Annotated in this window: 56 protein-coding genes and 3 pseudogenes (1 of these 59 only partly in view); 28 read left to right on the top strand and 31 right to left on the bottom strand. The window is 67.6% G+C overall.

Annotated features, from left to right (window positions below; translation table 11 throughout):
• On the top strand, window positions 1–540 hold the 3' portion of the coding sequence (locus KIK09_RS31345) for a transcriptional regulator (RefSeq protein ID WP_214322990.1). 96 nt of this gene lie to the left of the window's left edge; 540 of the gene's 636 nt are visible here — the last part of the coding sequence; the start codon falls outside the window, past its left edge; its stop codon occupies window positions 538–540.
• A gap of 154 nt (window positions 541–694) precedes the next feature.
• Window positions 695–829, top strand: a complete 135-nt coding sequence (locus tag KIK09_RS31340) for a helix-turn-helix domain-containing protein (RefSeq protein ID WP_214323039.1) — start codon at window positions 695–697, stop codon at window positions 827–829.
• Window positions 830–1,193: 364 nt separating this feature from the next.
• On the opposite strand, the gene KIK09_RS31335 is transcribed toward KIK09_RS31340, so the two are convergent.
• Complete coding sequence (locus KIK09_RS31335; RefSeq protein ID WP_214322989.1) at window positions 1,194–1,505, bottom strand: hypothetical protein; 312 nt, start codon at window positions 1,503–1,505, stop codon at window positions 1,194–1,196.
• Here KIK09_RS31335 and KIK09_RS31330 point away from each other — a divergent pair.
• Entirely contained in the window at window positions 1,480–2,526 is a 1,047-nt protein-coding gene (locus tag KIK09_RS31330) for a hypothetical protein (protein WP_214322988.1), read from the top strand. The genes KIK09_RS31335 and KIK09_RS31330 overlap by 26 nt on opposite strands.
• Window positions 2,527–3,538: 1,012 nt before the next feature.
• Here KIK09_RS31330 and KIK09_RS31325 read toward each other — a convergent pair.
• Window positions 3,539–3,976: a hypothetical protein gene (locus KIK09_RS31325; RefSeq protein WP_214322987.1), complete on the bottom strand. Its 438-nt coding sequence runs from the start codon at window positions 3,974–3,976 to the stop codon at window positions 3,539–3,541.
• A gap of 541 nt (window positions 3,977–4,517) precedes the next feature.
• On the opposite strand from KIK09_RS31325, the gene KIK09_RS31320 reads away from it, so the two are divergent.
• Window positions 4,518–5,246, top strand: a complete 729-nt coding sequence (locus tag KIK09_RS31320) for an alpha/beta hydrolase (protein ID WP_214322986.1) — start codon at window positions 4,518–4,520, stop codon at window positions 5,244–5,246.
• Window positions 5,247–5,406: 160 nt separating this feature from the next.
• On the opposite strand, the gene KIK09_RS31315 is transcribed toward KIK09_RS31320, so the two are convergent.
• Together KIK09_RS31315 and KIK09_RS31310 are read right to left on the bottom strand one after the other, a co-directional pair.
• Entirely contained in the window at window positions 5,407–6,213 is an 807-nt protein-coding gene (locus KIK09_RS31315) for an inositol monophosphatase family protein (RefSeq protein WP_214322985.1), read from the bottom strand.
• Window positions 6,210–6,761: a DUF5919 domain-containing protein gene (locus KIK09_RS31310; RefSeq protein ID WP_214322984.1), complete on the bottom strand. Its 552-nt coding sequence runs from the start codon at window positions 6,759–6,761 to the stop codon at window positions 6,210–6,212. The genes KIK09_RS31315 and KIK09_RS31310 overlap by 4 nt, the downstream gene beginning before the upstream one ends.
• On the opposite strand from KIK09_RS31310, the gene KIK09_RS31305 reads away from it, so the two are divergent.
• From KIK09_RS31305 to KIK09_RS31285, 5 genes are all read left to right on the top strand, one after another.
• Window positions 6,735–7,016: a DUF6461 domain-containing protein gene (locus tag KIK09_RS31305; RefSeq protein WP_214322983.1), complete on the top strand. Its 282-nt coding sequence runs from the start codon at window positions 6,735–6,737 to the stop codon at window positions 7,014–7,016. The genes KIK09_RS31310 and KIK09_RS31305 overlap by 27 nt on opposite strands.
• A gap of 41 nt (window positions 7,017–7,057) precedes the next feature.
• Complete coding sequence (locus tag KIK09_RS31300; protein WP_214322982.1) at window positions 7,058–7,435, top strand: hypothetical protein; 378 nt, start codon at window positions 7,058–7,060, stop codon at window positions 7,433–7,435.
• Window positions 7,436–7,595: 160 nt separating this feature from the next.
• Window positions 7,596–8,219, top strand: a complete 624-nt coding sequence (locus KIK09_RS31295) for a hypothetical protein (RefSeq protein ID WP_214322981.1) — start codon at window positions 7,596–7,598, stop codon at window positions 8,217–8,219.
• 48 nt (window positions 8,220–8,267) lie between these two features.
• Window positions 8,268–8,447: a hypothetical protein gene (locus tag KIK09_RS31290; protein ID WP_214322980.1), complete on the top strand. Its 180-nt coding sequence runs from the start codon at window positions 8,268–8,270 to the stop codon at window positions 8,445–8,447.
• Window positions 8,448–8,917: 470 nt separating this feature from the next.
• Window positions 8,918–9,361: a hypothetical protein gene (locus tag KIK09_RS31285; protein WP_214322979.1), complete on the top strand. Its 444-nt coding sequence runs from the start codon at window positions 8,918–8,920 to the stop codon at window positions 9,359–9,361.
• Window positions 9,362–9,437: 76 nt separating this feature from the next.
• Here KIK09_RS31285 and KIK09_RS31280 read toward each other — a convergent pair whose 3' ends face one another.
• Window positions 9,438–10,061, bottom strand: a complete 624-nt coding sequence (locus KIK09_RS31280; protein ID WP_214322978.1) for a DUF305 domain-containing protein — start codon at window positions 10,059–10,061, stop codon at window positions 9,438–9,440.
• Between the two features lie 168 nt (window positions 10,062–10,229).
• Here KIK09_RS31280 and KIK09_RS31275 point away from each other — a divergent pair, with 168 nt between their 5' ends.
• Both KIK09_RS31275 and KIK09_RS31270 read left to right on the top strand, forming a co-directional pair.
• Window positions 10,230–11,639, top strand: coding sequence for an LVIVD repeat-containing protein (locus tag KIK09_RS31275; protein ID WP_214322977.1), 1,410 nt, complete (start codon window positions 10,230–10,232; stop codon window positions 11,637–11,639).
• Window positions 11,640–12,368: 729 nt separating this feature from the next.
• Window positions 12,369–12,551 (top strand): hypothetical protein, encoded by a 183-nt coding sequence (locus tag KIK09_RS31270; protein ID WP_214322976.1) that lies wholly within the window; start codon window positions 12,369–12,371, stop codon window positions 12,549–12,551.
• A gap of 54 nt (window positions 12,552–12,605) precedes the next feature.
• On the opposite strand, the gene KIK09_RS31265 is transcribed toward KIK09_RS31270, so the two are convergent.
• On the bottom strand, window positions 12,606–14,492 hold the full coding sequence (locus tag KIK09_RS31265) for a hypothetical protein (protein WP_214322975.1): 1,887 nt from the start codon (window positions 14,490–14,492) through the stop codon (window positions 12,606–12,608).
• A complete protein-coding gene (locus KIK09_RS31260; RefSeq protein WP_214322974.1) occupies window positions 14,489–15,412 on the bottom strand; it encodes a leucine-rich repeat domain-containing protein in 924 nt (307 codons plus the stop codon). Before KIK09_RS31260 ends, KIK09_RS31265 begins: the two co-directional genes overlap by 4 nt.
• A gap of 191 nt (window positions 15,413–15,603) precedes the next feature.
• Here KIK09_RS31260 and KIK09_RS31255 point away from each other — a divergent pair, with 191 nt between their 5' ends.
• From KIK09_RS31255 to KIK09_RS31240, 6 genes and pseudogenes are all read left to right on the top strand, one after another.
• Window positions 15,604–16,701: a DUF6745 domain-containing protein gene (locus tag KIK09_RS31255; protein WP_214322973.1), complete on the top strand. Its 1,098-nt coding sequence runs from the start codon at window positions 15,604–15,606 to the stop codon at window positions 16,699–16,701.
• Between the two features lie 21 nt (window positions 16,702–16,722).
• Window positions 16,723–17,127 carry a DUF8820 family protein gene (locus KIK09_RS31250; RefSeq protein WP_214322972.1) on the top strand — a complete coding sequence of 135 codons (405 nt, stop codon included), beginning with the start codon at window positions 16,723–16,725 and terminating at the stop codon, window positions 17,125–17,127.
• Window positions 17,128–17,619: 492 nt separating this feature from the next.
• A complete protein-coding gene (locus KIK09_RS60685; RefSeq protein ID WP_372455693.1) occupies window positions 17,620–17,928 on the top strand; it encodes a transposase in 309 nt (102 codons plus the stop codon).
• Between the two features lie 3 nt (window positions 17,929–17,931).
• A pseudogene (locus KIK09_RS60680) lies at window positions 17,932–18,078 on the top strand (transposase); the annotation flags it as partial.
• A 104-nt stretch (window positions 18,079–18,182) separates the two neighbouring features.
• Entirely contained in the window at window positions 18,183–18,398 is a 216-nt protein-coding gene (locus KIK09_RS60675) for a transposase (RefSeq protein ID WP_372455692.1), read from the top strand.
• Window positions 18,399–19,344: 946 nt separating this feature from the next.
• The gene (locus KIK09_RS31240; protein ID WP_214322971.1) at window positions 19,345–19,608 is read left to right on the top strand and encodes a hypothetical protein; all 264 of its coding nucleotides are present in this window, start codon (window positions 19,345–19,347) and stop codon (window positions 19,606–19,608) included.
• 35 nt (window positions 19,609–19,643) lie between these two features.
• On the opposite strand, the gene KIK09_RS31235 is transcribed toward KIK09_RS31240, so the two are convergent.
• The 10 genes from KIK09_RS31235 to KIK09_RS31190 all read right to left on the bottom strand — a co-directional run bounded on the left by KIK09_RS31235 (window position 19,644) and on the right by KIK09_RS31190 (window position 31,050).
• Complete coding sequence (locus KIK09_RS31235) at window positions 19,644–20,123, bottom strand: MarR family winged helix-turn-helix transcriptional regulator (RefSeq protein WP_308164384.1); 480 nt, start codon at window positions 20,121–20,123, stop codon at window positions 19,644–19,646.
• Window positions 20,124–20,718: 595 nt separating this feature from the next.
• The gene (locus KIK09_RS60185) at window positions 20,719–21,432 is read right to left on the bottom strand and encodes an integrase core domain-containing protein (protein ID WP_214322970.1); all 714 of its coding nucleotides are present in this window, start codon (window positions 21,430–21,432) and stop codon (window positions 20,719–20,721) included.
• A 197-nt stretch (window positions 21,433–21,629) separates the two neighbouring features.
• Window positions 21,630–22,322 carry a sulfotransferase family protein gene (locus tag KIK09_RS31225; protein ID WP_372455698.1) on the bottom strand — a complete coding sequence of 231 codons (693 nt, stop codon included), beginning with the start codon at window positions 22,320–22,322 and terminating at the stop codon, window positions 21,630–21,632.
• A gap of 669 nt (window positions 22,323–22,991) precedes the next feature.
• Window positions 22,992–24,581 carry an AMP-binding protein gene (locus KIK09_RS31220; protein WP_214322969.1) on the bottom strand — a complete coding sequence of 530 codons (1,590 nt, stop codon included), beginning with the start codon at window positions 24,579–24,581 and terminating at the stop codon, window positions 22,992–22,994.
• A gap of 1 nt (window position 24,582) precedes the next feature.
• Window positions 24,583–25,941: a carboxylesterase/lipase family protein gene (locus KIK09_RS31215; protein ID WP_214322968.1), complete on the bottom strand. Its 1,359-nt coding sequence runs from the start codon at window positions 25,939–25,941 to the stop codon at window positions 24,583–24,585.
• Complete coding sequence (locus tag KIK09_RS31210) at window positions 25,938–27,248, bottom strand: M28 family peptidase (RefSeq protein ID WP_214322967.1); 1,311 nt, start codon at window positions 27,246–27,248, stop codon at window positions 25,938–25,940. The genes KIK09_RS31215 and KIK09_RS31210 overlap by 4 nt, the downstream gene beginning before the upstream one ends.
• Window positions 27,245–28,054: a carbohydrate ABC transporter permease gene (locus KIK09_RS31205; protein ID WP_214322966.1), complete on the bottom strand. Its 810-nt coding sequence runs from the start codon at window positions 28,052–28,054 to the stop codon at window positions 27,245–27,247. The genes KIK09_RS31210 and KIK09_RS31205 overlap by 4 nt, the downstream gene beginning before the upstream one ends.
• Complete coding sequence (locus tag KIK09_RS31200) at window positions 28,051–28,932, bottom strand: carbohydrate ABC transporter permease (RefSeq protein WP_214322965.1); 882 nt, start codon at window positions 28,930–28,932, stop codon at window positions 28,051–28,053. The genes KIK09_RS31205 and KIK09_RS31200 overlap by 4 nt, the downstream gene beginning before the upstream one ends.
• Window positions 28,929–30,182 carry an ABC transporter substrate-binding protein gene (locus tag KIK09_RS31195; protein WP_214322964.1) on the bottom strand — a complete coding sequence of 418 codons (1,254 nt, stop codon included), beginning with the start codon at window positions 30,180–30,182 and terminating at the stop codon, window positions 28,929–28,931. Before KIK09_RS31195 ends, KIK09_RS31200 begins: the two co-directional genes overlap by 4 nt.
• A 10-nt stretch (window positions 30,183–30,192) precedes the next feature.
• On the bottom strand, window positions 30,193–31,050 hold the full coding sequence (locus tag KIK09_RS31190; RefSeq protein WP_214322963.1) for a poly(ethylene terephthalate) hydrolase family protein: 858 nt from the start codon (window positions 31,048–31,050) through the stop codon (window positions 30,193–30,195).
• 180 nt (window positions 31,051–31,230) lie between these two features.
• Between KIK09_RS31190 and KIK09_RS31185 the strand changes: the two genes are divergently transcribed.
• A complete protein-coding gene (locus tag KIK09_RS31185; protein WP_214322962.1) occupies window positions 31,231–31,803 on the top strand; it encodes a TetR/AcrR family transcriptional regulator in 573 nt (190 codons plus the stop codon).
• Here KIK09_RS31185 and KIK09_RS31180 read toward each other — a convergent pair.
• From KIK09_RS31180 to KIK09_RS31170, 3 genes are all read right to left on the bottom strand, one after another.
• Window positions 31,773–33,659: a hypothetical protein gene (locus KIK09_RS31180; protein ID WP_214322961.1), complete on the bottom strand. Its 1,887-nt coding sequence runs from the start codon at window positions 33,657–33,659 to the stop codon at window positions 31,773–31,775. The genes KIK09_RS31185 and KIK09_RS31180 overlap by 31 nt on opposite strands.
• A 20-nt stretch (window positions 33,660–33,679) precedes the next feature.
• Window positions 33,680–35,260 carry a zinc-binding metallopeptidase family protein gene (locus tag KIK09_RS31175; protein ID WP_214322960.1) on the bottom strand — a complete coding sequence of 527 codons (1,581 nt, stop codon included), beginning with the start codon at window positions 35,258–35,260 and terminating at the stop codon, window positions 33,680–33,682.
• Between the two features lie 66 nt (window positions 35,261–35,326).
• Window positions 35,327–36,337 (bottom strand): LacI family DNA-binding transcriptional regulator, encoded by a 1,011-nt coding sequence (locus KIK09_RS31170; RefSeq protein ID WP_214322959.1) that lies wholly within the window; start codon window positions 36,335–36,337, stop codon window positions 35,327–35,329.
• Window positions 36,338–36,504: 167 nt separating this feature from the next.
• Here KIK09_RS31170 and KIK09_RS31165 point away from each other — a divergent pair, with 167 nt between their 5' ends.
• Genes KIK09_RS31165 through KIK09_RS31145 form a run of 5 tightly spaced genes read left to right on the top strand, consistent with a single transcriptional unit; the run spans window position 36,505 to window position 43,061 of the window.
• Window positions 36,505–37,794: an ABC transporter substrate-binding protein gene (locus KIK09_RS31165; RefSeq protein WP_214322958.1), complete on the top strand. Its 1,290-nt coding sequence runs from the start codon at window positions 36,505–36,507 to the stop codon at window positions 37,792–37,794.
• A complete protein-coding gene (locus KIK09_RS31160; RefSeq protein ID WP_214322957.1) occupies window positions 37,788–38,642 on the top strand; it encodes a carbohydrate ABC transporter permease in 855 nt (284 codons plus the stop codon). Before KIK09_RS31165 ends, KIK09_RS31160 begins: the two co-directional genes overlap by 7 nt.
• A complete protein-coding gene (locus KIK09_RS31155) occupies window positions 38,639–39,457 on the top strand; it encodes a carbohydrate ABC transporter permease (protein ID WP_214322956.1) in 819 nt (272 codons plus the stop codon). The genes KIK09_RS31160 and KIK09_RS31155 overlap by 4 nt, the downstream gene beginning before the upstream one ends.
• On the top strand, window positions 39,454–40,443 hold the full coding sequence (locus KIK09_RS31150) for a serine hydrolase domain-containing protein (protein ID WP_214322955.1): 990 nt from the start codon (window positions 39,454–39,456) through the stop codon (window positions 40,441–40,443). Before KIK09_RS31155 ends, KIK09_RS31150 begins: the two co-directional genes overlap by 4 nt.
• Window positions 40,440–43,061: a family 78 glycoside hydrolase catalytic domain gene (locus KIK09_RS31145; RefSeq protein WP_214322954.1), complete on the top strand. Its 2,622-nt coding sequence runs from the start codon at window positions 40,440–40,442 to the stop codon at window positions 43,059–43,061. Before KIK09_RS31150 ends, KIK09_RS31145 begins: the two co-directional genes overlap by 4 nt.
• A gap of 126 nt (window positions 43,062–43,187) precedes the next feature.
• Here KIK09_RS31145 and KIK09_RS31140 read toward each other — a convergent pair.
• From KIK09_RS31140 to KIK09_RS31130, 3 genes and pseudogenes are all read right to left on the bottom strand, one after another.
• Window positions 43,188–43,651 (bottom strand): annotated as a pseudogene (locus tag KIK09_RS31140) (transposase domain-containing protein); the annotation flags it as partial.
• Window positions 43,652–43,890: 239 nt separating this feature from the next.
• Window positions 43,891–44,220, bottom strand: coding sequence for a hypothetical protein (locus KIK09_RS31135; RefSeq protein WP_214322952.1), 330 nt, complete (start codon window positions 44,218–44,220; stop codon window positions 43,891–43,893).
• 149 nt (window positions 44,221–44,369) lie between these two features.
• Window positions 44,370–44,879, bottom strand: a complete 510-nt coding sequence (locus KIK09_RS31130; RefSeq protein WP_214322951.1) for a MarR family winged helix-turn-helix transcriptional regulator — start codon at window positions 44,877–44,879, stop codon at window positions 44,370–44,372.
• A gap of 118 nt (window positions 44,880–44,997) precedes the next feature.
• On the opposite strand from KIK09_RS31130, the gene KIK09_RS31125 reads away from it, so the two are divergent.
• Window positions 44,998–46,281, top strand: a complete 1,284-nt coding sequence (locus KIK09_RS31125; RefSeq protein WP_214322950.1) for an amidohydrolase family protein — start codon at window positions 44,998–45,000, stop codon at window positions 46,279–46,281.
• A gap of 63 nt (window positions 46,282–46,344) precedes the next feature.
• Here the strand turns inward: KIK09_RS31125 and KIK09_RS31120 are convergent.
• Both KIK09_RS31120 and KIK09_RS31115 read right to left on the bottom strand, forming a co-directional pair.
• Window positions 46,345–46,467: pseudogene (locus KIK09_RS31120) on the bottom strand (IS3-like element ISAar4 family transposase); the annotation flags it as partial.
• Window positions 46,460–47,284 (bottom strand): helix-turn-helix transcriptional regulator, encoded by an 825-nt coding sequence (locus tag KIK09_RS31115; RefSeq protein ID WP_308164382.1) that lies wholly within the window; start codon window positions 47,282–47,284, stop codon window positions 46,460–46,462. The gene KIK09_RS31115 and the pseudogene KIK09_RS31120, both read right to left, overlap by 8 nt.
• 125 nt (window positions 47,285–47,409) lie before the next feature.
• Between KIK09_RS31115 and KIK09_RS31110 the strand changes: the two genes are divergently transcribed.
• Entirely contained in the window at window positions 47,410–47,715 is a 306-nt protein-coding gene (locus KIK09_RS31110) for a putative quinol monooxygenase (RefSeq protein WP_214322949.1), read from the top strand.
• A 12-nt stretch (window positions 47,716–47,727) separates the two neighbouring features.
• Window positions 47,728–48,024, top strand: coding sequence for a putative quinol monooxygenase (locus KIK09_RS31105; protein ID WP_214322948.1), 297 nt, complete (start codon window positions 47,728–47,730; stop codon window positions 48,022–48,024).
• A 242-nt stretch (window positions 48,025–48,266) separates the two neighbouring features.
• Here the strand turns inward: KIK09_RS31105 and KIK09_RS31100 are convergent, their stop codons facing one another.
• Window positions 48,267–48,428 carry a hypothetical protein gene (locus tag KIK09_RS31100; RefSeq protein ID WP_214322947.1) on the bottom strand — a complete coding sequence of 54 codons (162 nt, stop codon included), beginning with the start codon at window positions 48,426–48,428 and terminating at the stop codon, window positions 48,267–48,269.
• A 166-nt stretch (window positions 48,429–48,594) separates the two neighbouring features.
• Here KIK09_RS31100 and KIK09_RS31095 point away from each other — a divergent pair, with 166 nt between their 5' ends.
• Window positions 48,595–48,783: a hypothetical protein gene (locus KIK09_RS31095; RefSeq protein WP_214322946.1), complete on the top strand. Its 189-nt coding sequence runs from the start codon at window positions 48,595–48,597 to the stop codon at window positions 48,781–48,783.
• On the opposite strand, the gene KIK09_RS31090 is transcribed toward KIK09_RS31095, so the two are convergent.
• The 3 genes from KIK09_RS31090 to KIK09_RS31080 form a co-directional block, all read right to left on the bottom strand.
• The gene (locus KIK09_RS31090; RefSeq protein WP_214322945.1) at window positions 48,773–50,449 is read right to left on the bottom strand and encodes a hypothetical protein; all 1,677 of its coding nucleotides are present in this window, start codon (window positions 50,447–50,449) and stop codon (window positions 48,773–48,775) included. The genes KIK09_RS31095 and KIK09_RS31090 overlap by 11 nt on opposite strands.
• 579 nt (window positions 50,450–51,028) lie before the next feature.
• Window positions 51,029–51,955: a toll/interleukin-1 receptor domain-containing protein gene (locus KIK09_RS31085; RefSeq protein WP_214322944.1), complete on the bottom strand. Its 927-nt coding sequence runs from the start codon at window positions 51,953–51,955 to the stop codon at window positions 51,029–51,031.
• A 689-nt stretch (window positions 51,956–52,644) separates the two neighbouring features.
• The gene (locus tag KIK09_RS31080; RefSeq protein WP_214322943.1) at window positions 52,645–52,914 is read right to left on the bottom strand and encodes an integrase core domain-containing protein; all 270 of its coding nucleotides are present in this window, start codon (window positions 52,912–52,914) and stop codon (window positions 52,645–52,647) included.
• Here KIK09_RS31080 and KIK09_RS31075 point away from each other — a divergent pair.
• Window positions 52,901–53,548 carry a hypothetical protein gene (locus tag KIK09_RS31075; RefSeq protein ID WP_214322942.1) on the top strand — a complete coding sequence of 216 codons (648 nt, stop codon included), beginning with the start codon at window positions 52,901–52,903 and terminating at the stop codon, window positions 53,546–53,548. The two genes, KIK09_RS31080 and KIK09_RS31075, sit on opposite strands and share 14 nt — an antisense overlap.
• Before the next feature lie 228 nt (window positions 53,549–53,776).
• Here the strand turns inward: KIK09_RS31075 and KIK09_RS31070 are convergent, their stop codons facing one another.
• Together KIK09_RS31070 and KIK09_RS31065 are read right to left on the bottom strand one after the other, a co-directional pair.
• Window positions 53,777–54,568 carry a CPBP family intramembrane glutamic endopeptidase gene (locus KIK09_RS31070; RefSeq protein WP_214322941.1) on the bottom strand — a complete coding sequence of 264 codons (792 nt, stop codon included), beginning with the start codon at window positions 54,566–54,568 and terminating at the stop codon, window positions 53,777–53,779.
• A gap of 533 nt (window positions 54,569–55,101) precedes the next feature.
• A complete protein-coding gene (locus KIK09_RS31065; RefSeq protein ID WP_214322940.1) occupies window positions 55,102–55,719 on the bottom strand; it encodes a TetR family transcriptional regulator in 618 nt (205 codons plus the stop codon).
• Window positions 55,720–55,829: the final 110 nt, after the last annotated feature.

Below are 55,829 nucleotides of genomic sequence, written 5' to 3'. Positions count from 1 at the left end.
GACGCGGCCCAGACCGAGGAGCTGCTGCGCGACGCCGAGGCGCGCGGTTGGGTCGGGCACGCCGCCTTCGCAGGCACCGGGGGCTGGTCGCTGACCGAACCGGGACGAGCCGAGAACGAGCGCCAGCTCGCGGCCGAGCTCGCACGCGTCGGTGGCGCCGACGAGGTCCTTGACGTCTACCGCGAGTTCCTCCCGCTGAACGCCCTCCTGCTACGGGCCTGTACCGACTGGCAACTCCGGCCCACCGCCGGCGACCGGCTCGCCGCCAACGACCACTGCGATCCCGCCTGGGACGCCAGGGTCTTCCACGAGCTCGCCGACATCTCCCGCGCGCTCACGCCGCTGGCCGACCGGCTCGGGAGCGTCCTGGCACGGTTGGGTGGTTACGACACCCGATTCGTCGCAGCCCTGGCGCGCGCCCGAGCCGGGGAAAGCGCCTGGGTGGACCGCACCGACGTCGACTCCTGCCATCGCGTCTGGTTCCAGCTCCATGAAGACCTCATCGCCACGCTCGGTCTCGATCGGCACGCGCAACCTTGACCTGGTCGCAGGCGTACGCCCGGTGACGCCTGCGCGTCGCGCTTCCGGTGACCAGAGACGCCCGGGGCCGTACCGGAGTTGAGGAAAGCGCCAACGGCTGTCCGCCGGTTCCTCAACCCCGTGATCGCGTTCGCGGGCCAAGGACGCCCGCGACCTGCTCACCCGGCCGGAGAACACCGTCTCCTCCATCGCCCGCCTGCTCGGCGTCAGCCGCTCCACGATCTACAGATACGTACCCGAGCTCGCGAGCGGGGCGACCTCCCGTCGTACAGCCAACGATGCGAGCTGAGCTGGGACCGGGAGGCTGATTTCGCATCTCAGGGCCTATATGGCGGCTGGTGTCACGTTGGTTAACGGCACCCCGCGTACGCCAGACCGGAAGTCTTAAGAACCGGCCGCCGGCCAACCGCCTGTGTCAATAAGCGTCTCCCCAGGTGAACGATGGTATGGCGGCGCCGAGTTCGCGCGCCGGCGAGGCCTTCGCGGCCGCCGCGGCGCTAGCCGTAACCCCTGGTCAGCGTGTCGCGGCGGCAGCGCTTATTGACACGGCGTCCTGCACCCGAAGGCGTCCCCAGCCGCCAAGTAGCGCCGACAACTCAGAACCCTGATCCTGTCGGGTAAACATGCAGAATCGCGCGGCTTCGATGCGACCGTCAATCAGCGGCCAATCCATAGCGGCGGATCCGCTCGGCCTCGTCCACCCGGCCGTGCTCGGCCAGCAGCTCGACCAGCCGCCCGGCGGCGTACCAGTCGTCTGCGTTGGCCCGCTCGCGCAGGATCGCCAGGGCCTCCTCCACCCGGCCGTGCTTGGTCAGCAGCTCGACCAGCCGCCTGACGGCGTACAGGTCGCCGGCCTTGGCCCACTCACGCAGTTCATCCACCCGACCCTGCTCGGCCAGCAGCGCGACCAGCCGCCTGGTGGCGTGTCCGTCGCCGGCGTTGACCCGCTCACGCAGTTCGTCCACCCGTCCGTCAAGAGGTGTCGCTACGCGCTTTGGCGGCCAAACGCACATCTCCAAGCCGACGATCGGTGATCTGCTCAACGGCATCCGGCTGCCCGCGGCCGACCAGGTCCGCGCTCTGGTCACGGCGCTGGACGAAGATCCGCGGCCGTGGGTGCAGTGCCGCAACCGTATCCACACCGCCCAGCCCGAGCGCGCCGCACAGCCGGGCGGGCAGCCTGCCGACGCCGAGACAACCGAGCCTGCAACCCCGCCGTCGGCACCGGCCGGAGCGGCCGAGCTCACCGGCGCGGCCGAGTCATCCGCCCGGCGCCGGTCGCCCAGACGGCGCGGGCGACACAAGGCCGTCGCGATCGCCGCCGGGACCACAGGAGCTGTTGCTGCCGTCATTTTCGGACTGTGGCAGCTGTTGCACGATCCGACCGCCGCTGCCACCTCGGGACGCAACCCCTCCTCCGCGTCCGCCTTATCCCTCTCGACGCCGCCGGCCCACGGCACCACCTCGGTAGACCCGGCCGCACGCCCCGCCACCGCCCCGCCTGACGAGGCCGGCGGCGGGGCCGTGCGCTGGAGCGCGGTACACGGCATCGGCTGCCGGAAGGAATGGTCCTACGCCGACCCCGGCTGGAGACCGGCCGGTGGAGGCTGGACAAAGGACGGCTGCACCGGCACCGCCCTGTTCATGCAGGTGGGCTCCGAACTGGGCCACGCCACTCAACTGGTCAACTGGTACTTCGACACCCGGCCCGAGGCGCGATGCACCATCGAGGCCTTCATCGCCGACGACCGACGTTCGGCCGGCACCGCCTACTACTACCTCGACGACGACAACACCACCCCGCCGCACCTGGCCGGACCCGTCACCATCGACCAGACAGCCCACCGCGGCAGCTGGGTCACCTTGGGCACCTGGCCGGTCCCCGGGCCCGGACGGCTGACCCTCATCTTGGCCAACCAACCCCATCAGGCCAATGACACCCACACCGTGACCGCATCCGCGGCCCGTGCCACGTGCCACTGGTGAGCGGCTGACCAGAGCCTGCCCGTCTACGGGGACCGTGCTCGTAACACGGGCGTGCTGCTTGGAGCGGGGTTCGCTGCGGCAACGGCGGACCCCCTCTGTTCCGTCTCGTTCAATCTGAGGCATGGAGCGCCTCTGGCCTGCGGTGCCTCAAGTTCGATGAGACGGTCCACAAGGTGCCCGTCTCACCGATCATGAGGCATCTCCGCGTTCTCCCGGCGTGGTCCGCCTGGCGCGGCCCTGCTGTTCGGCAAGGAAGACCAGGCCGCGCCCGGAAAACTCATCTCGATACGAGGCTGACAGTCGGATTAAGCATCCGGCCCCGTGATCGCCGCCTCTTCGCGGCGAGGCGGCGCCGCCGCTCTTCCCGCAAGGCTGGAGACAGCGAATGGATCATGGCGTGTGCGGGGTTCGTGCACGCGAGCACGTAGGGAGCACGCAACCGCTAGACGAAAATTCTAGAACGCATCCGATCCCGCATACCCGCAGGTCAGACCATGATCAAAGCGCGCCCTGCAGGATTCGAACCTGCGACCGTCGGATTAGAAGTGGATGACCGCAGTGAACAGCCACCTCCGAGCTGGATGCAGCCTGGTCGCGGGCAAGGCCGAATCGATGGCGTCCCGCAAATGTCCCGGATCTTGGTTTGCCCGCCCTACACTGTCCCCACCAGCGAGATGATCTAGAGAGCACTCCCCAAACACAACTGACGGTTTCAGATCCCGTCGGTGCGACCATGACCTGTTGGTGTCGCAGGGGCGAGTTGAACCGCTCCCCGATCACTTGAGCTGCCAGGACTCCACGCGCGTGAAGGTCGCCACCTGAGGTGGTAGCAGCGGCCTACGTGCACTGTCAGCTTGGGAAGTCTTTCGAGATCATGGCCTCTGAACAGGAGAAGCGCTGACCTGGGCATATGCCGGTCGAGTGACCATGAGTTCCCGTGACTCCCCGCTGATCACCGGGGGAACGGGCACGCCACAGTCCCCTATCGATGAGGCTGTAGTTGAGCGGTACGTCAACTCAGTTCCAACAGGTGAGCCGTGGGACTGTAGTCGATCTTCCAGTCTGCATACACGCCCAGACTTCCGTCTTCCAGGCAGCGCAACCCAACGCTGATCCAGCGCACTTCACCGTCACCACGGAATGCGAACCCAACTGCTACAGCGAACTCCTCGCCCCCACACGGGCAGGCACACTCATCAAGGTCGGCCTCACCCATACAGTCGGCACTGTCAGCAACATACGAGGCATCCCCACATACGACACAGACACGTTGTACGCACCCTTCAACGTCATCGGCCATGACGTTGAAGTTCTTACCCGCGCATCCAGCGCACACTGCCTCGCTCACCCGCTCGACGGCGTAGCCGCCCGGCTGGTACTCGCGGAGAAAGTCGGCAAGATCCTCGAAATCCTCGCCTCGCCAGAGATCGCCCGACGTGTCGATCGCCATAGCGTCTGAGTGTATGACTTGTATCGGGACAGATCATTTCGCGCGCAGTCTAGATCTTGCTTGTGCGGCAAGCGCGCGCCACATGCATTGAGAGCAGGTGACGGGAATCGAACCCGCGCTCAGCTTGGGAACTGCATCGATCACGGCCTGCTGAGGTGCTGAGCTGGGCAGAAAGCCGGTCTGAGCGACCGTGGTTGACCCCTGGTCACCCCTCTTAATGTCCCGGCGATCAGCCCGCGACCTGGTATTTCTCGCGCGACGCGCGCATCCCGCCCTGCCTGATCATCCCGTCCGCCGTCGACCCGCCCGAAGGGGAAGCGGGCCAGGGCCACGGGTACCAGATGGAGCGCCCCACCGGACGAACGATCTGGTACCCGTGGCCCTGGCCCGCTCGGCTTGTGCCGGGTCGATGGCGGGCGGAATGATCAGGCTTCCACCTCAGCCACCTATGAGCCTCCGTCGCAGGCACTGCTCGGCGATCATCTCGGAGTCGGAGCCCCCCGCCGGAGGCACGAAGTACGGAAAGTCCTCTGGAGGCAATGTGACTCTTCACGTCGAGCGCGGCATTGTTTACGACGCTACGGGCAAGTTGTTGGATGTCTACCGCCGTGCGAACGCGGAGTCGGATCCGGTGATGCTGCTCTGGCACGGAAGCGGCCCCGACGAGCGGACCGTTCTGGAGCCTTTGGCACGAGCCACTGCGGAGCTTGGCGTCGTGGTGTTCGTGCCCGATTGGCGCTCTGACGCTCCGGATGGAGGACGTGCTCATCTGCTGGCGTCGATCGCCTTCTTGCGGGCACGGGCTCAAGCGTTCTGTGGAGATCCACATCGCGTGCTTCTGGCAGGTTGGTCGCGGGGGGCTCAGGCGGCGTCAGGGATCGCCGTGGACGTCTCGGCCGCCGATGGCTGGCGGCCTTCGGCAGTGGCGTGCTTGGCCACAGGCTATGGTCGGCCGACTCCCACTTCCGCGAGGGTGCCGCTCGAAGCCGTGGTGAACGGAGATCTGGATCCCATTCCTTTCTGGCTCATGCATGGGGTTAATGACGAGCTGGTGGACGTGGAGCACTCACGCGAGTTCGCCGGGGTGCTGCGCGACCACGCTTGGCCGGTGCATCTGCATGAGCTGGAGACGAATCACGCGGGCATCGTGATGACGCAGTACGACCCCAACCTCAGGCGGTGCATTCCGGCTGCGGGCGGGCACGCGATAAAGGCTGGTCAACGTGTTGCTGCGATCCTTGCGAGAGCTGCCCGCGGAATCATGTCATGACGTTGTAGCAGGCTGGCCCTTCCTATTGACTGCGGCCCGAGTGGCGGGCGCGCGCGAGAACGGCCCCCAGGCCGCACGCGCAGCGTGTGGCCGCGCTCGGGCCGCATGGCGGCGCGCAGCGCCGCTCTTGATACCTATAAGAACAATTCGGCAGTACACGCTATGACTTTGCGGTCTTCTGGGCTTCGGCGATGAGTTCGACGAGGTCGGCGATGAGCTTGGGGCCAGCGGCGATGGTGGCTCGTGAGTTCATGGTGTGTGGGCTGCCATCCATGTCGACTACGGTCGCTCCGGCCTCGCGCGCGATGAGCACCCCGGCGGCGGTGTCCCAAGGATTGTTGGCCAGCATGATGCTGGCGTCGACCTTGCTGTCGGCAACCCATGCGAGATCGATGGCGGCCGATCCGAACATCCTGACGCGCTGAACGCGGGCGGCAAGCTCTTGCGTGAGGGCAAGACGAGGCCGGTTGCGGGTCTCGGCATCGTTGCCCACCGCGTAGTCGCCGATGGCAACGATTGCGGCGTCCAGGTCCTCGGTGTCGCTAGCCCGGATCGTCCTGCCGTCGATCTTGGCGCCGTGGTCCTGGGCGCAGGTGTAGCGAGTCGCCAGGAACGGCAACTCGATCACCCCGAGCGTGGGCCTGTCATCATCGACCAACCCCAACGAGACACCACACAGCGGGATTCCGTGCAGGAAGTTTGCGGTGCCGTCCAGCGGGTCGAGGGCCCACATGAGACCGTCCCCCACACTGCTGACGCCTTCCTCTTCTCCGAGGAATCCGATCTCGGGGGTCTCGCGGGCGAGGAAGTCGCGGACGGCTTCCTCGACGGCGTAGTCCACTTCGGTGGCCATGTCGCGATCACCTTTGGCCGTGATGATGCCGGGCAGCTTGGTTCTGATGATCTCGGTGGCGATGGTGACAGCGTGCTCGGCGATGGGTAGAAGGGACCGAGTATCGAGCGTCATACAGGCTTGCTCCGCTTCCACATATCGGTGAACACCTGGTCGAAGACGGGAAACAGCCCGTCGGACGCGGTGTTATCAGTGATCACGAATGTCGGGGAGTCGACTCCGCGTGCCTGCGGAAGGTAGGGCTGGACCACGCACTTGGCCCCATCGATGATCAGGATGTTGAAGCGGATCGTCTCGTCGTAGACGTGCAGCTCCAACCGTTCGGCGGAGTCGGGCGCGAGTCGATCGCGCAGCTTGGTCAGCATCGTAATGTTGAGGGCGGTCAGCGTGGTCAGCGTCCCGTCGGTGTACAGCTCTTCGGCTTCGCGGGCTCGGATGCCGCTCCCGTTGGGGTCGAGAAAGAGACACCGAATCCGGGTACCGCTGTCCAGCAGCCGCTTGAGCTGGTGATCCGGGTAGCTCTGGCACAGCACGTTGAGGGAAAGGCCGGCCGCGCTGATCTCCTTGGCGTTGTCGAAGAGCTCGGACGCTGGATAGGCCGACGAGAACGCGACGGCGGGCAGGCAGTGGCGGTGATGCGACATGACTACGCCGCTCGGCACTGCCTCGCCTACGCCGTCGACGGGGAATATCTCAACGACATCGACCCGACCTTCCCCATCGAGAGGCGTGGCACGGATCCTGACCGGCTCAATCGCTACCTTCGTGAGCTGGGTATTGATCCAGCCGCCGACGACCGCATCGACAACGCCATCCCGGCCGCCCTGGCAATCGCCAGCCGGATCACCGGCGTCGTGATCACCCCAGAGCACCTTCGCCGCCCCATTCTCGGCGCCGCCATACCCGGCGCCTACTGATCACCTTGACCACCCTTCGTGATCTCGGCAGCATGCCTCGCATGAGTGTTGGCCTGATCATCGCGATGCCTCTCCGCCAGTGGGGGCTCATCGACGCATCCATGGACAATGACGCCAGCGTTGAGACAGTGAACGGTGATCGCCGACGGGCCGACCTCGCGCGCAGCATCCGAAGGGCCGGTTGGGATCAGATCGCCCACTGGACACCCGGCGTTCCCGGCTCCGGTGAGTGGCCGCCGCCGGACGAGATCGTGAAACCCAAACTCACGATCGCCCAGTGGCTTCTCACGATCGATGTCCTCGAACGCTGGGCCGCAGCCGCTGATGGCACAGGGCGTCATGACACAGCCACGCAAGAACGCGAGCTCCGAGAGCTGATCATCTCTCGGCTTCAAGCGCACGGCGTTCAGGCTCACTGAGGCCCCCAGCAACATGCTTGCCAATGGGAGAAATCGAAGCGATGAAGCAAGTGCCGTCCCGGACAGGGTGGTATTCGTCGATTGGCACGGTGTGCTTTCTTGCGACCCCTTCTGGGTGTCCATCCGAGACAACGACCGGCATCCACTTCACTCGCAACTGGTGGAGAGCCTCGCGCTGATCTTCACTGGCGACCGGGCTCACGCCTGGATGAAGGGTGAGGTGTCCTCCGCTCAGGTGATCGCAGGCATGGGGATCAAGCTGGACCGCCGGTTCCGCGACGACTTCCTCCAGCGCCGGTTACTGGCCGACTGCGCCCGGATGCGGGTCAACGTTCCGTTGTGCGAGATGCTCCGCGAGATCAAGACGCGTGCCTCGATCGTCGTGTCCACCGACAACGCGGATTGCTTCGCCGGCACTTTCAGGCGGGTGCGCAAGACCCGGCGCCCGACTGGCCACCGTCCGGCGACAACGTTGGCCGAGTGGTCCTTCGTCTGCGACGACATAATCTGTTCAAGCGATGTCGCAGTACTCAAGAGCGAAGGTATCGTCCGCTTCTTCGGGCCCTGGCTGAGTCGACACGGCATGTCCTTCCATGACGCGCTGCTCATTGATGACTTAGCGAACAACTGCGCTGCCTTCCGAGAGCAGGGAGGAACGGCTCTGTGCTGGAGGATGGGCGCCGACGACATCACCGAGGCCGCAACCGCGCTCAGCCGATGGCTCGACGGGTCTGCCGCATCCGAACTCTCCTACGCTGCCGCTCGCGGTGAGGAGAACGGATAGGAGCGGCGGGAGACGTACGCCGCCTACTGGGCGGCATGGAATGCGCTCATGCATGAGCTGCTGCAGCCCGAGGCGGATGCCCGGCAGGCGGAGATTGCGTGGCGGCAGGCCCTGGACGCCATGTTTCTGATCTGCGGCCAGGAGGTGCTGGACGCGGGCATCAAACACATCGGGCTGACGGAGGCTCGGATCGCGGCGCGCGGTGACCGTGTTGATGGCCGCGGCTAGTCGCGGGCGTTGAACCGGGTGATGCGGGAGGACATCCTGGTGCGGCCGAGGCTGTAGCCGCGCGATGGCACAGATGTCAGGCACGAGTCCTGCTCCTGCCGATAATTACATCCGCCCAGGTCATGACCAGGAGTGGCTTCGCTTGTGCGCCTGCCGAAAGTTCCGTCCATGCAGGTCAAGCGGCACGTGAGTACTCGTGGAGGACGCCGCCGATCCTTGTTGATCTTGATGCTCGATTTCGGTTGCTGTACTGCTACGCCATCCCCTCTATCGCAAGGCTGCCGAGGCTCACCACGGACACGCGATTGGATGGCCGAAGGCGAGTGATCCCCGGCGACACACCCACACACAACCCAATCTCGCAGACACTTACCACTTAACCGACAGAAGCAGGATCACGCGAAGATCAACTCATACACCACACCCGTGGACGTGACCAGCAGGCGAATCGGCTATGCCAGGGTTCGTACATGGGCAACCTGTATGAGTACTTCAGTGCGGCCGACGACGCCTCGGCGATGACTGCCTTCGAGACCGGAGCAGAAGACGCCGGATTCGCGAGCCTCGGCGCTCTCAAGGGGATTGGGCCTGACATCGGTCTTGGAAAGCTTGAGGCCGTCCTAACAGGGCTGTCTTTCGACCAGATCTCGCAGGACCCGCGATTCGCGGATGTGATCACCTCAGAGACCGAGGGTGAGGGAACCTGGATCGTCGCGCTGACCGACCGCCTAAGGGACGGACTCGCTGGAGTGACCCCAGACCAGCTACTGCCAATCGCAGAACGCTGGGCGGCAACCTACGAGTACGTCAACTCCGAACCCGACCTCCTGGCCGACTTCCTTGGGAGACTGGTAGATCTGGCCGTTCAAGCCCAGGTACGAAAACATCGTCTCTACTGCTGGCTCAGCCTGTAGCGCCCAGGCGGGTACTTGCTCGTTTGGCGACCGAGGGCGGGTGGGGATCGGTGGATCCTGTTCACTTGCTCGGCAGCTAACCGGCCTGCATCTCCTGCATGCGGCGGATCTCCGTCGCCTGCTCCACGCTGACCTCGTTGGCGAGCTCCTCGATCTTGGTGTGCGACCCCTTGATCAACACCTGTTCCGACATCTTGATGGCGCCGAGATGGTGGTTGATCATCAGCTGCAGAAACAGCATGTCGAATTCCTTGCCCGAGGCCGCCTTGAGCGCGTCCATCTGCTCGGGCGTGGCCATGCCCGGCATGCCGGTGTGGATGGCGTGATGGTCGGGCACCCGCTGGCCCTGCTCCTGCAGCCAGGCGGTCATGTACTGGATCTCGGGCCCCTGGGCGTCCTTGATCCGCGACGCCAGGCTCTTGAGTGTGGCGGACTCGGCCCTGCTGGGTACGAGGACCACCATGTCGACGGCCTGCTTGTGATGGACGATCATGTCCTGGACGTACGTCACGTCCGCCGCGTTCGCGGTGGGACCGGGCACGGCGGTGGCGGCCTCGCTCGGTGACAAGGTCTTGGCGATCTCGCCCGGCTTGCCGGGCGCGACCACCGGCGCGGTCGAGTCGGCCCGGGGCGGGGTGCTCGGACTGCATGCCGACAGGGCAATCGCCGTGCCCGCGATGACGATGAGCGCGGCGCGCAAGTGGCCTCCTTGACTGAGCCTGTCGAGAGTGCGCACTCTAGACCGCCAAACGGATCATAGGAAAGACGTCAAACGGGCATTCTTATTGACAGATTGCATGCTGGCCTGACATGTCGCTCATGGGTGAAGATTTCTTACATTTATGTCCCCTTTATAGGAGGATCTGAAGTGTTCACCCCCCGCAGGGCCATAGTCCTGCTCGGCGCTGCCGTGGCGTTAGCCGTCGCCGCGATGCCCGCTCAGGCCGCCGACATCCCGGGGCCGGGCGAGATCGTCATGAGCTCCAATGTCCAACACGTCACCAACGTGCCCAAGCCCACTGCCCTCGCCGACATCCACACGGACATGGCGTTCCAGGGCGACTACGCCTACGTGGGCAACTACTACGGCTTCTCGATCTACGACATCAAGCACCCCAAGCAGACGTCCCTGGTCAGTTCGGTGGTCTGCCCAGGTGGCCAGATGGACATGTCCGTCTACGGCAACCTGCTGTTCGGCTCCGTCGACTCCTCGCGCACCGACGACTCGTGCCACAGCACGGCCCAGAGCGCGTCGATCAAGTCGTCGTGGGAGGGCATCCGGATCTTCGACGTCAGCGACAAGGCGAACCCCAAGTACATCAAGTCGGTCGAGACCAACTGTGGTTCCCACACCAACACCCTGGTCCCCGACAAGACCGGCGAGAACGTCTACATCTATGTCTCGTCCTACAACCCCAACGACAACTTCCCCGACTGCCGGCCGCCGCACGACCTGATCTCGATCATCAAGGTGCCGGTGGCCAACCCGACCGCCGCCGCGGTCGTGGCGATGCCGGACCTGTTCGCTGACGATGACGGTGGCAACCCGGGCGTGCCCCTGCCCTACCCAGACGGCAAGTCGAAGACCACCGGCTGCCACGACATCACCGCCTATCCGGAGAAGGACATCGCCGCCGGAGCCTGCATGGGTGACGGCATCCTGATGGACATCTCCGACCGCGAGCACCCGAAGGTCACCGCCCGGGTCCGCGACGACAACTTCGCCTTTTGGCACTCGGCCACCTTCAACAACGAGGGCACGAAGGTCATCTTCACCGACGAGCTCGGCGGTGGCGGCAGGGCCACCTGCAACACGACGTTCGCCGCCAACCGGGGCGCGGACGCCTACTACGACATCGTCGGCGGCCAACTGGTGAAGAAGGGCTACTTCAAGATCCCGCGCGTCCAGGCCGACAGCGAGAACTGTGTCGCGCACAACGGCTCGCTGATCCCGGTCAAAGGCCGCGACATCATGGTCCAGGCCTGGTATCAGGGTGGCATCTCGGTCATCGACTTCACCGACTCGGCCAACGCGCACGAGATCGCCTACTTCGAGCGCGGCCCCGACAACACCGCCCCGCCACTCGACGGTGGTTTCTGGTCCGCTTACTACTACAACGGCTACATCTACGGCTCGGACTTCAACCTGGGCCTCGATGTGCTGAAGGTCGACGACCCGCGCGTCAACCAGGCCAACAGCGTCAAGATGGAGCGCCTGAACGCGCAGACCCAGGGCTCCTACCCTGAGCCCGGAAACGGCGTCCCTGGAGGGCAGTGACAGCTCAGCGGTATCGGGCGGCGGGGACTCCGGTCCTCGCCGCCTCTGTGGGGCTCGAATATTCGGTCACCGCGTCCGATCTGTGGATTCGCTAGACACGCGGATGACATTCTCGGCAGGCACAGTGACCTCGTAGACTCCCGGCCACGTCGTCGAAGGGATGGCCGTGGAAGACCCGACGGGTATCGCAGCGCTGACCAAGATCTTGCCTTCAGATCTCGGCGCGGACGAGGGAATCGGCTGGTCGGCAGCAGAGGCGCGGTGGGGCACGCGGTTCCCGCATGACTACATGGCCTTCATGTCCATCTATGGCGCCGGCTCGTTCGCCGAAGTCGGCATCCTCATGCCGTTGCCCAAGGAATACATCCAGTGGGACCCCGGGACCTTCGAGGAGGAGACGGAGAACGCCCGTTACACCTGGGAGATGCTGGGCGGTCAAGAAGGCCTCGACATCGACCCGAACCACATCCTCGCCTGGGGCATCACCTCGTCCCGACATCCTGTGCTGGCTGACCACCGACCCCGACCCCGACCAGTGGCCCGTCCTGGTCTGCGGCCGACACACCCACGAGGACTTCAAATCACCGACTGCGGTCGAGGTCGAAAGCACCCACTGAACCCGGCTGCAAGATCGATCGCCGGACTCCGGCATCGCGCCGATGACCATATCGCGCTCCAGTTGCCGTCCGGCCTCCCACGGCACCCGCCGATCTCGGAGCGTGTGCCACCGTGCACCGCTGGAACACGTTCACGGTGGAAGGGGAGCAGTACCGCAACGCGCTGGTGTCGGTCTCACGGTCGCATTGGCGGGAGTTCGAGCACTGGTGCACGACCTCGGCGGTCGAGAACGGGACGATCACGGCTGGGACGGCGCGACAGACTTCGGCCATCGCTCTGACGTCGTCCGTCTGAAAGTCACCGTCCCTGCCGCCGGAGCCCGGCCCAGCGCGGGCCGGGCCCGGCCGTTCACTCCTGGTCCTCGTCGTCCCAGTCGTCCTCCTCGTCGTCCCACAGGTCGCTGGGCTCCAGCGGGTGCTCGTCGTCGATGAGGGAGTCGTCCACCTCGCGCCGCCAGGCCTGGCTGTCCTCGGGATCGGCCCAGCTCAGCTCGGTGATCCTGGGAACGGGGATGGTGGCCCGCTGGTGGCCGACCATCCAGGAGTTGCGGAAGAAGTCGAACCTGAGGTGGCGGCAGCCGGCGGCCTCGTTGTAGATGATCGGTGGTACGAGGAACTGCTCCACGCCGACCCTGGCCGCGACGACCACGTAGTCCTCGGGGATGGATTCGTCGTTCCAGCAGGCGGCGAAGTTGACCGGAGTGAGGGCGTTCTTGCCGAGCACGTGGATGAGGCCGTCCTGGATGACGAACCGGTCCGGGTCGAGGGCCACGTCCTCGCCGAGCATGAGGATCGGCGCGGGCAGGATGTGCGCCTGGGCGAAGGACTGGGCGTCGGTGTAGAGCTTGACGACCTCGTCGAAGCGCGTGGGGTCGAACTGCCCGGAGGTGTGGAACGGGCAGCAGATCGCGCCGTGGGGCCGCTCCGGCTCGGGAAAGAACGCGGACTTGTCCACCCGCGTCATGACCGAGTGGCCGTGCTTGTCCCGCAGGAACTCCGGGATCCAGCCGGCATCCTCGGCCTCGATCACCTCCGTCCGGCACAGCGCGCGGAACGCGGTGTCGCCGAGCTTGCAGTTGAAGTAGTCGAGCAGGGTGATGGCCGCGCACTCCGCCGGCTGCAGCGCGTCGGTCCTGGGGAACCAGAAGTCGTAGCCGTTGGTCACGAAGTGCACCCCGCGGAACTCCTTGTGCACGAAGGTCTCGCGGGCGAGGCTCTCGCCCCAGCCGTCCCAGTGGGTGGCGGCCACCTGGTTGTAGTACGCGTCGGCGTGCCGGGCCAGTTCGGGCGCGAACACACTCTCGCCGGTCAGGTAGCACGCCTTGCTGAACAGCGCGCCGATCTCCGGCGCCTCGGTGACCTCGCCGGCGGTGAAGATCAGCTCGGTACGCAGGAACACCTTGCGGCCGTCGCGGTAGGGGGCGCCCTCGTGCTCGTACCGCTGATCGAAGATCACACACGTGAAGGCGCCGATCTCGCCGAGCGCGGCGCCGCCGACCAGGTCCAGCGCCGGCGAGCCCGCGCCGCCGGTCAGGTACAGCAGCAGCGTGTAGCGGGAGATGTGCCGGCGCGTCGCGTCGTAGTACGGCGTGTCCCGATGCAGGTGGAAATTTGCGTCACCGGGCTCGAACCCGTTGCACCGGAACACCGGGTTCACGTGCGAGAACCCCTCCGCCACGGACGGCGGCAGCGCGTCGGCCACCGCCGCGGTCAACGCCTCGGCCAGCAGCGCCGAGTGGAAGATGAACCGTTCGCCGCCCCGGGAGGCGGCGTTCAGCGGCGGCACATACAGGTTCATGCCGTCCAGCCGCGCCAGCCGGTCGCGGGCCTGCTCCGGCAGGCGCAGTGAGAACGAGAACACCCCTTCGGCGTGCTCCGTCCGCCCGGTCAGCTCCATCTCCAGCGGCACGGCCTCGAGGAGGCGGTCCAGCGGGACGATGTTCTCGAACGTGCGAAACGACAGCTCGTGCGGATCCGCGAACACGGCAGCCAGGTACGGCGCGTCCGCGCTGGGCCGGGCGAACAGTTCCCGAACCTGCTCGTCGATGAGCTCGGCGTCGATGAAGCGCACGGCCTTGAACCGCGCCGACGGATGCCAGCAGACCTCCAGCCCGTCCACCGTCGCAGCCGGTCCGGCGTCGGTCGCGTCCACCTCCGCCCGATACCGGGCGATCTCCTCGGCCGGGGCGTCCCCGGCCGACAGGGCGAAGAACCGGTCCCGAAGTTCGATGCTCACACGCACCTCCACATGCTCCGCAGCCCCGGCGGAAGATTCGCGGCCTGCGCCAGTTTCCGCACGCCGTCCTGGCCCACATCGGAGTCGTACAGCCACAGCCGGGTGAGGGATCCGGCGAACGGGGCGGCGAGCAGCGCCTGCGCGCCCGCCTCTCCGAGGTCGTTGTAGCGCAGGTCGAGCTCAGTCAGCTCTGTGAACCTGTGCAGCGACCGCACGCCCTCGGCGGTCACCCTGTTGCGCTGCAGGTGCAGGCGGCGCAGCCCGCCCAGGTGCGGGCAGGCCGCGAGCGCCGCCAGGCCGGTGTCGGCGATGCGGCAGTACCGCAGGTCGAGCGCCCGCAACCGGTCCGACGCGAACAGGGCGGCGAGGAGTTCGGCGCCGTCGAAGCCGACGCTCAGGTAGGACAGGTCGAGCTCGGTGAGCCGCCCGAGGTCCAGCCCGGCGAGGGCTCGCAGGTCCAGGCGGCCCGGGCGCAGCTCGCCGCGGTCCACGGCCAGGGACCACTCCTCGTCGTCGTCCCCGTCCTCGTCGTCCCAGTCCTCGTCCTCTTCAGCCGCCGCGTTCGAGGTGATCCTCAGCGTGGTGACGAACGGGGCGCGCAGCACCTGCTCCACGACCTCGCGGACATCGTCCGACCACTCGACGGCCACCTCCGTGGCGAAGCCGTACCGGCGCGACCGCACCCGCGCCCTGCCCGGCAGCCCGTCGTCCCATCGGTCCTCGTGCTCCGCGACGAGGTCGGCGATCTCGCGCTCCACGGCCGGCCGATCGGCGGGGCGGGTGCGTGCCAGGCGCTGCTCAAGGCGGATCAGCATGCCTCTGGCGTCGCCCTGCCGCAGCAGCCGGTCGCTGTACGCGTGCCACGCGGCGAAGTCGTCGGGACGAGCCCGCAATGCTTCCTCGATGACCATGACTTCCATTCGAACGAATGTACGGATCATCATTGACATGTCAAGACAAAGTCCCGTTAAACTATCGCCGAAATGACCTTGCCCGCAGGCGTTTCGGCCCATCGGACGCATGATCGCGGGCGTGGACAGCTCCGCGCGGCACGGTATACATTGCGGCGTCCTGAGGCGGAGCCAGGCCGCCGGCATGGGAGGTCTCCACTGTGAGCGCACCGCCTTCGGCCCGTCCCGCGACCGACGAGCAGGACGTCCCCGCCGAGGGGAGGCAGGCGTTCGAGCTGGCCGCCCGCGCCTGCTACCGGCAGATCGGGGTCCCGTTCCCGGAGCGGGTCGTGTGGGTGCCATCGCCGCTCGTCGGCGCGTTCGCCGCACCGATCGCCGCCTGCCTGGCCACCGGCCACCGCAACGGCCGCGTCCTCGACTCGGTCCACCGCGCCGTGGACGGCACGGCCGGCGAGACGATCGGGCGGGTGGTACGCGACGCCGTCCAGGCCGCGGCGGACGGCGTGGCGGGCGATCCGGTGCACGGGGCGGCGGCGACCGCCCAGCACGCCGAGATCGCCGCGACGGCGGACCCCGCGCCGCGCGGCATGCCCACCGGCACCCGGGCCACGGTCACCGAAGCCGCGGACGCGGTCGTGCGATCGGCGGTGGACGCGGCGGTGGGCGGCGTGCGGCAGGACACGATCCGCGGCGCGATCCGCCTGCTGTGGCGGGCCTGCCTGCCGGGCCACCGGTCCGCGTCCGCCGCCTGGTGGTGGTGGCCGTTCCGCGACTTCGTCCTGCTCTGCCCGCCCCCAGACGAGCTGCGCCGGGACCAGGTCGGCGAGGGCGACCTGGCCAGGCGCCGGCTCCACTGCCCCGACGGACCCGCCGTCGCCTGGGTCGACGGGTTCGGGCTGTACTTCTGGCACGGCACCCACGTCCCCCGGGCCGTCATCGACGACACCCTGACCGCCGACGAGATCATCCGCGAGCCGAACGCCGAGATCCGCCGCTGTGCCATCGAACGCCGCGGCTGGGACCGCTTCGTCATCGAGGCCCGCCTCGCCCAGATCGGGCCCGCCGCGCCCGACCCCGGCAACCCCGGCCAGACGCTCACCCTGCACGACGTCCCCCCGGGCGTCTACCCCAGGAGCGTGCGCGTCCTGCTGTGCACCAACGGCACCGTCGAGCGGGACGGCACCCGCCGCCGCTTCGGCCTCACCGTCCCCGCCGACTGCACCGACCCCATCGAGGCCGCCGCCTGGACCTACGGCCTCACCCCTGCCCAGTACGCCCAGGCACAGCACCGATCCTGACCTTTGAGGAGCCCCGAGAAGATGCCCACCATCGAGCAGGCCATCGCCACCTTCGGCGTCACCGTCGACGAGCACCTCGACCGGCAGGCCGAGATCCCCATCCTGTCCGGCCTGCAGTTCCAGGGCGATGTCGCCGTCGTGCCGGTCACCAGGGAGCCGGCCCGTACCCCGATCCCCACCTCCGGCGTCCCGGTCGTCCGTGGCCAGGCCCAGGCCAACACCCACCTCCTGGTCGCGACCGGCGCGGCGTTCTTCAGCCCTGACCAGTCCGGCCGCGCGCTGGTGCTTGGCGTGCTGACCGTCGAGGAGGGCGCTACCGCCTACCTCGCGCACCCTGAACACGCGTTCACCGGTATCGCGCCCGGCACCTACGAGCTGCGTCGCCAGCGCGAGCAGGCGGACGAGGTCCGGCTCGTCGCCGATTGAGGCCGGGGGCGGGCCAACCCGCGGCATCGGCAGGATGTGCGGGAGCTGCGGGGTGCGGCGCGGCCGTGGTGGCGGACACCTTGCGCGGTGTGGCCGACGCGGACCCGTACGTCCTCGTACTCCATAAGAGGCGTTATGGGGTACACGTTTCACCAGCACCGCCACACTGGGCCTGTCCACAGAGCCTTTGGTTACCGTAACCGGCTCAACCTCGGGCTTAGTGCCCGTGTACAAACTGATCCCTGAGCCCGCTGTGTGAGGCGATAAAGGGGCGAAACGGTGACGTAGCGCGAATCTTCGGCGACGTGGAGCGACCTTCCGGTAGTAACGGCGGTTATCGAAGCCCCGTCACCAACCGGAAGGTCGCCGCCGTTGTACGCCACCGCTCCCGCCGCTGTCTCCCGCAATGAAGAAACTGCCTGTTCATGCGTGGCCTGCCGCTACGGTCATGGAGCCGACCACCCTGCCCGGGCGTCCCGATACACCACCGACATGACCGATGCCGAATGGCAGTCCATCGAGCCGGTCATGCCCTGGCCGGCCTGGTTACATGGCAACGGTGGACGCCCCGAGAAGTACTGCCGGCGCCTGATCGTGGACGCCATCCGGTACGTGGTCGACAACGGCTGCAAGTGGCGCAATCTGCCCGCCGACTTCCCGCCCTGGCGCACCGTCCACGCGATCTTCACTCGCTGGCGGCAGGACGGCGATCTCTACGCCCTCCACAACGACCTGCGCGAACACGTCCGACTGGCCGAAGGGCGCCAGGCCGAACCCAGCGCAGGGATCATCGATTCATAATCGCTGAGGGCAGCCGAGACCGTCGCCACCGACTCCCGCGGATACGACGCGGCCGAGAAGGTGCAGGGCCGCAAGCGGCACGTCATCGTGGACACCCTGGGCCTGCTGCTCGTCGTCATCGTCACCGCCGCCAGCGTCCAGGACCGCGACGAAGCCCGCACTGGAACGCCTGCGCGACTGGTACGAGAGGATCTCCCTGATCTGGGCCGACAGCGCCTACGCGGGCAAACTCGTCACCTGGGCCATCACCCTGGATGGAGATCGTCAAGCGCAGCGACGATGTCAGCGGCTTCGTGGTGCTGCCCCGCAGGTGGGTGGTGGAGAGAACGCTGTCGTGGATCTCCCAGCGAAGGCGGTGCGTACGCGACTATGAACGGTCGTCCGAGCACCACGAGGCCATGGTCGTGTGGGCGATGATCATCCTCATGGGGCGACGACTCGCGCGACCCGCCTCCCCCGAGTCGATCTGACGATCAGTTTGTACACGGGCACTAAGGGCAGGCCCTAGCCTGCAGGGCACGAGAGAGCCCCGCACCTTCCTGCCTTGCGGTGGGAAGGTGCGGGGCTTTCGTGCTGGCTGTCACCGAACCAGATGCAGTGTGGGTGACGCCGGCGCAGTCGTCTGGGCTCCCCCTTGACCGGTGTCGGCGTGAGCGCGCGAATGCTCAGCTGAAGAGCTGGAAGATCCTGCGAAAGCTACGCTGCTGCCCCAGCAAGGTCGGCCATCTGTGCAAGGCCATCGCCGTCCTTCAAAACCACCGCGTCGCACAGACCGCACGAGGATGAGCAAGGGTCACGGAGATCCAGTTCTTCGACGGATGGTTGTGGAAGATCACCTGTCTACTGGATCTCCGTTCCCACGTCCCAGGAACTCCCGTGCTTGACAGCGCCACGAGCACCTTGACTACCTGGCCTTGGGGAAGCCCCGGACTGCGCCTGTCAGCTCACACCTGGACAACCGGACCCAGCGGCGGCATCGACCTTATCGACGTCTATGCGGGTCGCGTCTTTGGGCTGCGGAGGCTGAGCCAGAACTCTGTCCGCGCCTACCATCACGAGACCGCCCGCAGAATCGATGAGCGGCTTTCCATCCGCACCCACCTTTCCGAGCGCGGCCGGGAATTTCGCCCGGTCAATGGTCCCGTCAGCGCGTGCCCATGGCATTGGAGGAGGGGCCTGGCCTGCCACTGGCTGTGCGATTCGGCTGCTGTCGGGGAGCCAATGATTCCCCGAAACGATCCAGTCTCCTGTACCGCGTCAAAACTCACTCATAACGCTCGAGCAGCAACAACACGACAGCCCGAGTGCAGATGCTGAGCACCTGCTCAAACCGAGTTGAGCGCTCGCTCAGATGATAGTGAACGGCACCTTAATAACTCCTGCTCAGCGTAGGCGGACGAATTTTCGGCACCCACAGTGCCCGCGCCGAAGGCGGGAGAGGAACTCACCGTCCGCCGCGCCAGGCGCCTGCTCACCAGCCACCCGGACCATCTCGACGAGGCCCAGATCCTGCGGCTGAAGAAACTGCGACCTCGTTGTCCCGAACTGGACGCCGTCGCTGACTGCGTGGCCGCCTTCGCCACGATGATGACCGACAAGGACGGCCACCTGCTACCTGCGTGGCTCGCGCGGTGGCTGAAGGTCAAAACTGCCGATCAAGCCTCCCGCGATGAAATCTGATGCGGTACAGGTACGAAGGCCTGCTTCGGCGTTCTTCAGTGCCGCTCGAGGTCTGCGATGATGCGTGCCAGCGTGGCCATGAAGGCTTCGATCTCCTCGGCGGGGATGTCGGTGGTGGCTCGTGTGTTGACCTGCCTGGCAAGCTCGGTCAGTTCGGGCTCGAGTTCTCTAGCGTGGTCTGTCAGCTTGTTGCGGGAGCGGCGCCGGTCATCGGGATCCACGGTGCGGCTGATGAGCCCGTCGCGTTCCATTCGCCGCAGGGTGTGGGCCATTGTCGATTGGTCTATACCGACGCGCTCGCACAGTTCATGCTGCGTAAGGTTGTCTTCTTCATACAGCGCCAGCATCTGGGCGAACTGTCCAGGCTTCACCCCGGTGTGCGCGATCTGGTCGCGCAGCCGGTTTTCTAGCAGCCTCGCCAGATGGTTGACCTGGTAGCCCAGAGAAGCCTGGCGGTGCAGCATGGTCATGCGCGCGGCCCCTTCGACCGCAGAAGCCGCCTGATCCTCGGCCACTGCCACATGGCTAGGCCGGATACCGCAAGGAGTGGCAGGACGGTCCAGCGTACTGCCGCCTCGGCGGCAGAGCCGAGGAGCGGGCTGAGATACATGTAGGCGATCAACGCTGTGCCGCTGGCGAGGTGGGCAGTTCGTTGCAGGTCGCGTGTCTGCTTGTGGCGCACAACTACCTCCTATTACACGGTCTGCGAAGAATATATATGGCAAGCCATGTAAATGCAATGCGTGGGCTGGCGGTGGGACGCAGAACACTGCGGTTGCCGAAAACTACATCCGCGCCATCATGCAGAGCGCGGGCCTTGAACGGGCCGCGGCACTCCCCGACACGGCCCGCCAGCGCCTGGTCGAGGCCAGCGGCAAGCTGCTGGAGCATCTGGCACCAGTGACATCGAGCAGTTGCGCCAGGCGCCGGTGGAACAGATCCGTCAGGCCTCCTTCCTGTTCTCCGGCGCCGTCCCGACACCCGGCCAAGTACATACACCGGCGAATCTGGTCTGGTGTCCGACCGATGACGGCCAGGTCGTGGGCGCCGATCTGTCCTGTGGGGCTCAATAATAGGATTCGGTGTTTGACCTGCCGGTTCTCGTCGGTTTCAGCTGGCGACCTGGTACTCGTTGATGAGGCCGCCGAGGATGGAGCTGCGGTGGACTCGGTGGCCGGCCAGGTCGATGGGGGTTGGCGGTCCGGTTTCGGCTTGCAACGGGGACAACTGTCCGATGCCGCGGTGAGGCCGAGCCGTGTTGCAGTGCTCCAGGTAGCGGGTGAGGGTTCGGCGTAGATGGCGCTCGTTGAGGATGAGCATCCTGTCCAGGAGGTCGCGGCGTAGGGTGCCGATCATCCTTTCGCAGTGCGCGTTCGCCTTCGGGGCCTGCGGTGGGCTCTTGATGACGCGCAAGCCAGCGTCGGCGAAGACCGCATCGAAGGCATCGGTGAACTGGCCGCCACGGTCGCGGATCAAGAACTTCAGCTTCGTCGCGTCGGTGTCGGTGTCGATGAGGAAGTTGCGGGCAGCCTGGGCGGTCCACGGGCCGGTGGGGTTGGCGGTCACGCCGAGCAGGCGGGCCCGGTGCCAGGCCAACAGGGTGACTGGGGTTATCGGGAAGATCTTCCCCCATTGGCTGCGGGGTATCAGGTGCGAGAGCGCCGCCAGCCACAAGCGATCGGCTGGTTCATAGCGCACCCGTGGCACCTGGCGGCGTAGGACCGCGTTCTGGTGTCGTAGTACCAGCAGTTCCGCCTCCTTGGAGACGCTGCTCCGTAGCAGAAGTGCGGGCAGAGACAGCAGGCGCCGGACGACGGCGTACACCGCGGACAAGATCACGAAACATGATCCCAGGCGACCCGGACCGGCCGGACGAGGAGCTGCGCTGGTAGTGATTCGAGTTCTTGAGCCCCACAGGCACAGGTCTCGCCAGTGGTCACAGAGCGTCGCAACTACATGATCACTGGGGCCTGTGCCCGCCTTGTTGCCCCGGTCTTCTACGCCGCCTATCTGCGCGGGCTCTAAGTCTCGCTCCCCGGCGGGGCGGAGAGGCTGCCGCCGGCCATCAGGCGCTCGAAGGTCCGTCGCAGCGCCTCCGAGTCGTTCAGGTGCGGGAACGGCTCGCCCACCGGTACCGAGACGCCGAGGAACCGGCACAGCGGCTCCCAGCCGTCACGCACGTCGAACACCAGCAGCCGGTGCGCGGGCAGGCTCTCCTGGACGGTGGCGACATGCCGCTGGAACGCCGCCACGGCGACCCCCTCGTCGGGCATACCGTCGGTGAAGTGCCAGCCCTCGCCGAAGTACGACTGGCCGATACCGTCCAGCAACGGGACCAGCTTGCGCATGGCCGTCGCGAGGGCGGCGGCCTCCTCGGGCAGGTCCTGCTCGCGCATGTGCAGGGGGCCGCTGGTGAGGAGCATCTGCATGCTGGCGTACCAGCGGCGCGGGTCGCGGACGGTCAGGACGACCTTGGCCTCGGGGATGGCCAGGGCCAGCTCGCGCCAGAAGTGGCTGGCCGGCCAGTCCTGGGCCGATCGGTAGCCCTCCAGGGCCTTGCCCGGGTCGAGCGGCTCGGTCAGCCACCGGTCGAGCTGGGCGGGGTTGCTCAGCAGGTCGAACATGTGGTTGCAGGGGCCGAAGCCCAGCCGTTCCAGCGCCGCCTTCATCGAGGTGGTGCCGGTGCGCGGGAATCCCGCACCGATCACGTCCAGCACGTCACGTCTCGTTCGGTTCATGCTTCTGAGACTCGGCGCGCGGCCGAAGTGTGACATCCAAGGGTGAGACGTCGGAGTGTGCTCGCCCACGGTGGTGACCTCGGCACGGATCCGCGTGACGCTGACCGCGTGCGGCACGAGACAGGTGCTCTCGAACGTGTCCTGCCGCCGGCTGAGTGTGTCTCTTCGATCAACGTCGGCCAGCCGAAAACCCATGTGCGGACTGTCGGAGCGATGGAGTGTGATCGGGGGTTATGGCGATTGTGTTGGGTGAGCCGGGAGTCGACGGGCTGAGCGAGGTTGTGGGCGTGCTGCGGGAGTGACAGTACGACGGGGCGCCGATGCAACTGCATCCGGGGGACCTGGGCTGGTTCTGGCGGTTCGGTGCGGAGGCGACGGCCGCGGCGGTCCGGACGTGGAGCCAGGACGGGCGGATTCTCGCCGCCGGGCTGCTGGACAGTGCCAAGCTGTTGCGGCGCTCAGCGGGACGAGGAGCTGACGCAGCAACTGGCACAAGGCCGAACAAGCACCGAACCAACCGGTAGACCAGTGACAACAACACTCCGCGATGATGGCAGCCGCCGCTCTGATCGCGCGGCAAAACCCCAGCTCACAGCACAAGACCGTGTTTCCGAGCGGACAACCGCAAGCCTCACAACCAGCTCACTAGTCGAGCCCGAGCAGGCGCGCGCCCTCCTCGCGCATGTCGACCTTGCGGATCTTGCCGGTAACCGTCATCGGGAACCCGGCGACGACGTGGACATAGCGCGGGATCTTGTAGTGGGCGAGCTTGCCGGCGCAGAACTCCCTGACGGCCTCGGCGGTCAGGGGTGCGCCGCCCTGGCGGATAACGACCCAGGCCATGAGCTCCTCGCCGTACTTCTCGTCGGGCACGCCGATGACCTGCACGTCGGCGATGTCGGGGTGGCGGTAGAGGAACTCCTCGACCTCGCGCGGGTAGACGTTCTCGCCGCCCCTGATGACCATGTCCTTGATCCGGCCGACCACGTTGACGTAACCGTCGGCGTCCATGGTGGCCAGGTCGCCGGTGTGCATCCAGCGGGCGGCGTCGATGGCCTCGGCCGTGCGCTCCGGCTCGTTCCAGTAGCCGAGCATCACCGAGTAGCCGCGGGTGCACAGCTCGCCGGGCTCACCGCGCGGCACGGTCTGCCCGGTCTCCAGGTGCGTGATCTTGACTTCGACGTGCGGCATCACCTGTCCGACGGTCTCGGTGCGGCGCTCCATGCTGTCGTCGGACCTGGTCATGGTGGAGACGGGCGAGGTCTCGGTCATGCCGTAGCAGATGGCGACCTCGGCCATGTTCATCTCGGTGACGACGCGCTTCATCACCTCGACAGGGCAGGGCGAGCCCGCCATGATGCCGGTGCGCAGGCTGGACAGGTCGTACTGCCCTGCGAAGGTGAGCTCGGCGATGAACATGGTCGGCACGCCGTACAGAGAGGTGCATCGTTCCTGCTGTACGGCCCGCAGCGTCGCCTCAGGGTCGAAGCCGGGCGCGGGGATGACCACGCACGCGCCGTGGGAGGTGGCGCCGAGGTTGCCCATCACCATGCCGAAGCAGTGGTAGAAGGGCACCGGCAGGCACACCCTGTCGTGCTCGTCGTAGTGAATGAGCTCGCCGACGAAGAACCCGTTGTTGAGGATGTTGTGGTGCGAGAGCGTGGCGCCCTTGGGGAAGCCGGTCGTGCCGGAGGTGTACTGGATGTTGATCGCGTCGTCGGCGCTCAGCGACGCCATGCGCTCGCGCAGCCGCTCCTCGGGGGCGGTCAGCGCCAGCAGCCGGTCCCAGCCGGGGTCGCCGAGGTAGACGACGTCGGCGAACCCGATCTCCTCGACCATCGCGCGGTAATCGCTGCCCTTGTGCGTGAGCGCGCTGATGAGCAGGCGCAGGCCCGACTGCCTGACGACGTAGTCGAGCTCGTGGCCGCGGTAGGCGGGGTTGACGTTGACCAGGATCGCGCCGATCTTCGCGGTGGCGTACTGGACGATCACCCATTCGGCGCAGTTGGGCGCCCAGATGCCGATCCGGTCGCCCTTGGCGATGCCGGAGGCGAGGAGAGCGAGGGCCAGCCGGTTCACGTCGGCGTCGAGCTCGGCGTAGGTCCAGCGACGACCGGAGGGCACGTCGACGAGTGCCTCGCGGTCGCCGAAGCGCCGCACGGTCCACTCGAAGTTGTCGCCGATGGTCTCGCCCAGCAGCGGGGTCGGCGCCACCGCGCTCGAGTAGGACTGCATGTCACAACCTCCGGTCGGTGGGTTCGTTGAAGACCATGGTGTGCCCGAGTGGCCAGCCGGGATCGCCGGTGCGGGCGAAGCGCACCCAGGCGGCGTGCATCGCGTCGGCCACGGCCTGCGGCGCGCCCGGCCCTGCGGTGCGTTCGACGCCGGGCGCGTCGAGCACGTCGAAGACGAAGGGCAGGTCGAGGTTGTGCACCGCGCCCACACGTCCGCCGCCGAACGGGCTCTCGACGGGCGACTCCCACCGGAACTCGTAGGCGTAGGCGGGCCTAGCCTCGCGGATCCAGCGCGTCTCGCGGGTGAACAGGTGCTGGGTGAAGGCACGTCCGACGCGCTCGGCGGGCGTGAGGCCGGGTTCGTCGACCTGGACGCCGAGGTGGTCGAGCGCGGCCTGCGCGGCGGCCTCGTCGAGGTCGGCGGCCAGGCGGCGGACGAACACGTCAGTCTCCTGGGAGGTGCAGCCGACCAGCACTGGAAGGTGCCCGCTCGCGCCTGCACGCAGGGCGGCCAGCGGGACGGCCGGGATCAGGTCACCGTCGACGACCGGCTTGACCGGCACCGACTCGTTCAGCCCGCCGGAGTCACCGGTCAGCGGCGGCGGCTGTTCGGCGACGAGCGCCTCGGGGGACAGCCCGGCGAAGGAGCACCTGGTCGGGTCGATCCCCAGCCGGGTGGCGAGCGTCTTGGCATAGTCGCGCGCCTCCTGCTCGGTGGCGACCAGGCTGGCCGAGCCGCTCATCACGATCGCGCGCCGGAACAGCCCTTCGGCGCGGGGCATCGTCAGCAGGGTGGCGACGGCGGCGGCGCCCGCCGACTGCCCGGCGATCGTCACGTTGCCGGGGTCGCCACCGAAGGCCGCGATGTTGTCGCGTACCCATTCCAGCGCGGCCAGCCAGTCGAGGACGCCCCGGTTGAGCGGGGCGTCCTCCAGGGCCAGGAAGCCCTCGAAGCCGAGCCGGTAGTTGATGGCCACGCAGACCACGCCGTCGCGGGCGAAGCGGGAGCCCTGGTGCCAGGCCGCCCCGTTGCCGCCGATGGAGAACGCGCCGCCGTGGATCCAGACCAGGACGGGCAACCCGGCCCGGCCAGTCTCAGGGGTGCGCACGTCGAGGTTAAGGCAATCCTCGCCGACCTCGAAGACGTCGGGCGCGTACAGACCGATGTCCTCACCGGCCGCCTGCGGGGCGGCATCGCCCCGCGTGACGGCGGGCCGAACGCCGTCCCACGCGGGTGGCGGGACGGGCGCGCCGAAGCGGTGCTCGCCGAAGGGCGGGGCGGCGTACGGCACGCCGAGGAAAGCGAGCACCCCCTCCTCGACCCTGCCCTCGACCAGCCCGGCAGTGGTTCGCACGATCATGCGCGGCGCCATCCGGCCGTCCCTTCGACGATTCTGATCGCCGCCCGGGTGAGCGGCTCAAGGCTGGCCTCGTGCACCTTGTCGAGGGTGTCTGCCGAGTCGAACAGGTACATGGGAGCCGACAGGAAGTGCACGAGCGGCACCTCTTCGGGGTGGAAGAAGGCCCCGTCGGTGGGCGGCATCGGGGAGAACACGTCCGGCGGCAGCACGAACGAGCGTCTCAGGTCCTCCGCGACGAGGGCCGCCGCCACCAGGTTCTCCAGCTCCGGCTTCCTGGTGGTGAACCACCAGCCGGGTTCGGGGTCGCCGGTGGGCACCAGCTCGTCGTCCACGACCACGCACCGCCGGGCGGCGTGCTCCAGGTGGAGCTGGAGTACGACGTCGCCCAGCAGGCCGCGGTTCTCCTCGATGAAGGCCCGGGTGCCCGCGGCGTGCGCCATGTGACCTGCGGTCAGCAGGAAGATCAGGTTGTGCGGCCGGTCCCGCTCGGGCACGCCCGCCCAGTACTGGGCGGCGGCCAGCACCAGCGCGATCCCCGAGGCGTCCTCGACGGCCGAGGCCCAGGGCGCGTCGTGGTGCGAGCCGATGATCACCCACTGGCCGGACCGGCCGGGGAGCGTGCCGATCACGTTGTGCGAGACGGCCGGGCCCGTCTCCGACTCGACGGTGAGCGTGCCCGTGCAGGGGCCCTCGTCGACCAGGTCGAGCACCCGCCGCGAGTCGCCGCCCGACAGCCAGACGGCCGGGAGGTCTCGGTGCACGGCGTCGTAGGGCACGTAGTAGTCGCGTGTCTCCCACGGAACCCCGGTCAGCGCCCCCGCGAAGGCGGCGGCGCCGCCGTCCATGACGCCCTGGATGACGTCGAGGTAGTCGAGCTGGAACGGCAGCGTCTGGACCAGCTCGTCGAAGACGCCCTCGGGGTCGTGCACGGCCGTCGCCAGGTCCCTGAGGTAGGACTGCGGCAGCTCAGTGAAGGTGTACTCGGGCACGACGATCGCACCCGGCACGACCTCGCGGCTGACCGGCGCGGTCACGATCGCCTTCGGCGTGGTGTACGGCAGGGCGGACGCCGCCACCCGCACAACTCTCGATGGGGCGGCATCCAGGCGCACTACCAGGGCCGCCGTCACCGGCCGCCAGACGGGCAACTCGACCGGCGCCAGCCGTACGTCGTGGAGCCCGAACTCGGTGAAGCGCTCGGCGGCCCACGCGGCGGTCCAGTCGTCGGCCGGGTAGCCAGGACGCCTGATGCCCCGCGAGGTGACCGTCTCGATCCACTCCATCATCCGCGCGGTGTCGGGGATCATCGTTTCAGCCCTCCGAAGGTGAGCCCCGCCACGTAGTAACGCTGCAGCGCCACCATCAGGATGAACGGTGGCACGGCGGTGACCAGTGCCGCGGTGGTGGTCAGGTGATAGTTGAAGCCGACCTCGCTTTGGAAGTTGGCCAGCCCCACTGGCAACGGCCACAGCTCCTGCTCGTTGGCCACGATCAGCGGCCACAGCAGGTTGTCCCACTGTGCCAGGAAGTGCACGAGGAACAGGGTGATGAGCGCGGGCTTGAGCAGCGGCACGGCGATGCGCGCGAAGATGCGGAAGTCCCCCGCGCCGTCGACCCGCGCGGCCAGCAGCAGCTCCTTCGGGATGCCCAGGGCGAACTGCCGCGCCAGGAAGACGCCGAACGCGCTGATCATGCCGGGCACCATCATGCCCTGGAAGGTGTTGACCCAGCCGAGTTCCTTCACGATGAGGAAGACGGGGATGACCAGGACCATCGGGGTGAGCGCGAGTGTGCCGATCACCAGCGCGAACAGGACGCGGCGGCCGGGGAAGGACAGCTGGGCCATCGCGTATCCGGCGGCGGCCGAGAAGATCACGTCCAGGACGCCGGTGCCCACGCACAGGATGAGGCTGTTGCGCAGGTAGGTGGGCAGGTTGCCCTCGCCGAACAGCAGCCTGATGTTCTCGGGCAAGTGGAAGCCGTTGAAAACCAGCCCGCGCAGGTCAGTGTCGTCGGGCGCTGAGGCGACGACGAGCATGGCGTAGACCGGCAGCAACATGAATCCGACCGCGACGATCAGCCAGACGGTGCGCAGGATGGTTCCCGCTCTCACTCGTCGCCTCCCTTCAGGAACCCGAACTGCAGCGCCGAGACGATCACCATGGCGACCAGCAGCACCATGCCCATCGCGGCGGCGTAGCCCATGTGCTCGTAAGGGAAGGCGTTGGCCCAGATGTAGTACGGCAGCACCTGGGTGGCGTCGGCGGGCCCTCCGCCGGTGAGCAGGAAGGCCGGCACGAACGCCTGCATCGCTCCGGCCACCGAAATGACCAGGACAAACAGCAGGGTCCTGCGCAGCAGCGGGAGCGTGATCCGGGTGAACGTGGTCACCGCCCCTGAGCCGTCGATGGCGGCGGCTTCGTACACCTCGCCGGGCAGCCCCTGTAGCCCCGCGGTCAGGATGATCACGAACAGCCCCATGCTCTTCCAGACGACCATCACGACCAGGGCCCAGATGGCCAGGTCGGAGCTGGTCAGCCAGGACTGCGGATCGATCCCGACCAGACCGAGGAGGGTGTTGGCCAGGCCGCGGTCGGAGTAGATGATCACCCAGACCATGGACGTGGCCGCGAGCGGCATCACGGCCGGAATCATGACGAGCGCTCTGAGCCAGCGGTTGAGGCGTCCCGGCTTGCTCAGCGGCACGGCCACCAGCAGGGCCAGCACGATCGTCGGGACGACCGTGCAGACCGTGTAGACGACGGTGATCCACGCCGAGTTGAGGAAGCCGGGGTCGGCGAACATGCGCTCGTAGTTGGCGAGGCCGATCCAGTTGGGCGTCCCTGCCATCTCGTAGTCGGTGAAGCTGAGATAGATGGCGGCCAGGAACGGGACGAGCCAGAACACGACGAAGAAGACGGCCACCGGGAGGGTCAGCGCCACGCCCGCCGTGGCCTGGGGCCGGGCTCTGACCCTGCCGAGCACGCTCACAGGGCCAGTCGCACGGTGGAGTCGAAGGTTGCCGCGGCCTGGGCGGGGGTCGACTTGCCGTGGGCGACGGAGTCGACGGCGCCGGCCGCGGCCTTCGCCAGTTCGAGGGTGCCGGGGATGATCGGGCCGAAGTCGACATGCGGGAGGCTGTCGGCGACGATCTTCATGATCTCGGACTTGCCACGCGGCCCTGCGTCGCGCCAGCCCTTGGTCGGGATGATGATGCCGTTGTCGAGGTTGGCGGCCACCGACGGGGCGCCCTGCAGGTAGTTGACGAGGTGCCAGGCGGTGAACTGGTTGGGCGAGTCCTTGGCCACACCCCAGCCCCAGGTGTAGGCGGGAACAACGGGCGGGCCGCCGGCCCAGGTGGGCATGGGCGCGACGCCGTACTGCTTGCCGAAGGTGAGCTTGGCCTTGCCCAGCTTCTCCAGCGCGGGGCCGAGGAAGGCGCCGCTGACGACCATGGCGGCCTCGCCGGAGTAGAACAGGCCGAGCGCGCCCAGCGGGTTGGAGAGTTTGGGGTTGCCGATCCCTGACATGTACGTCAGGGCGTTGAGGCCCTGCTCGGTGGCCAGCGACGCCTTCGCGCCGCCGGCCGCGACGAGCTCGCCGCCCTTGCCCTGGACGAGTGCGGTCAGCGTCATGAGGGCCCACTGCGGGTCACCGTAGAGCCACTGCATGCCGACCCGCCTGCGGTCCTCGGAGGTGAGTTTCGCGCTGTACTCGGCGACCTCCTCCCAGGTCGCCGGCGGCTTGTCGGGATCGAGTCCGGCCTGCTTGAACCGGTCCTTGCGGTAGTAGAGCATGCAGGGGTTGAAGTCGATGGGCACGCCGTACGGCACGCCCTGGTAGGTGAGCGGGGTGGTCGTGCCCGGCTCGTAGTTCTGCAGCGAGAGCGCCTTGGTGTCGACGGGCGCGAGCCGCTTCTTCTTGGCGTGCGCGGGGAAGCTCCAGTGGCCGATCTTGAAGACGTCGGGTGGGGCGCCGCCGCTGAAAGCGGTCAGCAGTTTGGCGTCGAGCTGGCCCACGGGCAGGTAGAGCAGCCGCACGTCGACCTGGAAGTCGGCCATGTAGCGGTGCACGAGCTGCTGGAACTGCGGGCCGGTGTCCTGCGAGCCGTGCAGCCAGACGTTGACCGTGCCCTGCGGCCTGCCGTTCGCGGCCTGCTGTCGGGCCTGGTCCTTGCCGCATCCGGCGAGCAGGGTGAGCGCGCCGGCGGCGAGCAGCCCACGCCGCGTCAGATCCGCCATGGTGGTTCTCCTAGGTGAGGTTCTTGAGGGCCTGGTTCTGCCAGGCCGTGTTGGTGGGGAGCTCGGCAGTGCTGCCGGCGAACGCCCCGCGGGCCTGGGTGTCGGCCTGGAGGCGGTACCTCAGCCAGGCGGTCACGTAGCCGAGGAAGGCCCCGCCGGTGTTCTGGATGTCGTTGTGCCCCGCACCTTTGAGCAGCGCCCTGCCCGCTCCGGCGGTGGCCTGGTCGTAGTAGCCCTGCACGGTCGCGGCCGAGGAGATCAGCCAGTCGTCCGCGCCGCTGAGGAAGAGCACCGGGCAGGTCAGGTCGGCGACGGAGAACTCGTCTCCTGGGCTGGCCATCCACTGCGCGGGCACGGCGATCGGCACGACGGTCTTGATCAGCCCGGCGGAGTCGTTGGCCGCGTTGATGGAGCCGCCCGCGCCCTGGGAGTGGCCGACGGCGGCGACCTGGGCGGTGTTCAGCTTGCCGTGGAAGACGCTGGCGGGGTCGGTGTCGAGGCTGATGAGGTGCTGGGCGGCGGCGAGGATCTCGGCGCCGGTGCCCGTGGTCGTGTCGGTGGAGGCGACCACCGCGAAGCCCCACGAGGCGAGGTGGTTGAGCAGTCCCGGATAGTTGTCGGGGGTGGCCCACGAGCCGTTGCCCCATGTGACGATCGGGTGGGTGACGCCGCCCGAGCCCAGGGTCGAAGGGTAGTAGAGCCGGTGGCCGCCCGAGGTGCCGGTGGCGACCGGCCACGGACCCGTTGCCTTGTAGATCATCTCGATGGTGGAGGCGGCGTTGGCCTCAGTGGTCCACGACAGGAATCCGGCCGACATGAGGCCGAGCGCCCCTGCCCGTAACACCTGCCGGCGGGTGAAGTTCTCCATGGTCACCTCGTAGGCTATTTGGAGACGTGAACGTCTCCTAAGAGAGGGAAGTACGATCGGTGAGCGATGTCAAGACATGAACAGAAGGAAGTTCCGGCGGCCCGGCCACTCCCCAGGGGGCGGCACGGACTCTCCCCCGACACGGTGCGCAACTCCCAGCGAGACCGCCTCGTGGAGGCCATGCTGAGGCTCGTCGCGAGGCGTGGGTACGCCGCCACGAGCGTGCCGGACGTGATCGCCGCCGCGCGGGTCTCGCGCAACGCCTTCTACGCCCAGTTCGCCGACAAGGAGTCTTGCTTCCTCGCCGGATGCGAGCGCGACCTGCCTGAGATGCTCGACTCGATCTACACGGCCGCGTCGGGGGCGGGCGACCACTGGAGCGAGGCACTCTGGCTGGGGATGGCCGCCTACCTGCTGTGGTGGCAGGAGCGCCCGGAGTACGCGCAGGCGTACTTCGTGGAGTTGCCAAGGGCGGGTGAGCGGGCCGTCGAGCAGCGTGAGGCCGCCTATCGGCCCTTCCTCGACATGCTCGGGGCGCTGGCCGCGCGGGCCAGGCTGGAGGATCCCTCGCTGCCGCCGCTGCGTGCCGCGGTGCCCCGCCTGATCGTCTACGGGACCACCGCGTTCATCGCCTCGGAGGTGCGTGAGGGCCGCGTCACCACTCTGACGTCGTCGGCCGACGACCTCTACCACTACACGGTCGCCCTGCTCGCCGGCCCCGATCACGGCATCGCGACCACCCCTTCCGCCTGAACCAGCCAGCCTTCGGGGAAGCACTCCTCCGCCGCCATGTGGGCGACGGCGGCCAGCAGGCCGCCGTTGCCCGGCAGGTAGAGGGGCAGCAGGCCGGGCCACTGGTGGTTGTGGCCGCTGGCCAGGTAGGTGTTCTTCGGGGCGTCCATCAGCAGCGCGTCCACAGCGGTGTCAGGCTCGCCGAGCCTGGCCGCGCACATGGCGAGCATCGGATAGTCCCAGCCCCAGGTGCTCTGCAGGTCCCAGTCGGCGAGCACGTCGTGCAGGGTGGCCCGCATGGTCTCGGGGTCGATCAGCGGGGTGGGCGGCACGAACCCGAGCGCGCCGGTCATCGAGGGGTGGTCGGTCCTGATCGTGTACGGCTCCACGCCGATGGCCGCGTAGACGCCGTCGCGCACCAGCGGCCGGGCCAGGCCGCGCAGGACCCGCGCCCACTCCGGGTCGGGGTCGAGGCCGAGCAGGCCCCGCCACCGCTGGGCCGTCTCCAGCCCCCACCACCAGTAGGCCAGCTCGAACGCTGGATCGCGCACCAACCGCCTGGACTCGTAGTAGGACTCCTGCGCCGGGACCAGCGGCGGCCCCAGATGCCCGTCGCCCGCGAAGGAGGCCATGAACTCGGCCGTCTCGAACACCAGGTCCCGGTAGTCCTCCAGTGCCCCCGGGCGGACCCGACGGAGCAGCTCGGCGAAGTAGATCAGGTGCGGCTGCTGCCAGACGATGAAGGCGCCGATCTCGCTCGGGCTCTCCCTGCCCTCCGGCCCCACCTGCTTGGGCCAGCGGGCACCGCGGAAACCCTGCCGTCCGGCCGTGGCCCTGGCCCGCGGCAGGATCGAGCGATACCACGGCAGGCTCCGCTCCAGCAGCTCGGGCCTGCCCCACAGGGCGAAGTGGGCGGCGTGCCACCAGTGCATCTCCAGGTGGAACTTGCCGCTCCAGGAGTTGACGGCCAGCCCGGTCTCCTGCGGCGGGGTGGAGCCTGCGCAGTTGACCGCGGTGAGGTACTGCGAGAGCACGACCCGGCGTTCGAGCTCGGGCGCTCGCGGGTCGGTGCTGCCGTCGAAGCTCACCGCTCCCCCGCTCGTCCAGAACCTCTCCCAGTGGGCGGCGGCAGCCGTACGGACCTGGGAGAAGGACGGGAGGGCGGCGCCGACGGGGTGGCGTGCGAACTCGACGACGAGTTCCAGCTCGTCGCCCTGGATCAGGTACACGTGACCGCCGGGCGACGTGAGCCGCGCCGACCCTGCCCACTCGGCGGCCACGTGATATCGGTCCGCGTCCAGGACGCGGGTGAAGTCGCAGCGCGAGCCGTACGGCGTGCGCGTGAGCGCGTGCGTGGTGGTGTGCCTGTCGGGTTTGTCCCAGTCGGCGGTGGTGTGCCAGCCGTCGCTGGCGTAGGGGAAGGCGATCCTGATCCCCGCGCCGCCCACGACGCGGATGGCCAGCAGGTCCCGCTCGGGGTGACAGACCGTCTCCACCTCGTACGGCAGGCCGCCCAGCTCGAAGGAGCTGGACAGCGTGCCGGTCCACAGGTCGAGGGTCTGCGCCGACCGGCCGAGTGGGGCGGCCTCGTCGACCTCGAGGCCGATCCGGCCGAGATCCAGGCGGTGCGGGTTCACGTGCAGCCAGCCGCCCGCCTCGGTGGCCGGATACAGGTCCGGATAGCCGACGCCGTCGTAGTCGGTGAGCGCGTCCTCCAGCACGTGGCCCTTGGGGTTGGGCATCGTGTGCCAGCCCCACTGCGCCTGCGTGCCCAGCGGCGCGAAGGTCTGCAGCCCGGTGGCGTCGGCGGTGAAGGCGAACTCCCCGTTGCCGACGGTGAGCGGGCACCCGGCGTCGGCGATGGTGTGCCGACGCACGAGCGTCTTCCTGTCTATGCTCACGCACACCCCGGCGTGCCGGAGGCGCGCTGCTGGCGCATGGCGGTCACGTCGCCCGCGACGGCCGACTGGGCCATCGGGCCGAGGTCGAGCACGACGTCGGTGAAGGCGAGCGACGCCTTGCGCATCACCGACAGGTCGATGGCCTCGGTGCCGAACTGCGGCGAGAACAGCGTCTTGGGCGCGGCGATGGGCGAGATGACAGGCAGCAGGTGCTGGTTGTACGGCGTGCCCTCGCCACCGAAGCCGCAGTGGTGCGGCACCGTGGCGAGGTCGGCCGCCGACAGGCCCTTGAGGATCGCGGTGCGCTTCACGTCCCAGTACTGGATGTGGCCCTTGACCAGTTCGCGCAGCGGCGTGCTCTCGCTGACGGGGACCATCAGCAGTTCGGTGAGACTGGGGTTGGCGACGAGCTGCTTGCCTGGCAGGCCGTTCGGCCTGGCGACCGCGTCGTAGCGCTTGGCGCCGAGGTGCTCAAGCACGACGACGGAGGAGACCCCGCCCTGGTCGTACTCGGCGTCGAGCTGGGCGGCAAGCTGACCCGCGCCGCCCTCGCGGACGTTGGGGCCGGTCAGGTGCTGGTAGAGATGGCCGGTCACGAACGCGAACTGCACGGTGCGCGGACGGCACTCCACCGGTAGCGACGACAGGTAGCGGGCCATCTCGATCATGGTGAGCGGGCCGTTGTCCCACACCGGGCTCATGCCGTCGGTGTGGCTCTCTACGACGATCTTCTGGGCGCTCCCGCCGGGAAGCGTCGCGAGCAGGGTGCGGGTCGTCGTCGGCGTCCATGCGGCGTTCACGGTCAGCGCGGCCTGGACCGGCTGCCCGGCGGCCAGCGCGTCCTTGATCTGCTTGCCCTGGTCGGCGCCGACGTACGCGCCTGGCACGCCGTACGGCAGGCCCTCGTAGGGCGCGTAAAGGCCCTGGATCTGGACATGCGGGAGCTGGCTGACCTCGATCACGCCCACCGCGCCCGCGGCGGCGGCCGCCTTGAGGTCGGCGTCGGCCGCGGCCGGGGACTCCATCGACTCCGAGCCGAGCGGGTTGATCGTGTTGGCCGGGTCGTACATGGAGTAGCCGAGGGCGAGCGGATAGAATAGCAGGTTGGGCACGTTGGTCCACGGCAGGTCCCTGACGACGATCTTCCCTGCGGCGTTGGCCGCGGTGATGTTCGTCCCTGTGGCCAGGTGGACGAGCGGCGCCGAGACGCCGCCCGCGCCGGTGGAGGAGGAGAACGGCACGGGGGCCGCGACCTGCACGGCCGTACCGCCGACGGTCAGGCCGGTGCCGAGGCTGTCCCAGCGGTCGATGGCGTAGGGCAGGGAGGAGAACTGGAGGCCGGGGATGGCCGCCATCTCGTCCTCCAGCCAGTCGACGTAGTCGGCGTGCGCGGTGGAGCCGGTCGGCCTGGGGCCGAACGCCTCCTGCTGCTCGGCCAGGGTGCCCAGGCGGGCCTCGGAGGCGAACGCGGCGGGGTCGACCCTGACCGGACAGGCCAGAGCGGCCGCCTGGGCGAAGGCCGGTTGCGCGGGCGCGACCAGCGGGAGGAGAAGGGCGAGGAGAGCGAGTCGTCTCACGGGGGTCCTTCCATCGAATCGTTTTAACGCATGGTCCGCGACAGTCCCCCGACGTGCGGCTGGTTCTCAGGGGCGAGGCGGTCCTGTGGTTCCGCGGACGATCAGCGTGGGCGACACCGACGACGTCACCGATCGTGAGCGTCCCTCGATGCGTTCGACGAGCAGGCGCGCGGCGGTCGCCCCGATCACGTGCCCGTCCTGGTCAACACTGGTAAGCGAGATGCGCTTGAGCGAGGCGATGCCGATGTTGTCGTATCCGGTGACGGAGAGGTCCTCCGGCACCGACAGGCCCGCCTCGTCGGCGGCGCGCAGCACGCCGAGCGCCGCGATGTCGGCCCCGGCGAAGATCGCGGTGGGCCGGTCGTCGCGCGCGAGCAGTTCCCGCGCACCCTCGAAGCCGCCCTCCTCGGTGAAGGAGGTGGCCAGCACGTCGTCGGCGAGTCCGTGGGCGTGCATCGCCTGGCGGTAGCCTTCGGCGCGCACCGTGTGCGGCAGTCCCTGGGCGCGGGCCCGCTCCAGGTGGGTGATGTGCGCGATCCGGGTGTGCCCGAGCTCGACCAGGTGGTCGACCACGAGCCCCGCCCCCATCACGTCGTCGTCGACGACCGCGTCGTAAGCCGCGGCGGCGCCGTGCCTGCCCACCACGACGACCGGGGTGGCCGTCGCGATGGCGGCGAGTTCGGCGTCCGTCATGACCGGCGAGATCAGGATGAGCCCGTCCATGCTTCGGTCGATCATGGCGTCGGTCATCCTGGCCTGCGTCTTGGGCTCGATCCCGCCAGGTCCGAGCAGCACCTGGTACTCGGTGTCGCCCAGTTGGCCGGTGACGCCCTCGATGATGTCGGGGAAGAACGGGTTGCGGGTGTCTGAGAGCATGACGCCGAGGGTGTAGGTGCGTCCGCGCAGGGCGCGGGCTGCGGCGTGCGGGCGGTAACCGAGCTCGTCGATGGCCTGCGCCACCTTGGCCCGCATCTCCGCGCTCACGCCGTAGGCCCCGCGCACCACCTTGGACACGGCGGCCGTGGAAACCCCGGCTCGCCTGGCCACATCGGCGATCGTCACCCGTCCGCTCGTCACACGCCGTCCTTCAGAGAGTTTTCGTAGAACGAACTACACACTTTTCTGGAAGATGAGGCTAGCCCGCTACTACCACCCAGGTCTACCTCTTGACGAGCAATTCTCTCGTGCCCTAACAATGGAGAACGTTCTACACAGAACTCTCTAACATGAACAGGAGCACGGGCGTGAGAGCACCATCTCGTCTGCTCGGCGCGGCGATCGGCGCCGTCCTCGCCCTGTCCCTCGCCGGCTGCGGGTCGTCCGCCCCGGAGGGGACCGGTCAGGTGAAGCTGACCCTCTGGCACAACAGCGCGGACCCCGCGCCGCTGCTGGAGATGTACAAGAAGTTCGAGAAGCAGTTCGGCCACAAGATCGAGCTCGTGTCGATCCCGTCCGACGGCTTCGAGGACACCACCCAGACCAAGTGGGCCACCGGCGACCGCCCGGACATCCTGGAGTACCACGCGACGGTGAGCGGCCTGCTCGCCCTCAACCCGGCCGAGAACCTGCGCGACCTGACAGGCGAGGCGTACATCGCCAGGTCCGGCGACCTCTACCAGGCCGCCGGGTCCGTCAACGGCAAGGTCTACGCCGCCATCACCGGCTTCCCCCAGGTCTTCGGCCTCTACTACAACAAGAAGGTCTTCGCCGCGGCCGGGCTGACCCCGCCCACGAACTTCGCCGAGCTCGCCGCCGTCTGCCCCAAGCTCAAGGCCGCCGGGGTCACGCCGGTCTTCGAGTCGGGCGGGTCGATCTGGCCGGTGCAGATCCTGCCCATCCTCTACCTGGCAGGCGCCAACCAGTCCAACGCGTACGGCAAGGCCATCGCGGGCCACAGCAGCACGCTGGCCGACGCGGGCTCGCCCTTCGTCGCCGGCCTGACCGCCTACGCCAAGCTGAAGGCCGACGGCTGCTTCAACAAGGACATCGTCACCGCCAAGTTCGAGGACTCCATGAAGGCCCTCGTGACCGGCGACGCCGCCATGGTCGCCCAGCACTCCGACATGCTCCCGGCCCTCCTCGCAGCCGCGGGCGGCGACCAGAAGACCGTCGACGAGTCCGTCGGGTTCGTCGGCCTGTCGAGCGACAAGCCGCTCGTGACCTACGCGCCCGGCCCGATCGGCACGTTCTACCTGCCCAAGACCGGTGACGCGGCGCGGGAGAAGGCGTCGCTCGACTTCGTGCGCTTCATGACCGGCCCGGCCTACGCCGAGTACATCACCGCGTCCAAGACCTTCCCCGTGTTCAAGGACGTGCCCGACCCGCAGGGCGTCTCGTCCGTGCTGCAGGACGTCAAGAAGGCGTACGACACCGGCGCGGTCATCGCCTTCAACTCCGACATCCCCGGCATGGGCGGGCTGGCCCAGCTCATGTCCGAGCTGATCGCCGGACAGAAGGATCCGCAGGAGGCGGCGACCCAGCTACAGGGCCAGGTCCAGCAGGCGGCCAAGGCGGCAGGGCTGCCCGGATGGTGATGCGGAACAGGGCGGCCTGGCTGCCGTGGACACTGCCCGCGATCGTGCTGGTCACGGTCTTCTTCGTCGCCCCGTTCCTGCTCAACGTCCGGTTCGCGTTCTCCTCCTGGACGAGCTTCCGGGCCGAGATCACCTGGAACGGGCTGGAGAACGTCCGCACGCTGATCGACCAGGACCTGCTGGCCAACGCGGTCACCGTGACCGTGCTGTACGCGATCCTGTGCATGGCCATCCAGAACACGGTCAGTATCTCGCTGGCCCTGGCCCTCCAGCGGACCAGCCGGATCAACACCGTCTTCCGCTCGGCGTTCTTCCTGCCGACGCTCATCTCGCCGCTGGCCGCCGGATACATCTGGCGCGGGCTGCTCGCCCCCGACGGGGCGGTCAACTCATTCTTCGGCGTCTATTGGGCGTGGCTGGGCGAACCGTCCACCGCGCTGGTGGTGGTCGCGTTCATCGACGCGTGGAAGTGGAGCGGGCTGATCACCCTCGTCTACATCGCGGGCCTCAACTCCATCCCGAAGTCGCTGCTGGAGTCGGCGATCGTCGACGGGGCCGGCCCGTGGACCCGGTTCCGGCGGGTGGTGTTCCCGCTGCTCGCCCCGGCGCTGACCTTCAACGTGGCGGTCACGCTGGTGGGCGCGCTCAGCGCGTACGACGTGATCGCCGCCACCACCGGCGGCGGGCCCGGCGACCACACGCGGGCCCTGAACGTGGTGATGCGCCAGCAGTGGGGGCAGGGCTTCTTCGGCTCCGCCAGCGCGCTGGGGTTCACCGTGACGCTGCTGGTGATCGCCACCGCCGTGCCCCTCGTGTGGTGGCTGCGGCGCAGGGAGGTGACGGGATGAGAGCGGTCCTCAAGTACACGGCGCTGACGCTCTTCGCGATCCCGTGGGTGCTCGTGCCCATCTGGCTCGTGGTCGTCAACTCCTTCAAACCCGCGGGCGAGGCCGCCGAGCTGGGCCTCGGCCTGCCCAGGACGTGGGCGATCGCCGAGAACTACGGCATCGTGCTCGACCGGGGCGGCTACCTGATGGGGCTGGTCAACAGCCTCAAGGTGACCGTGCCGATCGTGGTCGCCGTGGTGTTCCTCGGCGCGGCGGCGGCATGGGCGTTCGGGCGCAGCCGGTCGCGATGGCTGCAGGCGGCCTACTTCGTGATGGGGCTGTCGATCCTGCTGCCGCCGTCGATCATCCCGACCGTCTACCTGCTGCGCGCCCTGTCGCTGGACGGCGGCTCGCTCGGCTACGTGCTGACGATGACCGGCTGCCGCCTGGGCATCGTGATCTTCCTGGCGACCGGATTCGTCCGGGCCTTCCCCCGCGACCTGGAGGACGCCGCCGCCATCGACGGCGCCTCCCGCCGGCAGGTCTTCGTCCGCATCCTGCTGCCCCTGCTGCGGCCGGTGCTGTTCGTCGGCAGCGTGATCCTGATCATCAACGTCTGGAACGACTTCTTCTTCGCCCTCTTCCTGCTCCAGGGCAGCGCGAACGCCACGCTGCCGCTGAACCTGTTCCAGTTCGCCTCCGGCACCTTGCAGAGCCTGAACTGGAACCTCGTCTTCGCCCACGTCCTGCTCACCACGCTGCCCCTCGTGGCGGTGTACGTCGTCGCGCAGAAGCGCGTCCTGGCCGGTCTTACGGAAGGTGCACTCAAGGGATGACCACTCACGACATCGCACTCGACTGGGTCAGGCGCGAGATCAAGGAGGGGCGGTTGCCGTGCGCGGTGTTCGGCGCCGCCACCTCCGACGGGATCCAGGTGCTGGAGGCATTCGGCGAGCACGACGGCCGCGAGACCAGGACCGAGGACCACTTCGCGCTGTTCTCGGTGACCAAGCCGCTGGTGGGGCTGGCCGCCCTGCGCCAGGTCGAGCGGGGGTTGCTGTCGCTGCGTCGCCCGCTGCGGGACGTACTGCCGAACTTCGCGCGACCCGACGTGACGCTCTGGCACCTGCTCACCCACACCAGCGGCATCGCCGAGCAGACGCTCACGCCCGACAACCTGCTGGACCACCTCGTCACCGCGCCGTCAATGTTCGAGGCAGGCACGCTCAGCCAGTACTCCAACCTGGCCTTCGCCGGGATCGCGGAGATGGTCCGCGACGTCACAGGCCGCGACGTGGCCGACGTGATCGACTCCGACCTGAACACGCTGGTGCCGGGCGGAGGGCGGATCACGTTCGACCCGGCGTGCGACGCGGCCGAGGTCCACGGCATCGACCTGCTCGGGCCTGGCTTCGACTTCGATGCGTTCGTACGGCTCCGCCACCCGGCAGGGGCGCTGTTCTCCCGCGCCGAAGACCTCCTGGCGCTGGGCGGCGCGCTGCTGCGCGGCGACCGCGAGCTGATCCACCCGACCACCCTGGCCGCCATGACGACCCCGCAGACGACGGGCCTGGTCAAGCTGCAGCCCGACCCGGTCAACGCCGGGCAGGACTGGGGCCTCACCTGGAACCTGCGCCACTCGGCTCCCGGGCTGCTCGACCGGCGGCTGTACGGGCACGGCGGCGCCTCGGGGTGCCAGTGGTGGATGTACCCGGAGCAGGACGCGTGCTTCGTGCTGCTGATCAACGTGATGGCGCCGAGCCTGTCCGGCGTGGACGTCGACGGTCTGCACAACGCCTTCACCACCGGGCTCGATGCGTGAACCGGGATTCGGGGGTGCTCGGAGTGCAGGTCTCAGGCGCGCAGGCGCCGTTCATCCGTTCGGCCCCGCCCGGTTCACGGGCGGGCCTGACGTGCGGTCTGGCGGATCCGGTAGGCGTGGACGAGCCGTCGCCCCGGCTGTCGTGGGACGCCCGGCTGCTCAAGGAGGCCACCATGATGGTGTCTTCGGACGGGCGCGAGGTGTGGCGGTCGTCCGTGCTTGCCGGATCGCACTGCGTGGACGTGCCGGGTGAGCGGCTGGCGCCGCTGACGCCGTACACGTGGAGTGTGGAAGGGCACGCGACCGGCGCGTTCACCACGGGCCTGCGGGCGCGCGGTGGGTGGGACGCCCCCTGGCTGGCGGGCGACCCTCGGGCGGCGGTGAGCCTGCACCGGTCGTTCACGTGGCGTCCCGCTCCCGGGCGCGCCTGGCTGGCCGCCACCGCGCTGGGCGTCTACCGGGCGCTGCTCAACGGGGTACGGCTGGGCGAGGAGGAACTGGCTCCAGGCTGGACCGACTACGGCCATCGGACACGCTATCGGCTGCTGGAGCTCACGAAGCTGCTCGTACCCGGCGAGAACGAGCTGGAGCTGTGGCTCGCTCCCGGATGGTACGCGGGTCACGTCGCCGGCGGAGGCCCGCGCCGCTACGGCGACCGGCCCGCCGCCAGCGCCCAGGTGCTCGTGCGGGACGACGACGGGGTCCGCCTCGTGTTCGCCACGGACGCGGCCTGGACCCGGCGGGATCTCGGCCGCCCGCGCGCCGACCTGGTGATGGGCGAGACCGTCCAGGCCCCTTCCCGGCAGGTCGGGCCCGCCGAGACGACGGCCGCCCCGGAGATCCTGGTGGAGGCCGACCCCGCTCCCCCGGTGCGGGTGATCGGCACGGTGCCCGCCGTGTCCGTGACCGAACCCGCGCCGGGCGTCCAGGTTGCAGACTTCGGGCGGAACGTCGTCGGGCGTGTACGGATGAGCGTCGACGCCCCGGGCCCCGTACGGATCGTGGTGCGGCACGGGGAGGAGCTGACCGCGACCGGACGGCTCTACACCGACAACCTGCGCACCGCGGACCAGCGTGACGAGTTCGCTCTCGGCCCCGGCTCGCATGTCGTGGAGCCCGCGTTCACCCTGCACGGGTTCCGCTACGCGGAGGTCACCGGCTGGCCGGGCGCGCTGACACCGGACGACCTGGAGGCGGTGCTGCTGTCCTCCGCGCTCGCCGTCACCGGCTCGCTGACCGTGAGCGATCCCGCCGTACGGCAACTCGTCGCCAACATTGGCGCGTCGGCGGACGGCAACCTGGTGAGCGTGCCGACCGACTGCCCGCAGCGCGACGAGCGAACCGGCTGGACGGCCGACATCTCGGTGTTCGGCTCGACGCTCAGCTTCCTGCGGCACACGCAGGCGTTCCTGTCCGGCTGGGTGACGACGCTGATCGACGGGCAGCGGGCCGACGGCGCGGTCCCGCATGTCGCGCCGGTCCTGCCCGAGTACGGATACGACTCCCCCGTATGGTCCGACGCGCTGGTCGAGGTGCCGTGGCTGCTGTGGCGGCGCTACGGCGACGACCGCACGCTGCGCCGCGCGTACGACCCGATGCGGCGGTGGGCCGATTACTGCCTGGCCCAGGCCGAGGGAGGCATCAGACCGGGCAGGGCCCTGGGCGACTGGCTGGCCCCTGGCACGGTCGAGACGCCCAAGAGCCTCATCGCCACCGCCGCCCTCGCCCGCAGCCTCCGCCTGGTCGCACACGTGGCCGACGTGCTTGGCGAGCCGCACGCGCCGGAGTACGGCGAGGCGTTCACCCGCGTGTCGGGCGCCTTCCAGCGGGCCTTCCTCAGCGGGCCGAGGCTGCACACCGAGACGCAGACCGGTTACGCCGTCGCCCTCGCCTGGGACCTGGTCCCGCCCGAGGACCGGGCCGCGTCGGCGCAGGCGCTGGCCGAGCTGATCCGCGCCGACGGGCACCGGCTCATGACGGGCTTCGTCGGCACCCCCCTGCTGCTGCCCGTCCTGTCGGAGACCGGCCATCACGACCTGGCGTGCCGGATTTTCAACCAAGAGGGCTATCCGTCCTGGCGCTACCAGCTCCGCGCCGGGGCGACGACCATGTGGGAGCGCTGGGATGCCTGGCACCACCGGCACGGCCTGCAGACGCCGGCCATGAACTCCTTCAACCACTACGCCTACGGCTGCGTGGGCGAGTGGCTGTTCCGGCACGTGGCGGGCCTGGGCGACGACCCGCGCGGGACGGGTGGCGGCTTCGGCGAGCTGCTGCTGCGTCCCGGCCCCGTCCCGCTGCTGCGCCAGGCGCACGCCCGCTACGAGAGCGCGTCGGGGACCGTCGAGTCGGGCTGGCGGGCCGGGCCCGACGGGGTCCAGTTCACGTTCGCCGTCCCGGAGGGCGTGACCGCCCGAGCGGTACTGCCCGTGCGCGGCGCATGGGACGGGATGACCGTCAACGGCACCTTCCTCATGGGCCTCAGCGAGCAGCTGCCGACTACCAGACTGGGCGACGGGGGCTGCGCTCTGAACCTGCCGCCGGGCCGCTGGTCGTTCACGGCCCCTGCGGCGGCCACGGCCCACCTACTCCAGGAGTGGGACGACCTGGGCTGGTGAGCTGGTTGTGAGGCTTGCGGTCACCACTCGTGTTGCTTTTCGTCACTGAGTGGTGACTTCGGGGGTGGCAGGTGTGTGTAGTCGCAAGCCCTGATGTGTCTACTGAACCGGGGCAACTCCCAAGGCCAGGCGCCGGGCGTAGCCGGTCTCGCCTTCGCCGGTGGGGCCGAAGACCGCGCCGAACAGGGCGCGGGTTCCGGTCTCGACGAGCGTCATCAGCTCCAGCAGGGGGTAGCCGCTGTGGCCGGGGCTGCCGAGCCAGGCTCGGTTGCGGGCGGTGTCGGGGGTCTTGAGCGAGCTGCAGCCGTCGAAGGAGACCGTGTGGTAGGCCCGAATCGCGCTCCGGGAGTCACGACCTGGGTGGTCAGCGAGGCCATCAGCTTCTGCCACACCAGCAGGTAGCCGACCTCGGGAAACAGGCACATCGCCAGCAGGAAATAGACCCCGACACGCGAGGGCAGACCACGCAGGCGACGCTGCACGTTGCGTGTCTCATCAAGGACCGCATCGACGAGCTCGAACGGCACGAGCGCGGTCAGCTCACCCAAGTGCCCGGGAGCGAACACTCTCTCGGCTACTGAACGGGGCAAAGAGTCCGTCTCGACAGCGCGGGAAACAGCAGAGCTGGCATACTCGGCGATCAACGGAGATCCAGTTCTTCGACGGCTGGTTGTGGAAGATCACCGTTCTACGGGATCTCCGTCCCTATGTCCTGAGAACTCACCTGCTTGACGGCACCACGAAAGCCTTAACCACCTGGCCTTGGGTGAAGCCCCCTCACCCTGGATCCGGCGATGACCCCAGCGGGGATTCTCCCGCGCCAGCCGGATCACCAGTTGGCGGATCTCGTCGGGGATCGGCGGCCGTGCTTGGCCGGGTGTGTCCAGTGCCGTGCGACCAGACGACGGTGCCAGGACAGCACCGTGCCGGGTGACACGATGCGGTGGCGGCGCAGCCAGGCCGGTAGCACTCTGATCAGCGCGGCCAAGACCGCTCGGTCGGCCCAGTCCGGACGTGGGCGGGCAGTCTGGCGCCGCAGCACGGAGATCTCATGGCGCAGCACCAAGATTTCCAGGCCCTTGGACGCTTCGCTCCGGGCCAGCAGCATCAGCCAGCCGATCAGACGAACAAAGATCAGAGACAACAGCCGAGGGACCATGAGCTTCGATGGTAGATGAGCAGGTCAACCGCCCCGCACACGACTTCTGGCGCCCCACAGGATGCCGCATAGTGCTGCGCCAGCAACACAGGTGACCGCTTGCCCGCCGCGGCCGGCGCCAGACCTCGTCGACTTCGCTCGCCGCCCGATCACGACCGGTGGTCGGGCACGTGATCCTCGGTGAATGCGGGACTAGTGGCTGCGGCATCGGGCGCGCTGTCGGCCGGATTCTCCTTGAGATTGGCGACAAGCCTTCTCAGTAGGTCCAGAAGGAGATCGACCTCTTCGGCGCTGAAGCCTCGCAACGCCTGATCGTTGGTCTCGAACAGCACCGAGTGCACCTGTGTGAGCTTTGCCAGGCCGTCCTCGGTCAGCGAGATCAGGCTGACCCGTCGATCATGCTCGGCGGGGGTGCGCCGGATGAGACCGTCGCGGTCCATCCGGGCGAGCAGCTGGGCCATGGACGGCTGCTCGATCCGGGCCAGCACCGCCAATTCCTTTTGAGAGAGCGCGTCGGCCTTGCTCAGCGCCGCCAGCACGGGCATCTGCGCGAAGGTCAGCCCCAGCGGTCGCAGTCGCCGGTCGTTGACCCGGGACAACGCACGCGAGGCGATGTTGATCAACGCGGCTGGCGCGGAGTCGAACCTGGGGAGCGTCACGCCACGAAGTGTATAGGACCCTATTGACCTATTACATAGGCACCTATACGGTCCTGAATGCATAGGAGCCTATGCAGTTGGTCATCCAGACAGGGGAACACACGTGATCATCCGTAATGTGACCGTCATCGACGGACAGGCAACCGCGCCGATCGCCGATGCCGAAGTAGTGGTGACCGACGGGCGGTTCACAGCTATCCGCCCGGCCGCTGACGCGCGGCCAGCGGCCGGCGAGGATCCCGTGATCGACGCTCGGGGCGGCTACCTGGTGCCGGGCCTGTGGGAGAGTCACACCCACCTGAGCGGACACGCCTACTCCAAGCCCGAGAACAAGCGCGCGAAGTACGTCTCCCAGCTACTCACCGACTTCCTGGATGTCGGGGTGACCAGCGTCGTCAACCTCGGCGGTCCACTGGACATCGAACTCGCGGTCCGCGACTATCGCAGCACCGCCACCGACGCCGCCGCCAGGTTGTTCTTCGCCGGGCCGGTGTTCACCGGGATCGAGGGGTGGCCGGTCCTGAGTGATCCGAAGCGTGCCTCCATCGCCTACCAGACCGACAACGCCGACGTCGCCTATCGTCAAGCACTGGAGCTGGCCGACCAGGTCGACTTCATCAAGTGCATCTACGACGGCGAACCCAGCGCTCCGGACAAGCTGCCCCTTGATGCCCTCAAAGCCATCGTCGCGGCCGCGCACGAGAAGGGCAAGAAGGTGCTCGTGCACGTCCACGAGCGCACCGATCTGGAGGAGGCGGTGGCATCCGGCGCGGACGGCATCGAACACGCTTTCCGGCCGCAGGACCCCAGCAGTACCGCGGAGGCCCGCGATGTCGCCGCACTGCTGGCGGAGACGAACACCTATTACTGCCCCACCCTGGTCACCTGGGAACAGATCGCGAACAACGGCGATGCTAGCTACTTGCGGCAACTGGTCGACGACGGCTTCGCCACGCACGAGGACATCCCGCAGATCACCAGCCGCCCGATCTACGGACGCGAGTTCCCCCGGCATTCCGCGCGGGAATCCCGTGTCCGTTTCGACTATGCGATGCGCACGCTGGCCCTGATGCACGACGCGGGAGTGAAGATCTCCGCGGGCAGCGATGTGGCCATGCTGCTGCCCGCGCCGCCCGTCGCTTTGCTGCGCGAACTGCGCTTGCTGGCGAAAGCCGGTCTGCCGATGCCCGCGGTCTTGGCGGCCGGCACCCGTCATTCGGCCGAGAAGATCGGCCAGCAAACGACGTCACCGGGTACGATCACTGCCGGATCCGTCGCCGACGCGCTACTGCTCGACGCCGACCCCTACGCGGACATCGCGCACCTGGTCGACCGTTCACACCACATCGGGACGTTGCGGGCCGGGCGGCCAAGCTGGGAGGAGGGCCACCCCACAGCCTGACACGGCCGATTCCAGGTTCTGAGAGGCCACGGTGATTCCGGACAGCCACTTTATGGGCATAGCCTATGCGGCTGTTTGGGATGAAAGGGACTCGTTGAGCACTTCAAGGGGTGGCCGGTAGCCGAGCGCCGAGTGCAGGCGTCGCCGGTTGTAGAACCCTTCGATGTAGCGGATGAGCTCAGGTCGTGGTGTCGACCCGCTTGGCAAGGTCCTCCAGGGCGGTCGCGGACGCCGAGCCGGGTTCCGCGGTGTAGGCGATCAGGCTGATGTCAGGGTCCCCGCTGGCTTGGAAGCTTTCGAAGGACAGGGTGAGCTCTCCGACCGCCGGGTGGCGCATCCGGTACTCGCCGCCGACTCGGTCGGCCACCTCCTGTTCGGCCCAGAGCCGTCGGAAGTCCGCGCTGCCCGCGGACAGCTCCTCGATCAGCGCGGCGAACGCCGCGTCACCCGGGTGTCGTCCGTGGTCCCTGCGCAGGTAGGCGACCACGTTTCTGGCCTTGACCTCCCAGTTCACGTACCGGGCGCGGACCTGTTCGTCGAGGAAGACCAGCCAGGCGGTGTTGCGCCGCACCGCGGTGGCCGATCCGAGCAGCTCGGCGTACAGCGGGTTCCAGGCGAGGATGTCGGTGCGCCGGCCGACGAGGTAGGCGGGTATCTCGGCCATGCCGGCCAGGAGCCGGAGCTGCCCCGGGCTGGGCGTCTGGCGGGCAGGCGGCCTGGCGGAAGGCCGGGCGAGGTTGTACAGGTGCGCCCGCTCCGCCTCGGTCAACTGCAGGGCGGCGGCCACGGCGTCGATGACCGAGTCCGACACGCCGCCGTTGCGGCCCTGCTCGAACCGGGTGTAGTAGTCCACGCTCACGCCCGCGAGCTGGGCGAGCTCCTCGCGGCGTAGCCCGGGTACGCGGCGGCGCTTGCCGTACCCGCTGCCGAGCCTGGCGTCCTCGGGCTTGAGGCGCGCACGCCGCGAGCGGAGAAAGGCGCCAAGTTCAGCTCTGTTGTCCACTCCATCACCGTAAGGGGGGTCTGGCAGACCTAGGTTTGGCGGCCCCCAGGTAAATCTCCGCCCTGGGTAGCCGATGGCGGCCGCAGCAGGATCTACGACGTCAGCACAAACCCAGGAGAGATCCCATGTACCACATCGCCGTCAGCTTCGATGTCCCCGCGGACCGCCGCGCCGAGTTCGTCGCCGCCGCGCTGGAGGACGGCCGCAACTCGGCCACGGACGAGCCGGGCACCCGCCGCTTCGAGCTCATCGCCGACGCCGACAACCCCAACCGGTTCTACCTCAACGAGGCCTACGACGACGAGGCGGCCTTCGACGTGCACGCCAAGGGGCCGCACTTCGCCCGCTTCTTCGAGATCATCCAGGACTTCGCCGAAGGCCCCGTTTGGCTGATCAAGGGCACCCGCATCGAAGACAAGACGACCGCCTGAGGAGATTTCGACATGACACTAACCGTCATCGCCGCATTCGAGGCCAAGCCAGGCCGCGAGGACGACCTGCGCACCGCTCTCGAAGCCATGATCGAACCTTCCGCCGAAGAGGAGGGCTGCCTTGCCTACGAACCGTACGCCGATCCGAACCGCCCGGAACGAATGGTGATCATCGAGGAGTGGACCAGCCGCGAGGCACTGGAGTTCCATTTCACAACACCGCACTTCAAGCACGTCGTTGGCGTGCTGAACGACCTCCTCGCGGCACCGTTCACGATCCGTCACCTGACGACAGCCGAGAGCGCCTGAACCCTCTCCATGGTCGTGACCGGCTCAAGTCGTCGGCCGCCGAAGCCGATCGAGGCCGAACTGCGTGGCCTCACCGACTGAGTGCCCATGAGCGCGGAGGTTCGATCCTTACGGTCAGCGACGATCCGGCCAAGGGGTACGCCACGCTCGGCATCGAAGGCGCGCCGAGCGTGCCGAACCCCTTACTCGACCACCTTTCCAACCTGAGGTCGTGGCCGCTTATCCGTCAGCAGCTCAGGACGTCACGGTGACGGCGTCGAAAAGCTGTTGGGCTCAGGCGGCTCCACCGGCCGAACCCCTACGCGGCCCGACACCTCCCAGCCGTCCAGCGCCTCCAGCCACGCATCCACCGCATCCGCCTGCTCTGCCTTCTTGATCGTCCAAGAGACGATCAATTCGCCCATCACGCAACCCCTTCCTCAACACACTGAATTGCTGCCGGTCGAGTCAGTGACCGGTAAAGCTCGACCCGTGTGAGGCATTCGGTGCGACCGCGCTCCATCTGCGCTACCGCCCTGGGCGGGGTCCTGTCATGCGCGCGAGGCCCGTCGTGCCGCCCGGCGCGACCAGATGCGGATCGGTGGCCTGCTGGTCAGATACGCCGCTGACGGCAAGACCCTTAAGGGCGCTCGCCGCGCCGACGGCGGCCGGGTGCACCTGCTGGGCTTGATATCCATGGAATTGTATTGGGCGGCCTACGTCACCAAAGGAGGTAGCAACACCAAGATCTCCACCTGCCTCGAACGGGTCAATCATTGACCACCGGTTCGAGCTTGCTCCAAGTCTTCCCGCCCGCATCCTGAACCAGCAAAGGCATGTACGGCCGCTTCTCATCCACCTTGTCCCAGCGGACGGCGGCCTTGGCGCCGGTGTTCATCTCCACGTCGTCCGTGGTGAACCGGATCTCGTCCTTCTTGTCCTGATAGATGACCTCGATGCCATAGGCTGCGCTGTCGCCCTTGACCTTGCTGGTGTCCAGGATGAAGCGTCCGAAGCGCTTGCCGTCCAGGGGAAGTTCGGCGCTCATCGTGCTACCGGCGACGTCGGCGGAGTTGGAGACGTTGAAGGTGAGGTACTCGTCGTCGGAGACGCTGGCGCCGAAGTGGACGACGGGAGAGACCGTGTCGCTGGCGGTGTAGCTGAATTTGCTCATGTCGGCACTGACGTCGAAGATGTCCTTGGCTCCCTTGCGGAGCTCGATCTGCTCCGCGGCGACGTCGAAGGCGTCGTAGATGATGCCCACCTGGACGTCCTTCACGTTCTTGGTCAGGTGGCCGCCGTCCACGGTGATGGTGACGTGGTCGTCGCCGGGAATGGTGTACTCGGGTTCGGGGTCGTCGCCGGGTTTGCCGCCCTTGGGCTTGCTGACCGCGGCGCCAGGGATCTCGTTCACCAGTTTGCCGTCGATGTAGCCAGTTCTGTGGCCGGCGTCGTCGGTCAGGAGCAGGTGCGGGTGGTTGGCGGCGTCGCCGTCCAGGTAGACGAGCTTGGTGTCGGCGGCCGGTCCGCCCTTGGCGGAGCCCTTGCCGCTCTGCTCGCCGTCGTCGTTCCTGCCGCAGAAGGAGCACGGCTGGGTCTCGGTGACGGCCTCGGCAGGGGTCAGTTCCAGGGTGCCGGTTTCGGCGTCGCCCTCATAGAGGTCGACGGGTTCGCCGGGTTTGGTGGTGGTCTTGTACTCCCAGGTGTCGCGCGTCAGATCAACCCTGACCTTCTGCGTGACGCCCGGGTAGTTGTTGTCGTACACCAGGATGTTGACCTGCCCGTCGCCGGCCTTCTCGATCGCGTAAGGCGTGATCTCATGGCCGCCGGAGCCGTCGCGTTTGTAGAAGCCGAGCGACATGCCCTCCTTCTCCTCGGCGGACCAGGCTTGGATGAGGCGGTCGACGATCTGGCTCGGCGTGCCCTTGATCATTTGCTGCTTCACGCCGGCGCCGTACTGGGCAGCGAAGTTCTGGGCGATGACGCTCTGGAGGGGCTGGTTGTCCTCTTTCGCCAGCTCCGGGGTGGTGTCGGCGCCGTAGTCCGAGGCGTTGAGCGTCTGTTGCCACATTTGGAGGCTGGTCAGCGACATGCCGTAGCAATGGCCGCCGTCCATGGACTTGTTGGTGTGCTCCATCCACGCCTCGGCCTGCGGGATGAGCTCGCAGGACTCGGTTTCCGCGTCGATGCAGACGGCGTCGCCGAACAGGTTGTGGACCTCCTGGGAGGTCAGGTTGGTCTCGTCCCCGCCGCCGTAGTTCTCGAACCCGAAACCGTCGATCTCAGGTCGGAAGCCGCTGTCGGCGATGAGCTTCCCCGTGGGGGCGTCGTCGATGGCCGTTCCGTGGGTCAGCTTTCCTTTGCCGCCGCTGTCCTCGGTGTCCGAGCACGCGGTCGCTGTGAGCATCACGGCGACCGTCAGGGCCGCCAGGGTTCTCGAGGGCATGAGCTGACGGTGACGGGCTCGCATTGACGATCCATAACCGGTCGGTTGACAGCGGAACTGCTTGAAGGATCACGGCGCCGGTCATTCAGAGACGAACGAGAAGCCTGGAATTTCATGAGGGACGGCGGCTCGAGGAACTCGGCCAGAGGTAACACTGGGCGGCATAGGCCTGGGCGAACACGCATTGCTCGTCACGGCTTGAGCACAATTTGCGGCTTCCCAATGTGCTCATGGTCGCCTCGATTCACGATGTGGCTTCGCGATGCCATCTGTCCACCGGTGGGCATCGCCGCCGTCCACGGAGGGCAGCAGGCCGGATCCGACCGAAGCGGCGCGGCTCCTGCCCAAACTGACTGCCGACACGCACCGACTGCACTCATCCAGCAGCGTCCAGCCGACCTTCTGCGGGGCTTGGCCGCGTTTACGCCGACTTGTCCTACGAGGATGTGCCGCTGCAGGGGGCGTTGTGCTGATATTCCGTGCACCAGCGGCTCAGCATCCCTGATCGCGCAGCGCAGTCCCAGCGACACACAGCAGGAAACGGTACCACTACGCTTCCGGCGGATCCCCTAGCAGCAGCTACCAGATCTGCGTGGTCACTATTCGCTGTGCGGAGTCTCCCTGAATGAAGGCGGGAAGCCAGAGTTTTCGAGCTACCGTCTGCGCCAGAGACTGCGGACCGCGGGCAGCCTCCAAGTAGCCCACCGTGCTAGACAATCCATGGAGTACAGTGTCATCAATCCGAATAGGCAGCACATAGTCGACATATCCCTCGCGGAGGGCGCGTTCATGGGCGCTTCTGAGCTCATGTCGCGGCCAGACCTTCTTCGCGTACTCCTTGGAGACCAATATAAGGCAGTACCGGGACCGCTTGGAATAAATGTCCTGTAGATAGGCCTGAAGATCGCGGCCGAGGAGATAATCCTCGAAGAACTCGTCGTAGAACACGCGGGCACCTGCATCCTTTAGAGCGAGTGCCAATTCACGAGCGAAGTCACGATTTTCGCCCGCATACGAGATACTGACGTCGTAATTCCACTGGTTGAAGTGCGCCATGACGCACTTGGTCAGCACGTCAAATACTGCATCCTGATTGATATCAGCGGATGGATGCTCTCGTATGGCGAAATAGTGTTTGAACCGCTCATTCTCGTCGAACCAGGACGGCAGCCACACATCAGGAATAGGTCCTGAGATCAATGTTAGAACGATCAGGACTCTCGGGAATTCCCGGCGGACTTGGGAGATAAACGCAGCAGCGAATCCATCCCCTACGTGTTCCAACACGAAGGGATCAACGGTCAAAGTGTTGACGCGGCCATCTCGCAGCAGATCTAGAGCCGTATCCGTCTCACGCTCTGAAACGCTGCCGAACGAGCGAACTAGAGGGTAGAGCGGGAGGAACTCCAGCCATTTCTCCGTGGCACCGGCCGGCCCGTGAGCATGGCCCCCTATAACCAGCACGTCGAGCGGGTAGCTGGGCTCCAAGGCAGCGTAAGGTGGCATGGAAGGACCCTCCTTGACGAGGCAGGGGTCGCGCGACCCGCACCACCTGCTTTCAATGGAACGTTCACAGGATCGCGAATCGACCGCCAGCGGTCAAGCTGAATCACTCTAGTTTCGGCGCTGATTCGCAATCGGCGCCTGCCTGCCCGGCACCGGTAGCTTTCTCCCGTCATCTGCTGAATCTTCGCCAATACCTCTGACGACACAGCCCTACCGTCCTGGCCTTCCAGACAACCTCCACCATGGGCAACCCAACCCCTACTATTACTTCTTGCATACCTGATCCATTACACAGGTTGCATGCATAGAGTCTCTGGGTCGTGATGGATAGCGCTCGGTGCGATACGACCGTGGGACGCGGTACGGGCAAAGGGGCGGGTAAACGCCCGCAGGGCAGAACGGCGGGAGCGTGTACGGCCGCAGGCGGCCGAGTGCTTCGAGGCCGGAGACGTGTGCACCGGGTGGGTGAGCTTCGCGACGCAGGCGTTGAAGCTCGTCCCCACGCCCGTGGAGGTGCACCGATCAACCGCGAGTTCAAGGAGATGGAGCCTTGGTCGCAGAATATACGAGTATTGATCTTGGCTATGTTTGCCCAGATCGAGGCTGAAAAACGGATGCCACTGATGCGCAAGGCCGCGGCCACGGGCCTTTCCCAGGTCTGCGCCTGCCGATAATTCCATCCGTGCAGTTCAGGCGGCATGTGAGTACTCGTGGAGGATGCCGCCGAGCGGGCCTCGTCGGCGTACGTTCAGGTCGGTGATTCGTCCGGGATCGGTGATCGGGTCCGGGACGGGACGCAGTGGAGCTGCTTGGTTCAGGGCTTGGTGGGCTCGGTGCTGGTTGTAGAAGTGTTCGTATTCGCGCAGGGCGTGGCGTAGGTGGTGTTCGTTCCATACAAGGCAGCGGTCGAGGAGCTCGTGGTGGCATGACTGCACCCACCGCTCCATGATGGAGTTCATACGCGGCATCCGAATGCCGGTGAGCACCCTCGTTATGCCTGGCCTCGGCGAGGACCTCATCCATGAGGGCCGGGAACTTGCCATCCCGATCTCGGAGCAGAAAGCGCGCCCGGCAGCTCACATCGTCCAGATCCATCACCAGGTTCCTGATCGCTTGGATGACCCAGTTCACGCTCGGGTGCGCGGTGGTGCCGAGCACACGGACGCGTCTGGTGGCGTGCTCAATGACCACCAGGACGTACTGGCGTTGCCCGCTGAGAGTGACGGCCTCGATGAAGTCGCAGGCCAGAATGGCGTCGGCTTGCGAGCGCAGGAAGTCGGCCCACGTGGTGGACGCCCGCTCGGGCGCTGGATCAAGGCCTGCCTGCTTGAGAATCTCCCAGACCGTGGATGGCGCGACCTTGATGCCAAGTGTGGCGAGCTCACCATGCACCCGCCGATAGCCCCAGCCAGGGTTCTCCCGAATCAGGCGCAGGATGAGAGCGCGGATGGAGCGGACCGTGGGCGGTCGCCCTCGCCGCTTCGGTCGGCAGATACGGGCGTGACGACGTCTCATCAGATCACGGTGCCGGCGCAAGACGGTATCCGGCCGGACCAGCAGCCGGACCCTGCGCAGGACTTCACACGGCAATGAGGTCAGCAGCGCAGCCAACAAAGCTCGATCCTCGGGCGCGAACCTCACCCGGGCATCGGCGCCGAGTTGCCGTTCAAGCACGGTGATCTGATGACGCAGGACGAGAATCTCGACGTCCTTGTCCCGATCGCCCATCGGCAGCAACCGAAGCGCGGCGAACGTGTTCGTGACACACGATCGCGCCGCTGAGCACGACGGTGAGGGTGGGCCAGGTGGAGAACGACAGGTCTACGACGTTGACCCGCGCGAGCCTGCCGCCGGCCGCCAGCTCGACATGGCCGGCGGCCGCGGGGAGAAGGCGAACAGCGCTGCCGCAACGAGGACGGTGACCAGTGCGGTGCAGGCGACGAGGAGTTCGCTTTCGACATAGCCGGGCAGCAGGGACGGCATCACGTTGAGCATGGCGTGGAAGATGATCGCCGACAGCACACTGCCGCCGGCAGCGTTGTACAGCCACACGATGACCATCCGCGTGGCCACCGTGCCAACGAACCACCAGGCGATCCACACCGGAGAGCGGCCGGCCTGGACCAACGGCACGATGTGCCAGGCTCCCCACACCGTGCCGAGGATCAGTCCGGCGCCCAGGGCGCCCCACCGTTGCTGCAGCGGGTCGGCGGCGTACCCCATCCAGCCCGTCTCCTCGCCGACAGCCGCCAGGAAGAACACCGCGAACAACAGCGGAGCGGCAAGCAGCGGAGAATGCTGCCCGTCGAGCGGACCTGTCAGCAAAGCCACCCCGTAGGCCAGCAGGTAGATGGCGGGTACCAGCAGGACGGTGACAGCCAGCCAAGGTGCTCGCCGCAAGCCCTTGGCAAGGTAGGCCGAGCGAAGGAGGCGCTTTATCGCGCCGCCCCCGCCGCGCCGCCGCAGCAGGATCGCCGCCGCGATGAGCGGGCATGGGAACATCAGGGCTCCCACCGGCAGATTCATCGGGCTGCCTGGCAGATTTCCCAACAGCGCCCCCGCTCCCCATAACGGGAGGGCGAGCACGAACACCAGGGCGAAGAACCGGATCAACGATGGCCTTCCGAGCGACTCAGGTAGTCCGCACGATCGAACGCCAGTCCACGGAGCATAACTGACCGCCGTCGAGCAGCGTGATCGGCGTCCGTAGGACGGCGGCGGCATTTGCCCATGCTGTGCCCTTCCATCTGTGGGAGCAGGTGTGGTTCGAGGCTGTCTTCGTGGGGCTCACTTGTGGATGCGGAGCCGGTTCCCCAGCCAGCGGGTGACCGGCGGCAGGGTGCTGCGGCGCAGGGGTAGATCTCGTTTCAGCAGATCGAGTCGGCAACCAAGACCTCCCTGGCTCAGCGGCTACGCCAGCATGCCCGCGACCACTGGCCCCAGCTGACCAGCCTGCACGTCCACTACCACGGCCAGTTCGCCTACGTCGAAGGCGAACTGGCCGACGGCGACCGGCTGCCCCTCATCCGGCTGCGCTACGGCGGCTTGGCCTCCACCTGGGGATTCAGGCTCTACCCCGCCAGCAGCGGCAAATACGAGAACCAGATCCTGCCCGCCGACTTCACAGCAGGCAGCCCCCAAGAAGCTCAGGAGCGAGGTGGGAGTACGTCGAGGCTCAGGGCGCCGAAGTAGCCCTGGGTCGCGAAACGGACGACCGCCTCGGCCATCTGGCGCGCGGGCAGAGAGCGGTGGTGCTCCAGCCACCAGGTGATCGCTCCGAGGGTCAGATTGGCGGCGAACACCAGCTCCAGTTCTCCTGGTGGCATCTCCTGCCCGGTGTCGGAAGCGTCATGGTCGCGGACGTTGCGGAGCCGGTCGCGGGCCAGTTCCACACAGCGTTCTCGCAACCGCGCCGTGAACGAGGGGTCTCCACGCCGCCCCAGCAGCGCCGCATACAGCCGGTGATGCCGATCCACATGATCGAACAGCTGCTCCCAGCCGGCGATCCGGTCCGGCACCGATATGCGACCGGTGGGGCCGAGTTCGGCGGGCAACTCGGAGATGACCTCCTGGAAGATCTCCTCGACCAGCGCGTACTTGTCCTGGTAGTAACGGTAGAACGTCGCCCGGTTGATCAGCGCCCGCCTGGCGATGTCGCCTACGGTGACATCGCCGAAGCCCTTTTCCTCCACCAGCTCAATGAGGGCCTGGCGGATGAGTCTGCGGGTGCGCGCCCCCTGCAACCCGCCACCCTGATGCGACATCCACCCTCCCGTGTCGCGTCCCGCGGCACCTGCGCCCACCTGCTGGTGGTGGGCCGGCGACCGGCGGCCCGAAGCTGGGGAACGCCAGCGACCGATCGATCGGAGGGACC

This window comes from Nonomuraea sediminis (assembly GCF_018531495.1).
Lineage (GTDB): Bacteria > Actinomycetota > Actinomycetes > Streptosporangiales > Streptosporangiaceae > Nonomuraea > Nonomuraea sediminis.
This window is presented reverse-complemented; position numbering and strand designations above follow the sequence as displayed.

What these genes read in the sequence shown, in the direction of transcription:
- KIK09_RS31325 (WP_214322987.1), bottom strand. Translation starts at nt 3,976, where the DNA reads ATGGCGATCGACACGTCGGGCGATCTCTGGCGAGGCGAGGATTTCGAG.
- KIK09_RS31315 (WP_214322985.1), bottom strand. Translation starts at nt 6,213, where the DNA reads ATGACGCTCGATACTCGGTCCCTTCTACCCATCGCCGAGCACGCTGTC.
- KIK09_RS31305 (WP_214322983.1), top strand. Translation starts at nt 6,735, where the DNA reads ATGCGACATGACTACGCCGCTCGGCACTGCCTCGCCTACGCCGTCGAC.
- KIK09_RS31300 (WP_214322982.1), top strand. Translation starts at nt 7,058, where the DNA reads ATGAGTGTTGGCCTGATCATCGCGATGCCTCTCCGCCAGTGGGGGCTC.
- KIK09_RS31290 (WP_214322980.1), top strand. Translation starts at nt 8,268, where the DNA reads ATGCATGAGCTGCTGCAGCCCGAGGCGGATGCCCGGCAGGCGGAGATT.
- KIK09_RS31285 (WP_214322979.1), top strand. Translation starts at nt 8,918, where the DNA reads ATGGGCAACCTGTATGAGTACTTCAGTGCGGCCGACGACGCCTCGGCG.
- KIK09_RS31260 (WP_214322974.1), bottom strand. Translation starts at nt 15,412, where the DNA reads ATGGAAGTCATGGTCATCGAGGAAGCATTGCGGGCTCGTCCCGACGAC.
- KIK09_RS31250 (WP_214322972.1), top strand. Translation starts at nt 16,723, where the DNA reads ATGCCCACCATCGAGCAGGCCATCGCCACCTTCGGCGTCACCGTCGAC.
- KIK09_RS60685 (WP_372455693.1), top strand. Translation starts at nt 17,620, where the DNA reads ATGACCGATGCCGAATGGCAGTCCATCGAGCCGGTCATGCCCTGGCCG.
- KIK09_RS60675 (WP_372455692.1), top strand. Translation starts at nt 18,183, where the DNA reads ATGGAGATCGTCAAGCGCAGCGACGATGTCAGCGGCTTCGTGGTGCTG.
- KIK09_RS31220 (WP_214322969.1), bottom strand. Translation starts at nt 24,581, where the DNA reads ATGCAGTCCTACTCGAGCGCGGTGGCGCCGACCCCGCTGCTGGGCGAG.
- KIK09_RS31215 (WP_214322968.1), bottom strand. Translation starts at nt 25,941, where the DNA reads ATGATCGTGCGAACCACTGCCGGGCTGGTCGAGGGCAGGGTCGAGGAG.
- KIK09_RS31210 (WP_214322967.1), bottom strand. Translation starts at nt 27,248, where the DNA reads ATGATCCCCGACACCGCGCGGATGATGGAGTGGATCGAGACGGTCACC.
- KIK09_RS31195 (WP_214322964.1), bottom strand. Translation starts at nt 30,182, where the DNA reads ATGGCGGATCTGACGCGGCGTGGGCTGCTCGCCGCCGGCGCGCTCACC.
- KIK09_RS31190 (WP_214322963.1), bottom strand. Translation starts at nt 31,050, where the DNA reads ATGGAGAACTTCACCCGCCGGCAGGTGTTACGGGCAGGGGCGCTCGGC.
- KIK09_RS31185 (WP_214322962.1), top strand. Translation starts at nt 31,231, where the DNA reads ATGCTGAGGCTCGTCGCGAGGCGTGGGTACGCCGCCACGAGCGTGCCG.
- KIK09_RS31160 (WP_214322957.1), top strand. Translation starts at nt 37,788, where the DNA reads ATGGTGATGCGGAACAGGGCGGCCTGGCTGCCGTGGACACTGCCCGCG.
- KIK09_RS31155 (WP_214322956.1), top strand. Translation starts at nt 38,639, where the DNA reads ATGAGAGCGGTCCTCAAGTACACGGCGCTGACGCTCTTCGCGATCCCG.
- KIK09_RS31150 (WP_214322955.1), top strand. Translation starts at nt 39,454, where the DNA reads ATGACCACTCACGACATCGCACTCGACTGGGTCAGGCGCGAGATCAAG.
- KIK09_RS31135 (WP_214322952.1), bottom strand. Translation starts at nt 44,220, where the DNA reads ATGGTCCCTCGGCTGTTGTCTCTGATCTTTGTTCGTCTGATCGGCTGG.
- KIK09_RS31110 (WP_214322949.1), top strand. Translation starts at nt 47,410, where the DNA reads ATGTACCACATCGCCGTCAGCTTCGATGTCCCCGCGGACCGCCGCGCC.
- KIK09_RS31105 (WP_214322948.1), top strand. Translation starts at nt 47,728, where the DNA reads ATGACACTAACCGTCATCGCCGCATTCGAGGCCAAGCCAGGCCGCGAG.
- KIK09_RS31100 (WP_214322947.1), bottom strand. Translation starts at nt 48,428, where the DNA reads ATGGGCGAATTGATCGTCTCTTGGACGATCAAGAAGGCAGAGCAGGCG.
- KIK09_RS31095 (WP_214322946.1), top strand. Translation starts at nt 48,595, where the DNA reads ATGCGGATCGGTGGCCTGCTGGTCAGATACGCCGCTGACGGCAAGACC.
- KIK09_RS31090 (WP_214322945.1), bottom strand. Translation starts at nt 50,449, where the DNA reads ATGCCCTCGAGAACCCTGGCGGCCCTGACGGTCGCCGTGATGCTCACA.
- KIK09_RS31085 (WP_214322944.1), bottom strand. Translation starts at nt 51,955, where the DNA reads ATGCCACCTTACGCTGCCTTGGAGCCCAGCTACCCGCTCGACGTGCTG.
- KIK09_RS31075 (WP_214322942.1), top strand. Translation starts at nt 52,901, where the DNA reads ATGATGGAGTTCATACGCGGCATCCGAATGCCGGTGAGCACCCTCGTT.
- KIK09_RS31080 (WP_214322943.1), bottom strand. Translation starts at nt 52,914, where the DNA reads ATGAACTCCATCATGGAGCGGTGGGTGCAGTCATGCCACCACGAGCTC.
- KIK09_RS31065 (WP_214322940.1), bottom strand. Translation starts at nt 55,719, where the DNA reads ATGTCGCATCAGGGTGGCGGGTTGCAGGGGGCGCGCACCCGCAGACTC.